Raw genomic sequence first — 57671 nt, 5'->3', positions numbered from 1 at the left:
TCTGCGTTTCATCGTTTATATCTAAAATATATGGTTGTGTTTCTAGCATATTGAGTAAATCTCCTGGCTTCTCTTTAAGTGCGATTGCAAAGGCATTAAGGACCCTAATTGACCAGGTCTCAATTGGTTTAACAATTGAGTTTCTTAAAGTACTAAGTGGGACGTTGCTGGCCTCAGCGACTTTAGCGACGCTTATATTTTTGCTTTTGAGTAGTTTAACGATTGTTGCACTCATTTTAAAACCTCCAATATCTTTACTTATATTATACCATATTTAATCACTTTTATAGTGATATATGGTAAAAAGCGATATTAGATTTTAAAGTAGTGCTATTCAAGTTCTATACCTGTGGATTGTATTACCTGCTTATTGGAAATCACAACACTATCTGTTTTGTCTTTATTTAATTGTATCTCCGCTTAGTAGAATTTTCTTGTTTTTTACTATTAACTAACACATCGTTCCAATCTTTACCAATAGTTTTGGCAGGCTGTAAATTGCTGAATTGGGGTGTAGTGGTCAAAATTGCAATTTTCGAATTTGATTATTTACAAAAGGAATGATTTTTTTGTTGTAGGCTAATTCAGGAATATCTTTATTTTCCATATATTTTAATGAGAGTTACATCGTCACCTTTGACTTCAATAACCACTGTGTTGTCAATTGTTGCTATATTTTTTATATGTTGCGACAAGCTCAAAAGGCTCTGCAGATGTATTATTCATCTCAGGCATATTATCATTTGATGCAAAAACGATATTAATTCTTAAAACCCCAAAAGTGATATAATTAAGGCTACTATTAATAAAGAAGACTGTTTATATTTTTTAAATTCTGTTTTCATAGTTTTTTCTCTCTTCCTAACATATTAAAAATGAGCAAAAATGAAAAAATAACAAAAACTATAACTGTATTTATTTTAACATTTCTCTTTATCAGCATTGGAATAAGCTTTATACATTATTATAGAATTAATTCTTTAGAAAAAGCCGTTTATTTTAGTGCTGGCAAAAGAAAATATTCATATAACTTAGACACATATAAATGCTTACATAATAAAAAAATTGCTTCTGTTAAAATAACTACTGATAATCAAGGATCTTATGATACGCTTTATTATGTCGGAAAAATTAATAATAGATATTATAGCTTTCTATTTAAAGATCGTGGCATATTAAGAAAAGCAAAATTAATTTATATTAAAAAAATTGATGAATAATAGCATACTAGCTTTTAATATAATGATTTCAACAATGCGAAATAACTGAACTAAAAAAGGCAGCTTAAGCTATATGAACCCAAAATTTAGGACAAATTTGGGGTCATATCAGTTACTGCCTTTTTGATGAATTAATGAAATTAACCGTAATGTTGATCTTGGTCTAAAGCAGTTTCATCAAAATCAACTATCATAAATTCATAGTTTGAAAAACACTCCATCCAATGGTTATAATAGTCGTTCTCCTTTTTTAGCGCCTTGCTGCTTTCTTCTCCTTCTATTATAAAAGGCTTTGAACGTATATTAAAATTGGCATGTATTGCACCCAGCAAATTCAATAAACGCAAGAAATCTTTTGCGGAATCCACACTTACATGAAAAGATTTAAACGAACTATTATTTTCGCCAAGATAACTTTTTGCCCTATTATACTCATCAACAGATTCTGCCTTAAAATTTTCAACGCTATTTACATTCTCTTCGATAATAGCTGTCGGAGCTTGTTTTTTAAAAAAATCTAGTATCTTTCTTAATTTAAAAAATTGTTCATCATTCATTTTTATTATTCTCATTTAAAAGGCGGTGCTCGGAAACATTATATCTCCTATGAAGCCATCACTTTTGCCGCTTAAAGTGGCATAGCCATGTCATCTACGAATGCAAGAATAAGAATATTGCGGCTAAGTTTGGCATCGGCCTATACCGCCAACTCTATAACTGACGGTTCTTGCTTTTTTGCTTCCGCCAGCATAGTAGTGCATTGTTAGCTTTCCAGACTAATTACAGACTAGAAATACTGGGTTAGGATCAGTTGCTTTTAGTTCATAATATATGCTGCCACCAGAAGCCCACACTTTATAAATTCTTAAATAATAATTAATATAATAATATTACGTAAATCTACATTATTACAAAATAAGTACATCTTGCTTTCCCCAAGTTGCACACTTTCCTGGGACTTTGAACAATAATTACATTGTCCAATATCAAAATTTTATTATGAAATTGACTAAAGACAAGTAAGAATAAAATAAAAACGGTTTTTACAGAAGTTACTTCCAATCTTGCTTTTCATAAGCCATCTGCCAAAACTGCAATTCATAATAGCTGCTGCGCACAAACGCAGTTTGCATTTGCTCAAGTTCTTCATTAGTGGCACTTTCAGCCAAAGAGTTGGTTAAATGCAGCATTTTTGCTACGTTGGCGCCATACCATTCGCCATCATAAGTATCAATCCATTCCTGATAATAAGAAACCGGTGAGCCCTTTTCTGCCATTTTTTGGCCAATTTCCTGATAGAGCCAGTAACATGGTAAAAGTGCTGCAACCGCTGGTTTAACACCAGATCGATTTAATGTCATATGCATATGGTTAACGTAGTTATAAGCTGTTGGAGCCACTGGAGTTGCAGAAATTTCAGTCGCAGTTATTTTTAATTCTTCAAAAAAATGGCCTCGCACTGATATTTCAACGTCTTTCAAGTCTTGTGCCCCTGCCAGTAAAAATTCCTTTACTTCCTGATTATCCGTTTTTGCCGCAATTAATTCATGCAACTTGCTAAATTCTCTTAAATAATAGCGATCCTGCAACAGATAAAATTTAAAAGTTGCAATTGGGAGTTCGCCACTTTGCAATTCCTTAATAAATGGATGCACCATACTTTCATGCCACAATGCCGTTCCTGCTTCGTGCAGCTCATCCGTGAATTTCATATTTACTTTCCTCCAAATTAAATAACTGTTAATTATTACTAACTACACTTTATTCAAAATTAACTATAATCACTATCCTTTTTTGCTTTTTAGCACATTTTTAATATTAGTTAAAATACTAACACTTATAGCTTATAATAAATAGCGTCTTTATCAATCTAACGTTGTAATAAGCAATAAAATACGCTATAATTGTAAGCGATAACACGAGGGGTGCCTTTTTGGCTGAGATGAAAATTTTTCAGACCCTTTGAACCTGTAAGTTAGTACTTGCGTAGGAACGTGTCAAAACTGCTTTAGCTTTGGCATTTCCATATGCCAAAGTTTTTTTATTAGTCAAAAATTTTAAGGATATTAAATTAGGAGTAATAAAATGCAGTTAGAATTATTAGACAAATTGCGAGCAGAAAACCCGGTTATTTTCAACATTGCTAATTTTGTAACAGTTCAAGATGTGGCCAATGCTGTTAATGCTATTGGTGCTTCACCAATTATGAGCAATGAAGTTGCTGAAGCCGAAGAAATAGTGCGGATGGCTTCCGCCGTGGCAGTTAATATTGGTTGCTTAACTAAAGAGCAAATTAACCACATTAAAAAAGTGGAAGATTTAGCGCGCCAATATAATAAACCCATAGTATTTGATCCCGTTGCCGTTGGCGCCGTGGAGTACCGTTATAAAATCACAGATAAACTTTTATGGGATTTTCATACTAGTATTATTCGGGGCAATATTGGTGAGATAGCTGCCTTAGGTGGCTTTGATTGGAGCTCAAAGGGGATTGATGCAGGCTCCGGTTCTGGCGATATTGATGAAATTACTGCAAAAACTGCTCAAAAATATCGTTGCACAGTCATTGCGAGCGGGCCTATAGACACAATAAGCGACGGTAAAAGAATAGCCCATATCCATAACGGCTCACCCCTTTTTAAAACTCATGTCGGCTCAGGAGATATGTTAACCAGTATTGTCACAGCTTTTACAGCTGTTGCTGACGATCCTTTTGAAGCAGCTCAAATAGGTGCTTTAGTTTTCAGTTGCGCTGGTCAATTAGTAGTTAAAGATCATCCCAATGTCGGGCCCGCTACTTTTGGCATGTATCTCATGGATTATCTGTATAAAGTAAAAGTTGCAGATATTGAACAAATTGCTGATTTTGATTAAGGAACTTTATGATGACAGAAAAAATTAATTCTTTTCCCCAAGTTTTAACTATTGCCGGCACTGATTCAGGAGGTGGTGCTGGAATCATGGCTGACTTAAAAACTTTTCAAATGCAAAAAGTATTTGGTACAGCTGTTGTAGTAGCAGTGACAGCACAAAACACTTTGGGCGTCCAGAAATCTTTTTTACTGCCTTTAGAAATGATCGATGCCCAATTCGCCTCTTTGGCAGAAGATTTCCACATCCGTGCTTGTAAAACAGGAATGTTGGGCGATGCAGATCACGTTCACCAAGTTGCACTTAATTTGCAAAAGTATGACTTTGGTCCTATTACCATAGATCCAGTGATGATTGCTAAGGGGGGCGCACCATTATTAAGTCAAGATGCTGTCGCTACCGTTAAAAACGAATTGCTGCCTTTAGCCGATCTAATAACACCCAACTTGCCAGAAGCGGAGACTTTAACTGGCATCAAGGTACAAGATCAAGGCCAATATCCAGAATTAGCTCATAAATTACAAGATATGGGAGTTAAAAATGTGCTAATTAAAGGCGGTCATGCAAGTAGCGCAGAAGTAAAAGATTATGCTTTATTTGCTGATGGTTCTGATCTTTGGGTCAGCAGTTCCAGGATACATACCGAGCGCACCCATGGCACCGGTGACACGTTAGCTGCAGCAATTACGGCTCAGCTGGCTTTAGGTCAAAGTTTACCTGTGGCAATTAAAATTGCTAAAAAGTACGTTACCAAAACTATTAAAGAAACTATTCAAGTTGGTCATGGTCACGGCCCTTTAAATCATTGGGCTCAGTAATTTAGGAGAAATAATGAAAGACTTTAACACTGATTTTTTACATGCTTACTTTATTTGTGGCAGTCAAGACGTTCCAGAAGGTAAAACATTACCGGGCATAGTCGCAGAAGCACTTGCTGCAGGTATTACTGCTTTTCAATTTCGAGACAAGGGACCTAATTCAACTTTAAGTGAAGCTGAGAGACTCCCCATGGCACAAAAGCTGCATCAATTGTGTCAAACGTATCACGTGCCTTTCTTCATTGACGATGATGTTCAGCTCGCACAACAAGTTCATGCCGAAGGTGTCCATGTTGGTCAAAGTGATGAAGAAATCAGACAGGTCATTAAAGAAGTTGGCGAGCAAATGATTATCGGCTATTCCTGTTCGAATTTAACGCAAGTTGAACAAGCCAATAAAATTAGCGGAATTGATTATTATGGCAGTGGTCCAATTTATGCCACCCAATCTAAAAGTGATGCCGACCCCGAAATTGGTATTGCCGGCTTAAGCCAACTAGTCAAAAGCAGCACTCGGCCAATTGTTGCTATTGGCGGGATAACTGTTAACGATTTAAAGGCAATCGCTAAAACTAAGACAGCTGGTGCTGCAGTAATCTCAATGATTGCTCAAAGTAAAGATATTAAGCAGACTGTCAGTCAAATGCTCACAGCGCCATGGATAAAAAATGACTAGCATATTTTAAAGAAATAAAAATGATTCTGCACTTGGCAGAACCATTTTTTTATTGATGATATACAGTTTTTAATTTATTAAAATAGCAGTAAAATTTTGAAATTAATCAAGTTGGGCAATCTTTTGGAGTGTTCTAATCATTTGGGCTACAAAGCCGGACTCATTATCATACCAGGCGTAGCCTTTAACTAATTGTGCACCATTGTCACCAGTTTCAACCTGAGTCAGAGTTGGATCAAATACCGAACCAAATTCAGTGCCAATAATATCTGATGAGACAATTTGGTCGTCATTATAGCCAAAAGAAGCATTGCCTTCGGTATGCTTTTTAATTCTAGCGTTAAATTCTTCAGCCGTAACTTTCTCTCCCAAAATAGCGGCTAGTTCAGTAATAGAACCAGAAATAACCGGAACTCTTTGTGCAATACCCGTAAGTTTGCCATCCAATTCGGGTATAACTAGTCCAATAGCTTTTGCTGCTCCAGTTGAATGCGGAATAACATTAGCGACAGCGGCACGAGCATTACGGACGTTGCCACCACGATCAGGGCCATCCTGTAACATCTGTGAAGCTGTGTAGGCATGCGTTGTAGACATAATTCCCACCTGAATGCCAAATTCATCGTTCATTGCCTGAGCTAGTGGTGCCAAGCAATTGGTGGTACATGAGCCTGCGGAAATAATTTGATCAGAGTCAGTTAATTGATCATCATTTACACTGTAGACAATTGTCTTCATATTGCCTGCAGGAGCAGAAATTAAAACTCTTTTAACACCGGCATCAAGGTGAGCCTGTGATTTTGCAGTTGAAGTGTAAAATCCGGTACATTCAAGTACTATTTTAACCCCGTCGTTTTTAACCCACGGAATTTGACTAGCATCTTTTTCCGCATAAACCGGAATATTTTTACCATCAATTACAATACTATTAGTTGTAGCAGTTACTTCATGATTAAATTGACCATGCGCAGTATCATATTTTAATAAATGTGCTAACATAGCTGGTGAGGTTAAGTCGTTGATTGCGACAATTTCAATGTCGTTACTGGCCACTTCATAAATTCGCCGTAAAGCGAGCCGACCAATGCGACCAAAACCATTAATACCAATTTTTGTAGTCATAATAAGTTCCCCCTTTAGATTACGAAATTAGTATATTAAAATTAATTCACCTTGCATAATCCGAGATTATAATAGGGTTATCACTTTTAATGATATGGAGTATTATGAATTTTAACGATTTATATATTTACCAAACAATTTATGAAACTAGATCACTGAATAAAGCGGCATTGAAATTGGGCTACACTCAATCCAATATTACGGCCAGGCTCAAAGCATTGGAGCGAGAACTGAAAGCACCACTTTTTGTGCGTTCTAATTTAGGGGTCAAACCAACTAAAAATGGGCAAAAAATGTATCATTTTGCGACTAAGGCACTACAAAACTATCAAAACTTAAAAGACGATTTAACCAGTAACAAACCAAAAGTTTTAATCTCTGAGTTGCTTTTTGGCTATGTTATTACCCAAAAGAAACAGTTTGCACTTGATCAATATGAAGTCATCATTAAAAGTACTAATGAAATTCAAGAATTATTGACTAAGCATCCCTATGACATGGTCTGGGCCTTTACCCCGATCACTTTACCCCAATATTCGTTAATCAAGAAAAGTCATTTACAAGCTTGTTTTTTAAAAGGCAAAAAGCAGGAAAATAAAAGAGTACCGGTTGCCATAAACGCAGACATAAATTGTCCGTTTCGTAACTTGACTCTCAAATTAACGCAGAATAAAAACAGTGTCACTGAAATTGATTCACTGGAAATGATTTTAGAGCTAGTCAAAAAAGGCCAGGCAATTGCATTATTGCCTAAATACTTAATGAATGATGATTTAGTTGCAGCTGATTCGCAAAGTTGGAATATCCCCTATTATTTTTATCGCTATCAATTATAGATAAGTAAAAAGACGCCATTATTTGAATAACGGTGTCTTTTAAATTTCTAGTTCAGTTCCTTTAAATACGTTTCATAAACTGGACACAGATTAAACGCATACTTGCTGTAAGTCCGCGTTGCTAATGGGTCTGTAGAGTCAAATTCACCACTTAAAGTTTGATATTTTGCTTGTGCCCAATTTAGCAATTGTTGTTGCAATTGGTCTAATAAATTAGGCTTAACAGCACCCATCCATCCTAAAGTCAATTCTTGAGGGGTATCCTCAAAAGAAAAGCAATAAGCCTTAATTTGTCCAGCAGCAATTAGCGCTAAGGGAGCGTGTTCAAGTTGATCAGTGAAAATGGTTTTGCTCCACTCACTAAGAGGTATCTTTGCAACCGGATTTGCTAAATGATTTTTTTGATAATCGGAGAAACTCACTTGTGCCAGCCTATTCATTATTACAGAATCTTTTTTTATTTCATGTAGAGTGACCATCTGTAAATCAGTCGCAATTAGAATATTTTTCAGTGCCCTTTTCAAGGGCATCTGGGGTTCTACAGTAGTTCTGATTAACTTAAAACCATTTTTTTGACCAATGGCATTAAAGAGTAATTGCGGTGCATAATCATAAGTAATTAAAGCGTTTTGGTGATTTTTTTGGGCTTTTGCCGTTAAATCCGTCAATATTTGCTCATAAACCTGCATTTGTTCACCGCTGGTTAATCTAGGTGCAAGATAGCCCGCAAAATTTAAGGAACAAGGGTGAAAAGCATTTTGCCAACAGGTCATTAACCCGACTGGCTTATTTTCGAGATAATAGGCTTGTGTATGTTGAGGAAATTGTTCTACAGCTTCCTTAATTTTTCTATCTGGACTTACATTGGCTAATAATGAGCCATACATAATTAATAATCTCCTTTATGGGCTATTATTTTTTCGCCCGTAAAATTTTGGCCTTGGCATCATTGTAGCCGTCAATGTAGCGTTCTATTTCAATTGCTTTATTCTGGGTAACACGATTAACTAAGTTAACACCTTTTTTAGGAAAATCCTTGAAAGAATGACTCTCTGCATAGTCCTTTTTGGCTTGTTCATAACCCATTTGATAATCACTGAGAGAACTCTTTTTCACAGCAGTTTTTGCTGCATGATAGGTATAATCATTGGTATCACGCCATTTTTTATATGCTTTTTCAGCATCTTTATAGTTTCCGGCTTCATAATTTTCTTTGACATAATCATGTAATTGTTTTAAATTAACCATTTTATTTTCCCCAAGTTAAATATAATTAACTTCCACATCACCCATGCTGAAATGCCCAGTTAGCATTAATGTAGGACCGTCACCGGTAGATTCGTCATTAATATCCAATTCTCCCAGAGCTAGGTTTAAGTTATCACTGTTGACTTTCCATGAAGTTGGAACGTAAATTTCAATCTCACCCATAGTGCCACTAATGTCAACGGTCACTACATCGCCTGCAGCTTTAGCCTGATCAAGGTAGACTTCAACTTCACCCAAAGAAGAATTAATTGTTATACTGCGTAAATTTTGTGAATGAACGTAACGCGAAACTGATGATAAGCGCTGATTGATTACTATATCTTCTCCATCAACTTTTCCAGTACCGCTACTGAATACGTTATTATCAATTCTTGAGCGATTATTGCTAAAGTTCTTCCATTTGCCGTCTTTTTTCTGGTTAAAATAGACTATCCTGGGAAACCAGCTTCTCTTAAAAATCAGCGTTAAGCCTAAATAAATTAATAACGCCGCCACTAAGACCGTCCACGGTACAATTTTGGTAATATGCAAGGGTTCAGCGTAAACAATTAATAAAAAGGCAATGGAAAAAGTTGTACCAAACAAACTTTTATTAGCCACGCTTTCGATCAGTGCTGCTCCGAATATTATCGTCCAAATAATCATGCTTACTTTTAAATGAAATGAAAGCAGATGCAGCTGATTAAGGACTAAGAATACGGCAGCTGCTACTAGAGCAATGCCCCAAAATACTTCTCTAAGTTTAAATTTTTTCATTATGATGACCTTCTCTCGTTTAACCTATCATTCAAATTGTGATAGTAGTGACGTGAAACATAGACAGTTTTATAAGAATCGCGAAAATTAATCTTACAGTTAGAAATCGAACGTGTTAACGCATAAATTTGATTTAAATTTAAAATTGTTGACTTAGATACCCGCATGAACTGATTATTTAACAAATTTTCTAGTTCATAGAGTTTGTAGTCTACGGTAAAGGCATCCTTGGCAGTATGTGCAATCACCTGTTTATCTTCTGTTTCAAAAAATAAAATCTCATTCATGCTCAAGTAATAGGACACATTATCTTTTTTGCCTTCTATTTGGTCAGGATGTTCACTGATACCTTGCAACTGTCGGTATATCTGTTCAACTTCTGGCGTCACAGATTTAGCATGAATTGTTACACTGGTATCGTCATCTTCCATATCCGGATTCAGTTCTATTTTTATTTTCACGCTTCTCACCTGCCCTTCATCACTTGATGATTTAATTAAACGCTTATTTTAATGTAAAATCTAGCACTTTTGACTAAGTGGCAATTATAAGAAACCAAGTGGCATATTTTTTTGATTCAGAAGAAAACAAAAAATTCAAGAGCACTTAAAAAGCCGTAATTCGCTTTAATATGAAATACGGCTAAAATATGGTTTTATTTAAGACAATTTTAGACTAAAATTTACAAAAAGTGCCTAAAATATGCTATTTTAGGTAATTTTATGATATTATTTATGTAATAAAATAATTTTGGGAGGCAAATTATGGCAACTAAGATTGTTACTAAAAGATATTCTGTTAATATAGACAAACAAATAGCTGATACAGCAGAGCTAGTTATTAGAAAAATTGGTCTTAAACCTAATGATGTGATTTCAATGATGCTTACACAGATTGCTGACAAAGGCAAACTACCTGTAGCATTTTCAGTTGATGACTATGACCATCTAAAAGATGAAATTATTGCAGCTAGTCGTAAAATTCCTGCACAAAAGGTCGAAACCTCTAAAGAAATAGCTGACTTTTTCGCAGATTAAGGAGACCAGTTAATGAATTTGGGCGATATTTTTATAACATACCTTGAATACGAAGATGTACCAAACGGAAAAAGTCGGCCAGTTTTATATATTGAGCAGGATGATGAATTTTATTATGTATTTAAAATTACCAGTAAATATCAGAATAAATCGAAACACATTCGCGCAAAGTATGCTAAAATTACCGATTGGCAAAAGTCTGGCCTTAACAAGGAATCATGGATAGACTGTAATAAGCGTTATCAGCTAAGAATTGATAAAACAAGACTAAAAGGTATTGGTTACTTAACGGTAACTGATTTAAATAATCTTAAGAAATTTATGTGGTAGAGAACAACAAGGACAAGTATGAAAAAGGCACTGAGTTTGATGTGAACCCTAAAATTAGGACACTTTATATTAGCTATTAACTGAGGACTAACTGACGATATTCAAGCGGAGTTAGTCCTTTTAGTTTGATTTTGATTCTTTTGCTTATCGGCTGTTACTCTGACAACTATTTCATCCCCCATTCCTTTAGTAGATTTGCCGATATATTGTTCAGACCCAGTTGAAAACTCTTCTTTCTTAATATCAGAATCTAGTGGTCGTGGCTTTCGGCTTTTCATGCTTAGGAGAAGGTCATTAACTTCTGCGATATCGTCTTTAGGATGAGCTGCATTTTGACCGGCAATTTTACCGAAAATCAAACAGTCGCCCAAATCCGAACCACAAAAGCCGTAATTCGTTTTAATACGAAATACGGCTAAAATACTATTTTTAAATGAATATTAAACAAAATATTTAAGAAGTAAATTTGTACCTAGTTGACCCAGCTTTTTAGCTTAACAATTGTACCGTCATAATCAACTTTACTAAAATCAGAAACATTAAGAAAAATTGTTTTACCTAATGTAAAAGTTGAATATCCCCTTTTTTTATTAAAACTTTCAAATTCCTGTTTTGTTTTTTGAATATCCATTTTTGTCCTGTCGGTCAAAGTATCACCTTTATGATAATGGTTCATTATGAATCCTAAAGGACGATCAGGATCCAGATCACGTTTTCTTTGCCTTTCATATAAAATGTCTGAATCACAGGTCAGCGTAATTGTAATTACTTGAAAATGATACTTGTTAGCTAATTTTTCTAAGGTATCGTGCTGACGATAGGAAAATGGGTAATCAGAAATAATTGATTGACCTTTTTGCATAAAGCTTGCGACTTTTTGGTAAAACATATTATATGCTTGATTATCTAACTCTGTTTTTTCAGACGGATTATCAAAACCTTTACTTTCATAAAGCTGTTCTTTAAACAGATCTATAGAAACCTCATTAAAATAATCAGGAATGGCCTCGCATATCAGTTTTGCCAAGTAAGATTTGCCGGTGCCAGGACAGCCGGCTAAAAGCAACATCGTTTTTTTCAACGAGATCACCCTTTATTCATGAATAATTCAATTTTATGTTTAATAATGTTATGAACGCTTTCGTTACATGGAATAATGTTATTTCTCAGAGATTCATTAACTTCTGTTTTGCCAAACATCTCTTTTGCTTTCTTCGTCCATGAAACTAATAGTTCAGTACCGACATTAAACTTGCGAATACCATTTTCGGTCAGTCTATGGTAATCTTCCTCGTTAACTCCCGTTCCACCATGAATAACCATTGGCTTATCCAGTTTACTATGCAATTCTTCAATAAGTGGGAAGTTCAATTCGGTTTTAGATTGAAATTGCCCGTGATGTGTACCAACGCCGACAGCTAAGGCATCAACGTCACATTCTTGCAAGAATTTAATAGCATCTTCAGGACGAGTATAGTTTCCTTCTTTAACGGTAAAACCCTCTTCAGTTCCACCGATCGTTCCAATTTCACCCTCAACTGAGACACCGCGTTTATGGGCATATTCTACAACTCGCTTAGTTTTGGCAATGTTTTCCTTAAATGAAAGTAATGAACCGTCAAACATAACCGAACTGTATCCGGCTGCAATTGCCCTTTCAATGTCTTTAATATCACGGGCATGATCTAAGTGGAGCACAACATCTACTGCTTCGTGTTCTGCCATGCTTTTGCAAACAGCTACAAAGTTTCTCATTCCCTCCGTATCAGCCGTACCAACAGAAGTTTGAATAATAATAGGAGCACCTTCTTCGTGCGCAGCTTCAATCATAGCCGGAACCATTTCCAAGTTATGAGCATTAAAAGCACCAACTGTGAAATCCATTTCTTCTGCTTCTTTTAGTACTTCTTTTAACGTTTTATAAGCCATTTTTTCTCCTTTAATTGTTAATCTCAACTATATAATCCAGAAATTTATTTAGAACGCATTATTTTTTTAGATAATGCCGTCAATTCGTCACCTTTGTTGAGCCATTTTTGTATTTCATCATTATTTTTAGCATAAGCAGCTTTTTGCCGTTTACTATCATAAAGTTTAAGCAAACCATCAAAAGCAGGACCAAAATCCTCGTTGAGTTTCAAGCTTTTTTCATAAGCATCAATAGCATCATCAACATTACCCAACTCTTGATAGTTCTGCCCTAACTGGGTTAAAATAGTGGCCTTTTGTTTATTACTTGCTACTGATTCTGAGTCATTGTCATTAAGTTGTTCAGTTAAGTCTTTGATTTGACTCTTGATCTGTTGCTTTTCATCATCTGTTAATTGGCTGCTTGTTTCATTAGTTTCTTTATCCGCAGCTGAATTACTTTCCGTTGCATTTGATTTAAAAATTTTCGACCAAAACGACATTATTAAACACCTCCAAAGTAATTAGCCAAAGGCATGAAAGGCCGGTGCAATAACCCACAGATATAATAAAGCAGCGGTAATAGTATCAACATCTGTAGCTGTGGCGTTGACAAAGCCAACTGATGATAAAGCGCCAACTAAAAGTGCTGGAAGCAAGGTAATAAATAAACCATGTGCAATACCACCAACGATGGCACCACGTTTGCCACCAATTGCATTACCAAAGATTCCTGCAGTACCGCCCGCAAAGAAATTGGTAGTCATACCTGGCAAGATAACTGCTAGTCCTACTAATGGGGATAAGAACATGCCAATCACTGTCCCAATAGTTGTCGTTATGAAGCCAATAATAACTGCATTTGGTGAATATGGGAATAAAACTGGACAGTCAAGAGCAGGTACTGAATTAGGAACTACCTTCATAGCAATACCACGAAAGGCAGGAACAATTTCACCTAACATCAAACGAACCCCTGAAAGCATTACATAAACACCAACTGTAAATTGAATAGCTTGTAAAAAGGCATAAATAATGTAGTTTACGCCTCCCGCAGCTCCCCCGGCAGCTTTAATAGACCAGTAAGGACCAGCAAAAGCAGCAGTAATAATGTATAAAGGAACCATTACTACCATAATAGAAAGGGAATTATCCTGTAAAAATGACATACTCTTAGGAAGCTTAACGTGTTCCCAAGAATCTGTTCTTTCCTTAATGTTAGTTACATGTTGATCAACTTTACGATCTCTGACTAGCCAGGCTACGCCAGCTTCAACTAGATATCCAATTGTACAAAAGTGACCAAGGGCAATTGCATTGCTGCCAGTAATTTTACGAACAATCGGTTGCGCTAATGCCGGCATTGCAATAGCAAAAATACCACCTATAATACTGCCCATTAAGATTAACGGAAAACCTTTTAAGCCGGCAAAGTGACCACCAATAACAGTCATAGTTGCCATCCATAATAAAGCTTGTCCGGTTAAAAAGACATATTTCCATTTAGTAAATCTGGCTATGATAATGTTTACAATGAAAATACCTAAAAGAGTTAAGGCAATACTATTACCTAAACCCAACTTATTCATTGCCTGGCCATTAATGGCTTCAATACTAGGGACAATACCTTTTGTGTGAAATCCATGCTGAAAAATTACTGCAAAATAAGCCAAACTTTGTTGAATAATTGTGGAACCAGCGGACAAAACTTCAAACCCAAGCAAAGTTTTAAGCGTACCACTGATGACCGCTCCTATTTTTTTACCTTGTAATATCAATCCCAGCATCGCAATTAATGAAATTAAAATTGCTGCCTGAGTAAGGATATTGTTAATTATCCATTGAATAACGACCATTTCTCTCACTCCTTTTTATAAACTTAACTGTCTGCAATTTGTTTCACAACTGGTAAAACTTTTGCTTTAATTTCGTCTTTATCAACGATGTTGTCTAAATAGACAAATTTGGTTTTGGGATCAATCTGCATATTGGCAAATTGAGATTCAAAATTACTTGCCGAGACAATAATATCGGCATTAAGTGAAGGTGCATCTGAAATTGAATCATGATCTGAATTAACTTCAATACCTGCTTCACTAAAAACATCATCAGCTTCCATCTGACAAGCTAAACTTGAGCCCAAGCCATTGCCGCAAATAAAGAAAACTGTAGGTACTTTTGCCATATTTTTACGCTCCTAACTCTATTAATTTTCTACGCCAAACAAGGTCTTTTTAAAGCTTGCTTTATCTTCCTTGTTAAATAGTTCTTCAATCTTATTTGGCTTATTTATTAAATCCACAATTGCTTTTAAAACGTTTAAATGTGAATAGCTGTCAATTGCAGACAAAACAAAAATGATTTTTACTGGATCGTTTGCCTTATTGCCAAATTTTATTGGTTCAGCCAGTGATGCTACACTGACATCCAATTTTGCAACCCCGTCCTCCGGTCTTGCATGGGCCAAAGCAATTCCAGGACCTATGACAATATAAGGTCCGAATTTTTTAACTGATTCTTCCATTGCGACAACATAATCATCATTAATTGATTTATTTTTTATTAGCGGTTGGCTGGTTTTTTCAATCGCTTCACACCAATTATTAGCCATTATGTGTATTTGGATTTTGTCATCAGTTAATAAATCTTGAAGCATTGGCCTCACCTCCCTCTCTTTTATTTCAATATTATGTTCAGAAAAAATTTCAATTAACTTGTCTACTAAGCGAGCTGAAACATTTTTTCTGGTTTCTGATTCAATTAGCGAAATGGTGTCTTTAAGCAAATTTTTCTTAGCTGAAGGATTTTGCTTTAAAGACAGCATATGTTTTTTAATATCTGCTTTAGCAATAAATTTCTTTAACTCTTGATAGTCTTGCTTCCTGGGAACAGGAGGCATTTTAAAACTGGGAACCATTCCCGTTGATTCATTAATTGTCTTAACAACAAAATCTATGTTTAGCTTTCTTAAAGAATTTATATCTTGTAATCCCAAAACTGCCACAACTTCGACATTCATGTTTCGGGAAATATTGGCAGCCAATAGCTGACCGGTAGCTTCGCCATAATTACAAAGAACCGCAATTCTATAAAAGTTGTTTTCTTTGACGCTTTCTTCATAATAAGTACTAAAGTAAACCGTTATGAAAGCTTTCTCTCCTGCCGAAACGTTTTTGCTGTATTTGCTTTTAAAAAAAGCTGAGATATCTTGATAAATAGTTGCATAGCTGGTTTTAAGAACATCAGTTAACGGATTAAATACTTCAATATGATTTTCTTGCCTTTGCAAAAATGCTGAAATATGTGAGTTAAGTTGTTCATAAAGTTGTTCCGAATCACGGTAATTAATTTTTTCTATATCACTCATATAATCTATTAACCGTAAAGTCAGAAGTTCCGATTCAGCCCATTTGTCAATTCTTACCTCTTTTTCACCCAAAAATGTTTTAAGAATAAAAGTCATATAGCTTTTTTCATTTTCCGGAACTGTCAGTTTTAACTTGTCCAACAAATTGTTTACAGATTTCATAATTCTAGTGTTAGCAATTTCTAAATTAGAAACCTGACTGTCATCAAGATATTGCTTTTCCTGCAAACGCCTAATCCAAATGGCCATTAAAACAGAAATTTGTGCTTCTCTGGCAGAAACTCCTTCGTAACGACCACCAAGTATTAGTTCCTTAGCAACTATATTAGTTTGCTCAAGTATCTTTGGATTTAAATAATCAATTACTATTTGGTAACTATCACTTCCTTCAAAGCTGCCTTTTTCTGCTAATTGCGAAATATCAATATTTTCAACAATTAATTGTTGAATCATAGTTCTGATATTTCTTTCAGCACCTTCAATTTTTGCTCCTTGCTGCGTATCCAAGGTCAGAGAATATTTGGCAAGAAATTCTCTAACCTGGCGCATATCCTTGTCCATCGTGCTTTTACTTATATTCAGCTGCTTTTGTTCTTCATAAATTTTTACCTGGTGAGGAGCTTTTAGAAAGCTGATAATGATATGAAGCTGCCTTTCTCTAGGATCAAGAAACGTATCCGAACTAATTTTTAAAGAGTGAGATAAGGAATGTCTGGCGTCCAAATCAAGACAAAAATAAAGTTGTCCCCGCTTATTAGAAATTCCAGTAATTGAAAGGTCACTTAAAGTTCGGTTAATATCATCCACATCATTTCTGATAGTTCTGGAAGAAACATTCAAGGCTTGACTCAATTCAGCGATTGATAAATTTTCTTTATCAAGCAATTCATTTATTATCAGTAATTGCCGGTCTTTCATATTCCTCACCTCAATTCAAATAATACGTTACCGCTTACATATAAAAAAGAGTTTATTGTTTCCACTTTTTTTGGAAAAATAAGACACATAGTCTACCTGCTTTCAATAAAATTTTGCAAAAAACTACACTAAAAAAGAAGACACCTTGCATTAACAAACACAGTGTCTTCTTTACATACTTATTTTTGTGCTAAAACTACGATTCTTTTATAATTTTTAGACTTGCACTTGCCCCTAATCTAGTAGCTCCACTAGCAATCATTTGGCAAGCGTCAGCTTTAGTATGAATACCGCCTGCTGCTTTGATGCCCATTTTAGTTCCGACAGTTGCAGCCATAATCTTAACATCTTCTGCTCTAGCTCCATATTTTGCAAAGCCAGTTGACGTTTTGACGAAATCAGCACCAGATTTTTCTGCTATTAAGCATGCCTTTTTAATTTGCTGCGAATTAAGAAAACAATTTTCAAGAATTACTTTTACCTTTTTTCCCTTTGAATGTACTGCTTCGATAACTGCTTTTTCATCTTTAAGTACCACATCATAGTCTTCTGAAAGAAACGCCCCGATGTTTTGTACCATATCGCATTCATCGGCACCATTGGCAACTGCTTGTGTTGCTTCAAAAACTTTAGTTTCAGTAGTAGTTGCTCCTAGGGGAAAGCCAATCACCGTTACAGTATTAATTTTTGTTCCTTGTAATTTTTCACTAACATATTTTACCCAAAAAGGATTTACACAGACAGACGCAAATTGATATTTTTTAGCCTCTGCAATCACCTTATTAATTTGCTCTTGAGTTGCATTTGGTTCCAATAAAGTATGATCAATATATTTATTAATTTTTTCCATTATTTTTCTCCTTTTCTGCAAATAAAGTAGTTATAAATATAGCTTATTTGGTTAAGAAATTTTTTAAAAGCACTTTCTTTTTCAAAATTTCTAGGTAAATTCATAAACAAAGTTTCAGTTTAATGATTATGAGGTTAATTTTTAATTTTACCCCAAGTTCATAATACAAAAAGCAGGTCATAAGTTTTAACCAAATTTATGACCTGCTTTAAATACTTATTAAATTCTTGATAAATGTCTATTTAATTTTGCTTAATGCATCCCTCACAGCGTCTTTTAATCCTCTAGTGGTATTAGAGGCACCAGAAATTGCATCGACATCAACTGTATTTGCGTTAACCATTTTTGCTGGTAATTCATTGATTGCCTTTTGACCATAATCATCGGATTCAGCTTGTTTCAGAACTTCGATGTTTTTGAGATTCTTTTGCTTATCGGCCGTTACCCTGACAACAATTTCATCTCCCATTCCTTTAGTAGATTTACCAATATATTGTTCAGGGCCAGTCGGATATTCTTCTTTCTTAATATCAGAAGCAAGTGGACGTGGCTTTAACGGCTTTTCATGCTTAGGAGAAGGTACATTAACTTCTGCGATATCGTCTTTAGGATGAGCTGCATTTTGACCGGCAATTTTACCGAAAATCAAGCAGTCCGCAAGATCGGACCCACCTTGATATAAGTTAGACATATTACTGCCCAGCTCACCGGCACCATACAAATGCGGAATTGGTTTGTGCTCAGGATCAAGAATTTCAGCGCGGGCATTTCTTCTAGGACCAGCTTCAGACCAGCCAATAGTCTGTACTAGCGGTATGGCATAATACGGACCAGCTTCAGAAAATGCACTTAAAGTAGCAGGATCACGATGATAAGCATAATCATGCTTCTTTTCGGCAAAGAAGTTAAATTCATCAATTGTACTTTGCAGTTTATCCCCAGCAACTCCCATCTTATCTGCTAATTCAGAAACAGAATCAGCTTTAAGAACGGAATTAAGTGCTTTATTATCAGGGAAAGTATCAATCTCACTGATCTTGTCATATTGCTTTTGATCAAAGACAAAGTAAGGGTGAATTGGATTCAATGGTTTATACCATGAACCATGATTTTCTACATAGCCTTCACGTGCTCCTTGATCTTCCTTAAAGTAGCGTGTGCCGTCATCGCCAACCGTAAAAATACTGCCTGTATAGAAGATTGGGTTACCCATATAAAATGGTGCACGCTTCATCCCAGGTTCATAAAAAGCAAAAGCTTGTTGCATTCCCCCGGCCGCATACATTGACATATGCCACATATCTGCTCCTGCTTCGTGAGCAAGGTCAATGCCTTTACCCTTATTATAAAGTGAACCCAAAGGTACCAACTTGTGTGAGCCAATATAGTCCTGGATCATTTGTGGATTATTTTCGATACCACCAGTGGCTAAGACTACTCCATTTTTGGCATAAATATTTAATAAAACATTGTCACGTTCAATTTGGGCTCCCACAACTTTCCTACCAGGTGTCTGGAGAATATGCTTAACAGGTGCAGAATACCAAACATCTATCTTATCACTGCGATCCAATACTTTTTGCCGTAGAATGTTCCACAAAGAAGCGTTAAAAATACCCTTCTCCATTGTAATCATGTCATAGCTTTTAGCACCTGGTAAATTAGGATGATCGGCTATTACAGCGTCTTCTGGCAATCCTAAAATGGTTTTATAGCTAACGGGATTAGCAACATCCAGGTACTTTTTGAAATATTCTTTCATGTGTGTAATGCCATGAACAACTGTGTCTTCTATTTCAGGGTCAATATTAAAGTGTTGTGCCAAATGTTCATAGTAGGACCGATAATCCTCTTCGCTGCTACTGTAACCTACAAGTTCAGCAGCATATCTTGTATTACCACCTTCATGACCCTCCGGTGCAGAATCAACCAGCAGCACTTTTGCACCACTATCAGCAGCAAAGCGAGCTGCGGTCGCACCGGCTCCACCGAAGCCCAAGACTACTACATCATAGCTTGCATCGTAGTATGTATGTTCATTAACTATCATAATTGACTACCTCTTTTAAAAAAGAATCTTATTTTAGCTTAAAAGACTTAAATTTTTGCCTTTCAGCCTTTAAATATTATCTAGTGTTTATGTTAATAATATCACATAATCGCTTACATTTTTTATTTATCAACAATTTAAATTCCATGACAAAAAGCAGCTCACTATTAAGTGAACCGCTTTACTAATTGTTTATTCTAAACCGACTTTTTTAAAGATTTCGTCAACATGACGCAAATGGTAATGATAATCAAATGCGTCACTTACATCATCTTTTGAAAGATAGTCCATGATTGAACTGCTTTCAACTAATTTTCTAAAGGAAATTCCTTCGTTCCAAGATCTTGTGGTTAATTTCTGAACCATATCATAAGCATCTTCACGAGAAAGACCAGCCTCATCAATCAGTTTTAATAATAAGCGCTGGGAATAAATCAGACCATAAGTTTTATCCATGTTCTTAAGCATTGTTTCTGGAAAAACATCAAGGTTAGTCAAAATGCGATTAAAACGATCAAGCATATAATCAATACCAATTGTCGTATCAGGTAGAATTACACGTTCAGCACTAGAATGGGAAATATCGCGTTCATGCCAAAGTGACACATCCTCATAAGCAGTTATAATATGACCCCGTAAAACCCGTGCCATACCACAAAGATTTTCTGAGCCAATAGGATTACGTTTGTGAGGCATTGCTGAAGAACCTTTTTGACCTGCACGGAAATGCTCTTCTACTTCGTGGATTTCAGAGCGTTGCAGACTTCTAATTTCGGTAGCCCAATTTTCAATACTTGTGGCTATTAACGCCAAAGTAGCAATATATTCGGCATGTAAGTCGCGTGGCAATACCTGGCTGGTAATTGGCTGCTGAGTTAAGCCTAGCTGCTTTAAGACACTGGTTTCAACAGCTGGTGGTACGTTAGCAAAAGTCCCAACGGCTCCGGAAATTTTTCCTGATTCTACTCCTTTTGCTGCATGTTCAAAGCGTTCAATATCACGCTTAATTTCCGCATACCAGCGAGCTAGTTTTAAGCCAAAAGTAGTGGGTTCAGCTTGCACACCATGCGTGCGTCCCATTTCCACCGTATTTTTATATTTACGTGCTTTTTCAGCAATCGTCTTTTTTAGTTCGTGCAGATCTTGACGAATAATCGCATCTGCCTGTTTTAAGATATATCCTTGTGCCGTATCAACAACATCCGTCGAAGTCAGCCCAAAGTGTACCCACTTTTTCTCAGGTCCAAGGCTTTCAGAAACTGTTCGTGTAAAAGCAACCACGTCATGATGAGTTACCTGCTCTAATTCTGCCACCCGCTCTGGCGTGAAGCTGGCATTTTGAGCAATTTTAGCAGCATCTTCTTTTGGGACTTCGCCTAATTCACTCCAGGCATTGGTAGCAGCAATTTCTACTTTTAGCCATGCTTCGTATTTATTTTCATCAGACCATATTTTACCCATTTCAGGGCGAGTATAACGTTCCAGCATAAATTACATTTCCCACGGATTTTGTAAAACAATCGTTTGTTCACGGTCAGGACCTACCGAAACAGTAACTAGAGGTATACCCACGAGTTCTGACACACGATTCAAAAACTTCTGTGCATTCTCTGGCAAATCAGACCAAGTCTTAGCACCTGTAATATCTTCCTTCCAAGCAGGTAATTCTTCGTAAACAGGTTGGCAGCGGTCTAATTCTTTTAGACTAGCTGGATAGTAGTCAATTTTTTGACCATCAAGTTCATAAGCAGTTGCAATTTTAATAGTGTCAAAGCCGCTAAAAATATCAAGCAGGTTAAGACTTAAACCGTTAATGCCAGAAACGCGCTTAGCGTGACGTAAAGCGACTGAATCAAACCAGCCCACGCGCCTAGGACGACCGGTAACTGTCCCATATTCATGAGCAGTTTCACGAATACGGTTACCAGTTTCATCTAATAACTCAGTTGGGAAAGGTCCGGCACCAACACGGGTCGTATAAGCTTTGCAGACACCAATGACAGTTTTTAACCGATTAGCACCTACCCCCATGCCACTGGCAATGCCACCGGAAATGGTATTTGATGAGGTAACAAATGGATAGGTTCCTTCATCTATATCAAGCATAATTCCCTGTGCACCTTCAAATAACACTTTTTCATCATTATCTAGGGCATCGTTAACTAACACTGATGTGTCAGTAACATATTTCTTCATTTTTTGACCATATTCATAATACTTAGTGAAAATGTCATCAAATTCAAGTGCCGGTTTGCCATAAATTTTGGTAAATACTTCATTTTTTTGCTCTAAATTAGCGCGTAATTTAGCTGCAAAAGTATCCTTCTCAAGTAAGTCACAAACGCGAATACCAATTCTGGATGCTTTATCCATATAAGCCGGTCCGATACCATTTTTAGTAGTACCGATTTTTTGATCACCTTTTGCTTCTTCTTGGTATTCATCTTGCTTGATATGATAAGGCATGATGATGTGAGCTCGGTTAGAGATTTTCAATTTACTGGTATCGATTCCCTTTTCAGCCAAATTCTCTAATTCGCCAAATAAAACTTCAGGATTAATAACTACGCCATTACCAATTACGGCCCCTTCTTTTGACGCAAAAATACCTGACGGAATTAAACGCATCTTAAAATCCTGACCATTTATTTCAATAGTATGGCCAGCATTATTACCACCATTTGAACGAACAGTATAAGCAGCTTCATTACTCAAAAAATCAGTAATTTTGCCCTTTCCTTCGTCGCCCCATTGGCTACCAACGACTGCAACTGCTGTCATATTTATTCACCTCATTAAATTTCTACAAATATCACGTAAATAGTCTAGCAATTTACCATTCTTTAGTCAAATTTAAATGCGAATTATTATAGTGGTTATATTTTTAATAGTTCGATTTTTATATTGACAAAAAAAGCATTTTTGATTATAGTTACTTCGTTTGTAAAGATATTTATTTAGGAGCCGATTTACTTATGAGCAATTATTTCAGTATGGAAGCATTTGATTATGATGATATCCAGCTTGTTCCGAATAAAGGGATCATTAAGAGCCGTCATGACGCAGATACCAGTGTTAAGTTCGGAAACCGAACATTTAAAATACCAGTCGTACCTGCCAACATGGAAAGCGTCATTAACGATGACTTGGCGGTTTGGCTGGCCCAAAACGGCTACTACTATGTCATGCACCGCTTTCAACCTGAAAAGCGTTTCGCTTTTATCAAAATGATGCATGAAAAAGGCTTATTTGCTTCTATATCTGTTGGCATTAAAAAAGGCGAATATGATTTTATTGACCAACTAGTGGAAGAAAACATTAAGCCTGAATATATCACGATTGATGTAGCTCATGGGCATTCTGTCTATGTTATTGATATGATTAAATACATCAAAGAAAAATTGCCAGATACTTTTTTAACAGCAGGCAATATTGCGACCCCGGAAGCAGTGCGTGAATTAGAAGGTGCAGGAGCAGATGCCACAAAAGTTGGTGTTGGTCCTGGCCGCGCTTGTATTACCAAGCTTAAAACCGGTTTTGGCACTGGTGGCTGGCAACTCGCTGCGCTAAGAATGTGCAGTAAAGTAGCTAGCAAACCGCTGATTGCTGATGGCGGCATCCGTTATAACGGCGATATAGCAAAGTCAGTTCGGTTTGGTGCTACAATGGTTATGATTGGTTCAATGCTTGCAGGACATGAAGAATCACCTGGTAATGTAATCAAAATTAACGGTAAAACCTATAAGCAATATTGGGGATCAGCTTCTGAAGTCCAAAAAGGTGCCTATCGCAATGTTGAAGGTAAACAAATGCTCGTTCCCTACCGTGGCCACATTGCCGATACTTTAAGAGAAATGCAGGAAGATTTGCAATCCTCAATTTCATATGCCGGGGGCAGAGATCTTAGTTCAATTAAATTAGTTGATTATGTGATTGTTAAAAACACAATCATGAATGGTGATAAATAAGCAATTTAAATTTTATCCCCAAATCATTGACAAATATGGTAATAATTTGCTTTTTCCGTTAAAATAATGTTATCCCAGTTCTGTTAGGTAGTCAGCGCTGGGATTTTTTGTGTTCAAACTATAAAAGGTTTTGTATCTTTATCAAAGGCTGTTTTGCCTTGCCTAAATCTGAAAGCAGAGCTTATATATTTTCAATTAGTTGCCTGGTATTTCTTTATTTATGCTTTTTTATCCGTTTTAAAGTGTTACACGAAGTACAGAAAGCGTATAATTTGTTTGTAGTAAAGTTGAATTTTGTATAGAGGTAATAAAAAATGAAATTTAAAAAAGTGATTATGTTGGTAGCTGCCTTAATAAGTGTTGGCACGATTGGCAGTTTTATTAATACGCCAAGTAATGTGCAAGCTAAGCAAACTCAGGCAGTTTTTCCTAAAAGCTGGCGTGGGACATGGTACTCATATAATTCCAAGACAAAGAAAATCGATAAGATGACTTTCACTAAAACAAAACAAATTTATTACGAAAATGGCCACCAGTATCCTAAATTGCTAAAAGCTAAACCTAAGGTTATGCCTAAACCTAGTAAAAAAACAAGATCTTGGGTTTATTTATCAAATAAAATGACTCAAAAAGGCTATACTTGGACAGGAGTTGGCATTTGGGGCTACCCTGACGAAGGTACGCTTGATTGGTATAACGTTGCTAAATTAGATGGAAATAAAGTTTTAGGTTATGCAGAATATCAGAATGTTTATTGGTATGTAGATAGTCACTGGTATCAGACAGCTAAACTTGCCAAAAAGTTAAAAGATCACAAATATCCAAATTACGACTTTATTATTGGCGGCGATGACCTATAAATTTATCCGTATATTCTTATTCTGTTTTTAAAGGGAAATAAATAATGAAGAAAAAATCAGTTGTTAAAATTATTGCTACTTTTTTTATGCTATTGACTGGCCTTATTCTATTTTCACCTAAAAGCGTTAGTGCATCTGCTATAACAATTAAAGCAGCTTTTGATAAAAAATATTATAACGTTAATTCTACTAAAAAGGCTTATAGTGATTGGGTAGGAAATGTTACTTTTTTCACTCGACATCTAAAAGTTAACACGGGAAAGCCAATGTTCTTTACTCCAAGCATATATGTTGTTAATAAAAAGGCGACAGGACTTTCTGCTAAAGAAGATGGTATTTACATAAATACAATCGACCACAAAAGGTTTGTACATGGTCGTGTTTATTTAATGCGATTTCGCTTTGATCTCTCTCACCTTAAGCCAGGGAAAAAATATCGTTTTAAAAATGACATGCACTTCAATAGCCCACATTATGCTAAATATCGGTGGTTTACTCAGAAGGCTTCACGCAAAGGCAATCTTTCCAATAGTACCCACCTTCCTCAAGTAGACCTGTATGTCAACTGTGGCGCCAAGAAATCCTTTTTGAAAAAGGTAATGCATAATAATAAAAAGATCGTTAATTCGAAAATTAAATTATATTAATTTAATAATTTTTTGGCTAATAAGTTTTATTATTTTATGAAGGGAGAAGCAATGAAGAAAAAAAGTCTTATTGCAATGATTGCCAGTATTTTAGTATTACTAGGTACTGGTTCATTTAGTAGTCCACAACCAGTATCTGCTGCTAAACATCAAATATTTGTGTACAGCAAAACATATGTCTATGATCATAAGGGCAAGAAAACCAAAAAAGTATATAAAAAGAGCAAGAGCCTTTATTATACTTCTGTTAAAAAGATTAAAGGTTATAAATATTATCGTATCGGTAAAAATAAATACATCCACTACTACGATGGTTTACCGCTCAATATAGTCAAAACACCAAAAAATAGGCCTGCTAAAAACGGGGCAAGTTTGATGGATTTTATGGCAAATGATACTTCACTAACCACTGCCCAAAGACAGGAAGCACAAAAAGCAGCGACTTTACTTAGAACAGGCAAAATAGATAGTCAAGCGCAAAAAGGCGCACCATCGTGGTTTAATACTTATGTCAAACTAGGTGGCAAAGATGATGCTACTAGCAACGTTAATATTAAAGCTTCCCTTCAAAGTCTTGCTAATGCAAACAAGGAAAGAACTAAAGCTGGAGTTGGTGAGCTAAAAATTTCCCCAACTTCTACAGCCATTTCCATGATTGATGCAGATTATCAAAAACAGGGTTCCTTAAACCATCCGGGCTTTTACGGCTATCATTTCAACCTGGAAAATCTTTCTGCCGGTGCTGAACCAATTAGCAACTGGATGACTGAAAAAGTAGCCTGGGAATGGGACGTAAAGAAAAACCCTAGCCTTGCGCCCTATGAATTCACTCCTAATTGGGAAGACCCTGTATATCATCAAGCTGTCTTAGGAACAAACGGTTATAGAATGGCAGGACACTATACCAACTTATTAAATAAGGGACATCGCGTAATGGGCATGGCTCATATGACGCAAACTCCATATGGTGCTGCTGATGCTTTTAACGCAACTAATGAAGGAGAAGATGGCGCAATTACTTTGGCTCAATATAAGGCTATAGTAAAAGAATGGTTAAAGAAATAAACGTCTTCACTTCTTAAGTATGAAAAAATCTGTTAGTTTATATTGTGAAATCTCACAATATCTTACTAGCAGATTTTTTGGTCATTATTTAATTAATTTCTGCACTTTCTACTTAATTTCTTCAAAAAGCGGAATCTTTTTCTGACTTTTGACCTCAAATAGACCCTTATCTGAAATTTTAATGGTTGGTGAAACCAGTAAAGACAAAGTAGAAAATGACATAATCTCGTTAGGATTTTTATATCCTAGCTCCTGCAGTGTTTTGCGCACCTTGCCTATTTCTGTGCCTAAAACAGACATTGGTTGGTCACTGGCAACGCCACCAATCGGTAATTTTGCATTGGCAACTATTTTGTCACCTTTTGCTGCAATATAGCCGCCCTGCTGTTCAACCAGCTGATGCTGAATCTTGAGCATTGCGGCAGTGTTAGTGCCCATGATCATTATGTTGTGGTGATCATGCGCCCAAGTTGCTCCTACCGCACCGTCTTTTACAATGCCGCGGTCAACAAAGCCCAGACTATAGTGTCCATCGCCGCTATAACGATCTTGCACCATAATCAATGCTAAGCCGGCTTTCTGCCATTGAACTATGTGATCTTTTACTTCCAGTTTTTCTTGGATATGGTTGGTAAAAGTACCTGCTGGATTAAGTTGAATAATATTTGCCAATACTTCTCCGTTTGCAACTAAATCTGTTTTTGCCACAAAATCATCGGGTAGTAACTTGGGTGCGTTAACGGAATGACGTAACTCTGGCAAAAATTGGTAACCTGTCTGCTCCTTGATATCTGCCGCGTTTATCCCATTTTTATAAACAGCTGCTATTGACAAATCATGCAGATCATCGAGGATAATAAAATCAGCTACTCGGCCGGGAGCAATTGCACCTCTATCCCATAATCCCATATGGCGAGCCGGTGTATAGGTAGCTATATAAATAGCTTCTTCAGGTGTCATCCCCATTTTGATTGCTTTTTTCACCAAATAGTTCAAGTGACCATGAAGCAAGGTATCAGGCATAGAATCATCAGTTACCAGGGCAATATGGTCAAAGTAATTGTTCTTAATGATCGTGTCAATTACTTCCTGCAACATCGATTTCAGTTGCACCTCGACAAACATGCCATTAGGAACTTTTTCATTAACTAAGGCAGCTGTCTGTTCCGTATGATCAGTAGTAACTCCAGCATAAATAACTTTAGCCAGATCTTCACCAGCATATGCTGGCACATGACCTTCAAGAGGCATTGTGGGTTTTTCCTCACGACAAACTTTGATAATATCTTTGATCAAGGTTTTATGCGGAGAAGTCATATCCTTAAAGTTCATCACTTCGCCTAAACAAATAAAGCTCGGATCTTTAAGCAGCTCTTGTACTTCTTTCACGCCAATTTTGCCACCTGTTGTTTCCATATCTGGATTCGTTGATGGAACCGAAGATGGAATGCCAAAGAAAATATCAATCGGTGACGGCTCTGCAATGAAATTTTTTAGTCCCTTGATGCCAGCAACATTCGTTACTTCATGGTCGTCAGCAATAATCGTTGTTGTACCGTATTTTAAAATTGTTTGTCCCATAATCGCAGGAGTAGTCATGGATGAATCAATATGCATGTGGGCATCAACAAATCCTGGGATCAGATACTTACCTTTGAGATTAATTGTCTTTTTAGCCCTAATTCCGGGTAAATCTTGGTTAACCCAATAGAATTTGCCATTTTTGACTGTAACTTGAGTATCAACAAATTTACGTAAAAAAACATTAAAAACATGGCCATTTTTTATCAAAAGATCAACTTGTGTCATTTTTCTCCCCCATAAACAACGAAAGAGTTGAAATATTCCAACCCTTCATTTTTAATTACTATTTACCGATTCATAATTTTATTCCATTGATTAACCCAAGAAGACAAATGGCTATTAACATAGAAGAAATTCATGCTCTTTGCGCGTTTAGCCACATCCCCGTAAGTCTTATTAGCGGCTTCAGCCGGTGTTAACTTAACTTGCGTGTTAACTGGGGCGTTATTAAGTGATTTTGCACTGGCACATCTCTTTTGAATAGCTTCACTTAGTCTAAAATTAATATACTTATATGCAGCATCTGTATTCTTGCTATTCTTTAAAATGGCAACAACGTTGCTGTTAGAATATGTGCCTGATGCTGGAACAATGTATTTAAGGCCTGGATTAGTAGCCTGCAACATGCTGATAGCATAGTCACCAACAACGGCCACACTGATTTCACCTGTTTTGAACATATTGGTTAAATCTGAACTTTGATCGTATGTCTTAACCACATTAGGCTTCAATTCTTTCATAGCCTTGAAAGCTGCTTTACCACCGTCGCTTGGGACATCGACTTTAGCATGGCGACCCGCAATATACAGCATTGCAGGACCAAAAGTTGTTACGATATCAGGAATTGCAATCTTGCCCTTTAACTTTTTAGACCACAGTTGATCCCATTCTGTAATATGAACTTTTTTAGGATTATAAATTATACCTACGCTGTTAACAGTATAAGGAACGGTGCCTGTGTCTTTAGCCAGCTTTTGTTCACTACTGGATAAATATTTAAAATCTTTGATTTTAGAAAAATCTACTTTTTTATACAACTTCTTTTTCGTACCCGCATAAGCATTCTTTTGTGCCACTTCAATCACGTCAACTGAAGAATTAGGATTATGCTCAATTTGGGTTAAGCTCGTAGTTGTATCTGCAGTAAATTGTGCGGAAACTTTAACGTTATTTTTCTTGGCAAAAGGATTGAGTACATCTGATCTCATTTGCTTAGTCAAGATGCCGAACGTAGAAACAACCAACTTGCCACCGTTTGCTTTAGAAGAACAAGCTGAAGTAGCAATAGCTGCTCCCGCAACAATTAAACTTGCTGCCATTAAACATACTTTTTTAATTTTCATAATAGACCTTTCCGAAAATCATACTTGCCTTATTAATGAAGGCAAGTTCTTTTTTGATAATTATTGGTTCATAATTTTATTCCATTGACTGATCCATGAAGGCATCTGCTTGTTCACGTAATAAAAGTCAATAGTTTTTGCTCTTTGTGCAATTGCACCATATGTTTTATTGGCAGCTTCAGCAGCAGTCAATTTTACTTGTGAATTAACCGGTGCATTATTAAGAGATTTTGCACTGGCAACTTTCTTTTGGTTAGCTTCACTTATACGAAAGTCAATATACTTATATGCCGCTTGAGTATTCTTACTGTTTTTCAAGATTGCAATATTATCGTAGTTAGCATATGTTCCTGAGGTTGGCACCAGATACTTCAAACTAGGATTAGTGGCCTGCAGCATGCTGATTGAAAAATCACCTACAACCGCTGCGGTAATTTCTCCCGTTTTAAACATATTGCTTAAATCTGAACTTTGAGAATATGTTTTAACAACGTTCGGCTTTAACTGCTTTAACGCTTTGAAGGCAGCCTTGCCATCATCCTTTGTTACGCTGACTTTAGCATGGTCCCCTGCCACATAGAGCATTGCAGGACCAAAAGTTGTTACAATATCCGGAATTGCAATCTTGCCCTTTAATTTCTTAGACCACAGGTCATCCCAACTTTTAATGTGGGCCTTTTTCGGATTATAAATAATGCCAAAACTGTTAACAGTGTACGGAACAGTATTTGTATCTTTTGCCAGCTTTTGCTGGTCAGCGGATAAATACTTGAAATTCTTGAGTTTGGAAAAATCCAATTTTTTAAAGAGTTTCTTTTTAGCTCCAGTAATCGCATTATTTTGAGCCAATTCAATGACATCTACCGGTGAATTAGAATTGTGCTCAATCTGCGTTAGGCGAGTTGAGCTGTCCCCAAACTGTGTAGACACCTTAACATTATTTTTCTTAGCAAACGGGTTAAGCACGTCCGAGCGCATCTGCTTAGTTGCTAAGCCAAAAGTGGAAACCGTTAGCTTACCGCTACCAGCATTGGACGAACAAGCGGAAGTTGCCAAAGTTGTGCCGGCAATGATAAAACTAGCTGCTAACAAACAAGCTTTTTTAAATTTCATAACAAAACCTTTCTAAAGAATGATTATTCTGATAACGGATGAAGATGTTTAGCAGGAAGAGTTAGCGTTACTTCTTCTCCTGAGCTGCGCATCTTTTGCCGTGCTTCCTCAACTTGAAAGTCCCCTATAGCTGAATGAATGGCATACTTAAAACTTTGTCCTAAATATTCACGACTCATGATAGTACCAGTAAATGAATTTTCAGAAGCATCAGCCAAATTCAAGTGGATGTTTTCCGGACGAATAGTCAGCACTTTTGCATCTTGATTTGGTTCAACCGTATTTAAAACTGTTTCGCCTACTTTGATATGATGCTCATCCTGACGATTAGCAGCAGTGACAGTAATAAAATTGTCATAGCCAATAAAACGGGCAACATATTCTGTCCGAGGATGATGAAAAATATTTTGTGGCGTATCAAACTGATCAATGCGTCCCTGTTTCATAATTAAAACCTTGTCGGAAATTGCGAAACATTCTTGCTGATCATGTGTGACAAACAGCACTGTCATTTTAAGTTTTTGCTGCAAGTCGCGAATTTCTTCACGCATTTTCAGCCGCAATTTAGCATCAAGATTGCTCAAAGGCTCATCCATTAATAACAATTCTGGATTGGTAACCAGAGCCCTTGCTAATGAAACTCTTTGTTGCTGTCCTCCAGAAAGCTGCGCTGGAAATTGTTTAGATAGTTGACTTAAGCCGGTAGTTGCCAGCATTTCAGTCACTCTTTTCTTGATGGCACTTTTGTCAAGCTTGCGCATTTTCAGTCCAAAAGCAACGTTATCAAAAACATTCATATGGGGAAAAAGTGCATAACTTTGAAAAACCATCCCGAAATTTCTCTTATAAACAGGTACTTTAGTAATATCCTTACCGTTAACTAAAACTTGTCCGGCAGTTTCTGGAATTAAACCGGCAATAATTCTAAGTGTGGTCGTTTTGCCACAGCCGGAAGGACCAAGAATTGAAACCAGCTCTCCGTTATTGACAGCAAAAGATATATCTTTTAAAACTTTAGTTTTGCCATCGTATGATTTTGCTAAATTTTGAACTTCTAAATTTGCCACTGCACTACTCCTCTACTCTGTAATATTTTTAATACCGATCGCTTTTTCAACCAAGAACATCATGAGTGCTGTAAAGATCATCAAAAGCACAGAAATTGCTGATACAGTAGGGTCATAATTATTTTGCAAATAATTTAAAATTGACGGTGGCAACATGGTTAAAGAAGGGCCGCTCATGAATAAAGAAACTGGAATATTGTTGAAGGAATTGATGAAACACATCATAAACGCAGCAATGATACTGGCCTTAATATTTGGCAAAACAATTAGGAAAAATCCTTTTTTGCGAGAGCAGCCACAAATCCAGCCCGCTTCTTCGATGTGACTGTCCATTAACAGCATGCTGGCTGTAATTAAACGAATGACATACGGTAAACACAAAAGAAAATGTCCGACAATCAAGCCAATAAATACCGGAATTCTCATAGTAATAACTGCAGCTTGATAGAGTGCGAATCCAATAACAATTTCAGGAATTAAAGTAGGACTCAGGAAAAACGATTGAAACCAAGCAGCATGATGAATGTTGTAACGCGTCAAAGCGTAAACTGCAGGGATACCAATTACTAAAGCCGAAATGCTGGCAATCAAAGCAACAATTAGACTTGATTCAAAACCTGAAATAAAATCGGGCTGTTGGAAAATATTGCTGTACCAAGAAAGGGTAAAGCCGGTAATTGGTAATGAAATTGAGCTTTGCGTATTAAAGGATGTAATTACGACTAAAATCAATGGCAACATGATTAAAGCCAAAATAATAATCGAAATCACAGTCAAAGTTTTATTTTTACGATCAAGCATTAATTGGCCTCCGATCTAAATGATGGCTAAGTCTTCTCATGAGCCACATTGAAAGAGCAGAAATAACAATTAAAATTAATGAGATAACGCTGGCATTTTGCCAATTGCCCAACGTCATTGCTTGCTGATAAATCAAAGTCGCCATTACCAGATGGCGGTTGCCACCAAGAATTTCTGGGGTAGTATAGGCTGTCATTGTTCCGGCAAACACTAAAATGCAGCCAGTTAAAATGCCAGTAGTTAATTGAGGAATGATCACCTTAAATAATGTTCGCCAAGGACTGGAACCAAGAACGGCTGCAGCTTCTTCAATCTCCACATTTAATTCAGCCACGCTGCCAATTAATGAATTAATCATAATTGGTAAAAACAAGTAAACTGAACCAATAATAATAGAGGTATTAGTGTAAAGTATATTTAGCGGTGACTTAATTAGATGCAATGCCAGCAAAGTTTTATTGACGATTCCATCATGTCCCAAAATAATAATCCAGGCAAAGTTTCTTACAACTGCATTGGTTAACATGGGAAAAAGGATTAGCAAATTTAGTATTTGTCTAACTACTGTTTTTTGTCTTCCTATCCAGATAGAAATAGGCACTCCAAGGATCAAAACAACAATCACCGTTACAATTGCTATTAGAAAACTACGTCCAATGACTGCCCAATTAAAAGAACTTTTTAAAAATTGCGTATAAAGTGAAAAGAAGCCACTTTTACTTTGGAATGTTGGTATTGCAATTTGAATTAAGGGGAAAAAAGTGAATACCAATACTCCCAAGAATGCAGGAATTAACAACCATACTGCTGTTTTGCGATTCATATATTACCTCCGCTTTGTATATTAGGTTATCTAATTTTTAATCTGCTGTCAACATCAAATACGAATAAAATTTATCATTGTTCATTAAATAGTTTGTATTTTTCAACTAATGAAAGTGCTTAAGATTGCCATACGTGTATTATCGAGAGCATTACGAACATTAAACAAAAAAACTCTTTTAAACTGAATTAAATCAGTTTAAAAGAGTTAATTTTTATATTAAATATTGAACAGCCCAAAGTTTGGCTTATTTATTAACAAAAACATTACTTATCAGGGACACGCACCAAATTATCTCTGACTAAACACTCTGCAATTTCCACGGTATTGCTGGCAGCGCCCCTTAATAAGTTATCAGCAACTACCCACATATTAAACGCACCGGGATTTTCCTGGTCTGGACGAATACGGCCAACGAAAGTTTCTTTTTTACCTGCTGCTAAAAGCGGTTGCGGATAAATTTGGTTTTGCGGATCATCTTGTAAAACTAACCCGGGAGTCCGCTCAATTTCCTGCTTTATTTCAGCAGCAGTCGCTGACTGATCTTTTAAGGTGAAATAAACCGTTTCACCATGACCAATTTCAACTGGCACACGAACACAAGTAGCAGTAACTTTTATTTGCTTTGAATCCTGATCATTAAACAAAATTTTTTTAGTTTCATGAATCATTTTCCATTCTTCATGCGTATAGCCATCATCTTCAAAAACATCAATCTGAGGCAATAGGTTAAACGCCATGAGGTAATGCTTTTTAGCAGACGCAGTTGGCAAAATTTTGGCTTCAGTTTTTTGATTATTCAGCCTATCTTGTGCTTGTTGCAGTAGTTCATCCCAAGCCGCTTTGCCAGCGCCAGAAACAGCCTGGTAAGTTGAAACGATGATTTGCTTAATACCCCACTTGATGTGGAGTGGATAAAGTGCAGCTACCATCTGAATGGTCGAGCAATTAGGATTAGCAATGATGCCATGATGATTAACTAATTGGTCATCGTTAACTCCAGGAACAATTAATGGAACATCATCATTCATACGAAAAGCACTAGTATTATCTACACACACTGCCCCCCTTTTGACCGCTTCAGGCAATAACTTTTTAGAAACGGCGCCACCAGCAGATGATAAAACCAAGTCAACACCAGTGAATGAATCAGCTTGTGCCTCTTCAACTGTAATTTCTTGGCCTTTAAATTGTAATTTCTTGCCTGCTGAACGCTTAGACGCTAGCAATTTAACTTGCTTGACTGGAATTGCTGCTTTTTCCAATTCACTAATTAAACGTTGACCTACTGCACCTGTAGCACCCAAAATTGCAACTGAGTATTCTCTCATCAAATTTCACCCTTTTCTGCTAAAAACTTTTGGATTCGACTCATCGCAGTATGTAGATTTTTGTCACTCGCAGCATAAGAAAAGCGAATATAGCCTTCTCCGCCAGGACCAAAAGCATTACCTGGAGTGCCTCCAACTTTAGCTTTATGGGCCAAGTCCAGTGCGAAAGCTTCATCATTCTTACCATAACTTGCTGGTATTTTAGCAAAAACATAAAATGCACCTTCACTGGCATGAGTTTCTAAACCCATTTTGTTTAATGCACCAACAATATAATCACGCCGTTTTTGGTAAATTGGTCGTGCTGCAGCCGGATCCTGATCACCGTTTTCCAAAGCTTCAGTAGCTGCTGCTTGCGCTGGATTTGATGGAGCTGTAACCAAGAATGCGTGCATTTTTGCAATTAAGCTAATTAAAGCGGCTGGTCCAGTCACATAACCCAAACGATAACCAGTCATCGCATGCGACTTGGACAAACCATTAATTAGTAGGGTACGATCGGGTAAATAATGCGCAATCGATACGTGATTAAAGTTATAGGTCAGCTCACTGTATATTTCATCAGAAATCACATAAAGGTGATGCTCTTTAATGATTGGTGCCATTTGCTCTAAAACAGAACTGGGGCATTCCCTGCCGGTTGGATTAGTAGGATAATTCAGTAAAATTGCTTTAGCATGAGGGTGCTCATCCAGTGTCTTTTCCAAATCTTCAGGAGTCAACACAAAATTGGTTCCCGCCGTATTGATAGCAACCAACCTAGCTTTAGTGTATTGAATCAATGGGAAATAAAGGGCATAAGAGGGGGTCGGTACAATAATTTCATCCCCTGGCTGAAACAAAGCCAGCATCGTTGCGGCTATAGCTTCAGTTGCACCTACTGTGACTACAATTTCGCTGTCAGGATCATAAGTTAAGCCCTGCTTGCGCTGTAAAAAATTGCTAATGGCTTTGCGTAATCTGGGGGTTCCTTTTTGAGCTGAGTAATGTGAATCATTATCTAAAATGCTCTGAGCAGCTGCTTTTTTAACATGTTCAGGCGTATTTAAATCAGGTTCTCCTAAGGTTAATTTTATTAAATCTGGAATGTCCTCAACTTTTTGGGCAAAAGCACGTATACCAGAAGGAGGGATTTTTTCTAATGGTGTATGAATAATAGAAGTTAAATCAGTAGCTAATTGTGGCATTTTTGTTCTCCTTATAAATTATAAAATCTGGTCTAAACCGACCACTAAATCTGGTAAATCCATTACCCGACTCAAGGCCACTTTCACGCCCTGCATAAATGAAGAACGAGAAAATGAATCTTGTCTGATAGTTAAAGCTTCTCCGGGACCTCCAAAAAGCACTTGTTCGTGAGCTACGTATCCTGGCAAGCGAATGGAATGAACAGGGACGCCATCATAATCAGCACCGCGAGCTGCAGAATCATTCGCAGTTTGAGAACAATTTTCTGAATTGCGGTTTTCTGCAATCACTTTGGCGGTAGCAATAGCCGTAGCACTAGGTGCATCCCTTTTATCAGCATGATGCATTTCAATGACTTCTGCATCTGGAAAATAACGGGCCGCTTCTTGAGTAAACTTCATTAATAAGACAGCCGACAACCCAAAATTCGGAGCAATAAGGCCACTGACTTTTTCTTTTTTCGCCAATTCTTGTAACTGTTTTGTTTGTTCAGAAGTTAAACCACTTGTTCCCACAATGGGGTGCATATGGTGCTTTAAAGCAAATTTGGTATTTTCATAAACGGCTTGTGGGGTGGTAAAATCAATCCAAATATCCGCATCAATATCAACAGCAGCCAAATTGTCAAAGCATTTGACAGAAGATTTGAAGTCTGAACTTTTAGATGCCGTTGGAGCTAAAACAGCTACTAATTGACAATCAGGTAATTTATTAACTAATTGCACCGTTTGTTTTCCCATAGATCCCGTGGCTCCAGCTACTAAAATTTTTTTCATATTATACTCCTAGTTCTAACGGCAGTTTATGTAATAAAGCCGAATCAGCTAAACCTAAATGAACAGCTAATTGCCGCTTTTCTGCTTCATTTAAGTCCATAATAGGCCGGCGACATCCACCAGCTGGTAAGCCTTGTGCATTTAACACAGCTTTAACTGGAGATGGTGAAGGATACATGAACAAGGCTTGCATCTTTGGCATTAGTCGTCTTTGCAATTTCCCTGCTGCAGCTACTTTGCCCTGATCTAAATCATCATACATTTCACGCATGGCCGAGCCATAAATATGAGAAGCTACCGAAATCACTCCTTTTGCACCTAAAACTTTAGCAGTTAAAGATTGCAGGTCTTCGCCTGTATACACTAAAAAGTCACTTGCTGCGTGTTCAACAATATATTCTAAGTCTTCTAACTCCGCACATTGCTTAACACCAGCAATTTTAGGATTATGCGACAGACTAACCAAAGTTTCTTTACTAATCTTAATTCCTGTTCGACCTGGAATGTTATAAATAATAATTGGTACGGGAGAATTTTCTGCTACTTTTTCAAAGTGGGCTATAATGCCTCTTTGATTAGGCTTGTTATAATATGGCGCTACTACCAAAGCCATATCAATGCCGGGAATTTGCCCCACTTCTTGAGTAAACGCAACTGTCTGTGCAGTATTATTACTGCCCGTGCCCGCAATTACAGGGACTCGTCCCGCAATTATTTGAGCAAAATTAGTATATAGTTCTATTTTTTCGTCATGGGTCATTGTTGCTGTTTCACCAGTGGTACCCCCAATCACAAAGCCGTTGCTACCCGTATTAATTAAATGTTCTGTCAATTCTTTCAGTCCGGGATAATCAACTTTTCCTTCTTTATTAAAGGGCGTAATTATCGCGGTCATTAAATCTGCTTTATCAAAATTAGTCATGTCTTTCTCCTTTTGAGCTACATATGACTCAGTAAAAAACCTACCATTGCTTTAATTCCTATTACTATTGCTTCTTCGTGTGGATTAAAGGTTGCAGAATGGAGTTGAGAATTATCGTTCACTCCCAGCCAGAACATAGTACCAGGAATTTGTGCCAGTAAGTAGCCAAAGTCTTCCCCTGTCATAGCCGGTTGCATCTCTTGGTAGTTAATTTGAGGATTTTTCTTCATATAATTAATGAATTCTGCTGTAATTTGGGGGTCATTTTCAACTGGCCAATAACCACCCTGATTAAGCTGCAAATCAACTTTAGCATTAAAACTCTGCGCTATTCCTTGAGTCACATACCGCAGGCGCTGATCGATTCTTTCAATCATTTTTTGGGTTAGTCCGCGAATAGTTCCTTCAAGATGAGCATGGCCGGCAATCGCATTTCTAACTGTTCCAGCCCTGACCTTTCCTATTGTGATAACTCCGCTTGCAATGGGATCAATACTACGTGAGACAATTGTCTGAATTTGTTCTATTAAAGAAGCAGCAGCTACTACCATATCATTGGCTTGTTGTGGATATGCGGCATGTCCATCTTTACCATATAAATCAATATTGATTTCAGTTGTTCCCGCAAATAATGTTCCCAAACGGCAGCCAATTGTGCCAGTAGGCAAATCAGGAGTAACATGCAAGGCAAAAAACTCGTCTGGACGCCATTTGCCAGTAAAGATTCCAGCCTCATAGGCTTTTTTACCGCCACTTTCACTTTCTTCAGCTGGTTGAAAAAAGAAAAGCAAATTATCCTGTGGCTGATGTTCACAAAAATAATCCAAAATTCCCAGTGCCACTGTCATGTGAATATCATGACCACAGGCGTGCATTTGACCTTGAGTTTGGGAGGCAAACGGCAAAGCCGTTTTTTCTTCAATAGGTAAGCCGTCAATATCTGCTCGATAACCGATTGTTTTTTGCGGTTTGCTTCCCTTAACCCTGACCAATATTGCTGTGGGCAGCTCAGGGCATGTGCGAACTTCAATATATTTTTGAGTAAAATTGCCAATAATCTGTAATAAATATTTTTGTGTTTGGTGTTCATGCAAGGCTAATTCAGGGATTTGATGTAAATCGCGGCGGATTTTAACAAGTTGCTCAGAAGTTAACATTAATTCACAGCTTTCTTAATCCCTGTTCAATTCCTGTCTTAGAGGCAGTTTTTTGATCACGCATTTTAACAACTTTTGCCGGCACTCCGGCAACGACGCTGTTCGCAGGCACATCTTTTGTTACTACCGCCCCGGCGGCTACTACCGCATGGTCGCCAACTTGGACTCCTTCTAAAACCACGGCATTAGCACCAATCAAAACGTTTTTGCCAATTTTCACAGGTTGTGCTGAAGCCGGTTCGACAACTCCGGCAATTACGGCACCCGCTCCTACATGGCTGTTAGCACCAATGATTGCTCTACCGCCCAAAACAGCATTCATATCAATCATGGCATTTTCACCAATTTCCGCACCAATATTAATGACTGCACCCATCATGATTACAGCATTTTTCCCTATCTCAACGTTTTCACGGATAAGCGCACCCGGTTCAATTCTGGCGGAAATATTTTTTAAATCCAATAATGGAATGGCAGAATTACGACTGACATTTTCCACTTGATAATATGTTATCTTCTTGGCGTTTTTTTCTAAAAAAGGTTCCAAGACTTGCCAATCTCCAAAAACGACACCGGTGTGAGTTTCATTAAAAATTTTGCAATCTTCAGGCCAGTCCAATTTAGCCATTTCACCTTTGACATATACTTTAACTGGTGTTTTTTTGGTTGAATTAGCAATGAAATCAATGATTTCAGCAGCCGACATTTTTTTCATATTTATTAATTATCCTTTCGTTTGATAAAAGCGATCATGGCTAATTAGATCCGCATAAGTTTCACGTGTAACTACTACTTGTGCTTGACCATTTTCTGCAAATACAACGGCTGGCCGTGGAACACGGTTGTAATTTGAAGCCATACTATAGCCATAAGCTCCAGTTGCCAGAACTGCAATTACATCACCTGGTTTACTTTGAGGCAGTGCCAGTTCGTTAATAAGAATATCGCCTGATTCACAATAGCGCCCTGCCAGTCTGACAGTTTCTTCAGGCTCTGCATGAGGATTTTCTGCTAATAATGCCTCATATTGTGCTTGATAAAGTGCCGGTCTGATATTATCTCCCATACCACCATCTACTGTAACGTAAGGCAATAGTCCCGGTACTTCTTTGCGTGCACCAACTGTATATAAGCTATAACCAGCCTCTCCTACAATTGAACGACCCGGTTCTATCCAGATAGCCGGCATTTTTAAGTGACTTTCTTGTATGCATTTTTTAACTGTCTGCACTATTTGACTGATAAAAGTTTGCGCAGTCAAAACTTTGTCCTGCTTGGTATATCTAATGCCAAACCCGCCACCTAAATTTAAGACTTGAGGCTGGTAATCATATTTTTGTTTCCAGTTATTGACCAGTTGCATAAGTTTTTCAACTTCCAGCTTAAAACCCGCTGTTGCCAAAATTTGTGAACCGATATGTGCATGCAAGCCAATCAAGTCCATCTGTTTATTAGCTTTTACCTCTAAAAATGCCTGCTCGGCTTGGCCTGATCTAATATCAAAACCAAATTTACTGTTCTCTTGACCAGTTTGATCATACTCGTGAGTATGTGCTGAGACCCCTGGAGTTAGCCTCAGCATTACTTGCACTTGAGCATTTGTTTTTTGCAAAATTTGCGTCAGCAACTTAATTTCATAAAAATTATCTAAAACAATGACACCGACATGGTTTTGCACAGCCATTAATAACTCATCTGCTGTCTTATTATTACCATGAAAACTGATTTTTTCTGCCGGAAATCCTGCTTTTAAGGCTGTATACAATTCGCCGCCAGAAACAACATCAACATGTCCGCCAAGTTCATTAATTACCTGATAAATCGCAATTGTAGCAAAAGCCTTACTGGCATAACTAATTGCATAATTTACACTTTCTTCTGCGAATGCCTTTTGGAAAGCCTGAAATTGCTGTTTGATTTTTTGTACGTCATAAACAACTAATGGAGTACCAAATTCTTTTGCCAATTTCAATGCATCTACTCCACCAATTGCCAAGTGACCTTGAGCGTTAGTCTGGTAATAATCATTAGCAGCCATTTAAGTCTCTCCCTTTTGTTAAATAAAAAAGGCTCTTTTGTTGTGCCTAACAAAAGAGACCTTCAAGTTATTATCTGGTATCAATTTTGTCGATAGCGCTCCGCGAATATAAAATTGCGACAGTCCGTAACCTGTTAGATTACGTCCCAGCTAATTAATTACCGCAATAACTAACGCTTCGGCAACCGCCCCTTTAACTGGCTTCTTAGTTTTTGCAGAAACTCCACCAGCTACTTTTGTTGGTTGCAACCTCTTCGATTTATTAAAATATTATTATTAATTAATATGATTGTCAACCATTTTTGCTGGTAAATATTTTTTGATTTTCAAATCCGCAAAATTGTTTTTTACAATTGATTTTTTTAAAGTTATAAAAAATGCTATTAATACCGGCATTTATCGAGAGTATTTTTACCAAAGTTTTCTTAAGAAAAATAATAGCGTTATTAATTAGCAACTTTCTTTTTCGGTTGAAGATTAAAATTTTAATGTTAAAATCCAATACTAATTACTTAAATTAAATTTAATTGTGAAAGGTATTAACATGAAAATTGTAAAATTTGGTGGTAGTTCTCTAGCGGACGGTGAACAATTTCAAAAAGTTTTAAAAATTATTAATGCTGATCCGGCTCGTAAAATCGTAGTTACGTCAGCGCCAGGAAAAAGATATAAAAATGACACTAAAGTAACAGATTTATTAATAAAATATGCCCAGGAAACAATTAATAAACAAAATTATAGTGAAACTGTTTCAAAAATTTGGTCAAGGTATCATGACATTGCCGCTTATTTTAAAATACCCGAACAATTATTAAAGCCTCTATTGCAGGAATTATATAATCTGCCTCAAGTTTCTTATCCAAGTAAAGATTTTTTAATGGCAGGCTTTAAAGCGCATGGGGAAAAACTAAATGCACAGCTTCTGACTTTAATTTTGCAAAGTCTACATATACCGGCTCGTTTCTTAGACCCAAAGGAATCTGGCTTTATAGTGACTGATAATCCCAGTGACACCGAGGTTTTGCCGGAAACCTACAGCAATTTGCAAAAATGGGCTCAAACTTCAGACTTATTAATTGTTCCCGGCTTTTACGGTATTACTCAAGACGGTTTAATTGCTACTTTTTCTCGTGGTGGTTCTGATATTACCGGAGCAATTTGGGCACGGGGACTTGACGCTGACCTTTATGAAAATTTCACTGATGTCGATGCTATTTACGCTGCTGATCCTAGAATAATTGCTCATCCCCATGCCGTTAAGATTATGACCTACCGCGAGTTACGGGAACTGTCATATGCAGGCTTTTCAGTTTTTCACGATGAAGCGATTATTCCTGCAATTGAAGGGCAAATACCAATTAATGTCAAAAATACCAATCATCCAGATTTGCCGGGGACAATGATCGTACCTGAAAATAATTTTCAGCCTCAAAGTACAATTACAGGAGTAGCTAGTTCTGGTCATTTTGCCGCATTATATTTACATAAATACTTGCTAAATAAACAGGTCGGTTTTACTCTTAAATTACTACAAATTTTTTATAAATTTAATATATCTTATGAACACATGCCTTCAGGAATTGACGATTTAACTGTGATTTTTGACAAACGCCAATTTAATGAACAAATCCGCCAGCAAATGTGTCTTGAAATTCAACAGGCACTTAATCCTGATCAATTAGAGTGGATTGATGACTATGCCATTATCATGGTTGTAGGAGAAGGAATGAAAAACAAAATTGGGGTAATGAAGAATATCACGCTGCCTTTGGCACAAAAGCATATTGCAATTCATATGATTAACCAAGGTGCTTCAAGGATCTCAATTATGCTGGGTACTAAAAAAGCAGACGCAGCAGCTGCCGTTAAAGAAATCTATCATAAGTTTTTTAATTAATTTAAGGAGAGATTTTTATGGTACAACTACAAAAAGTTCACGGTTCACAGAATAAATTTTTTCTACTAGATCAAACTCAATTGCAAACCCCTTTAACTAAAGACGAATTGGTCAATTTGGCTCGGCAAATAACAAACTCTACCACTGGATTATTAAACGGAGCTGATGGTCTGTTAGTAGTCAGCAATTCGCAGCACCCACAAGTTTTAGGCAAAATGCAGGTCATTAATGCTGATGGTTCTTTTGCTTCCATGTGTGGCAATGGCTTACGGACTGTGGGCCGTTATCTAGCGCAAAAATACCACAAGCAATCTTTCAAAGTCGAAACAATGCAAAGTGATTTGCGTGTTAGTTGTCAGCCAGACTGGGCGCAAAACGTTAAAGCAGTCAGTGTCGAAATTAGTCCGGTTAGTTTTGCAGCTGCAGATCTTCCTTTTACTAACTTAGGTTGCTCTGAACTACTAAACCAAGCAGTACCTGAATTTGCACTCAAGTTAACTTTTTCAGCAGTTGCTGTTCCCAATCCTCATTTGATTAGTTTAGTTTCAGATGATGTTTTAAAAAGTGACCTACTAGCAAATTTAGGAACAAAATTAAATCATAAAAATCCTTATTTTCCAGATGGAGTAAATGTCAGTTTTGCTCAAGTTTTGTCTTCTGGCCACCTTTTCGTTCGCACTTTTGAGCGCGGTGTTGGTTTTACCAACGCTTGTGGTACTGGCATGTCTGCAGCAAGCTTAATTTACGCTTTGACCAACAAGTCACAGGATCTGTTTGATAAATTGCTGACTGTTTCAAATCCCGGAGGATTTGTCCAAACAAAGGTACATCGCACCGCCAATAGCTATTGGATCGAATTAATTGGAAATGCGACAGTTACACATTACATTGACGTTGCAGAAAGTACCTTGCACCAGAAGCAGCCTGATTTTAATAATTTTAAGATTACCACTACTTCAGAGAATGAAGCATATCAGAATTTTATTGCTGTGAATAATAACTAAAGTAGCTGATATTTTAAAAACCAAACTTAAACAAGTTTGGTTTTTTATGACTTATATTTTTAGTTATTTTATTATGGTTTTTGATTAATATATTAATAATTTATTATGATTTTTTACCAAAAACATCAGAACATAGACAACTTTTGAAATTGAGCTTTTTCTTTAAAGAATAGTATCTAGATATCAGATTTGATACTTTGCCTTAAATTTGCCGTTATTTTTTTAACTAACGGATCGTTCTCCCTTAAAGATGAGTATGCTAATCCATATGAAAAATCATCATAGTAATTTAGTTGCCGGTAACTGATCCCTTTTTGAGTAGGATCAATCGCAAAATTAGGAATAATCGCTACCACCCTTTCCGTTGACAAGACGTAATTGTACATCAAAAAGTAGTTATCAACTGCTTTAATATTTTTCTTCTCAAGTTTTTGATAAAGAAGTTGATTAAGCTTAAAAAGGCTAGGATAAGTTTGATCTGTAAATAAAACTAATACTCTATAACTTTTAAGTTCATCTAAGTTTACTATTTTTTTAAAATGTAATTTGCTATTAGAATTAAACATCAGTAAAAACTTTCCCGATAGTAATTGGTTAAAGCTTATTCCTACAGCATTATTAACAAGATCACTAGAAAGTAGGGCCATATCAATTTTACTATTAGCAATTTGAGAAACATAGTTTCCTAAATAATTAATAATGAAATTGAAACTTGTTGGTTCAAATCCCTTTAAAAAGTCTGCTAAAAAGATGCTTTCAAAAGGTGAATAATCCAAGCCTATTTTAATATCACGGAAAGACTTTTCTTTGTGAATATTTTTAATATTAGCAATTGCAGCATCTTTTTCCTTGAGAATATTGAGAGCAACATTGTAAAAATAGATACCATCAGTTGTCAACGCGATTTGATGGGGATTACGAACAAGAAGTTGGGTTTTTAATTCTTTTTCCAAGTCATTGATATTTTTGGAAATTGCAGGTTGAGAAAAATTAAGTTTGCGAGCTGCAATCGTGAAACTTAAATTGTCACTGACAGTGATAAAACAACGAAGTTGGGTAAAATTCATTTTACTATTCCTCTTAGTGATAACTTATTCCAAACTATAAAAGTCAGTTCTATATTCTGCAGTCTATCATTAACTTAAAGAATAAAAGAAAGGATATTTGAAATGTTGGATAATTATGATGTAGTCATTGTAGGCGGTGGTCTGTCTGGATTTGCTGCAGCAACTGAAGCGGCTGATAAAAACTTAAAAACTCTTCTTGTAGAAAAGGGTCATACTACTGGTGGAACAGGCAACTATGTTGAAGGGATTTTTGCAGTTCAGTCACAGATGCAAAAAGAAGCAGGAATCAGCATTAAGCCTGAAAGCATTCTCCAAACCGAACTAGATTACTCCCATTATGAAGCTAATGGATTAATCTGGAAAAAGTATATTGAACAATCAGCTGAAAATGTCAGTTGGCTGCAACAACATGGCGTAAAATTCAAAGGTGTCGTTAATATGGGCACTGGTTTTGCCACATGGCATCTATTTGAAGGATATGGTGATAAAGCTATTCATAACGCCTTAGAACCCTATATCAAAAGTAAAGGTATTGAAATAAAAACTTTAACCCAAGCCACTGAAATAACTCAGACAGAAACAGGAGAATTTAGTCTTAAACTTGTTAATGTTAGCGATAAGTCTGAACAGACTGTTTTAGCTAAAAATATTGTTTTGGCTTCTGGAGGTTACTTAAACAATAAAGAACTAATGAAGCATGCTCATAAATATAATCCTCAAAAAATTGTTGCTGTCAATTCTGGTAAAAGTACAGGTGACGGTCTAAAATTGGCCTGGTCACTAGGTGCACGTAAATTTTTCACCGGAATGACAATGAATTTTGGTGGCCAAATTTATGATGAAACTAATCAAGTGCCCGCTTACGAACTATCTGATTGGAACTTAGGCAGTGCTGTCTGTGATGAGCCAGTTTTATGGGTTAACGAAAATGGCGATCGTTTCGTTAATGAATATGCATGTGTAACAAATTGGGCCAATGAAGGGAATTCTATGTTACGTCAAGATCGTATTTTTGCGATTTTTGATCAAAAAACAATTGATGATTTTACTAATAAACAGTTTCCACTTGATTTGCATCCATTTTATGAATTACCTAACTATCCCAACTTGAAAAAAGAAATTAAAACTGCCTTAGACAAAAAACTCAGTTTTATAACTAAAAGTGAAACTATATCTGACTTAGCAGAAAAATTAAATACCCCTAACCTTCAAAGAAGTATTGCAAGATACAATCATTTTTCAGAAATTGGAAGTGATAATGATTTTGGTAAACCTGCAGAATATTTACTACCTGTCAAAGAAGGCCCATTTTATGCTTTGGAAATGCAAGTTGGAGCCTTTACAACAGGCGATGGTCTAAAAGTTAACCTGAAAAACGAAGTTATTGATACCAACGGCAAAGCTATAAAGCACTTATATGCTATCGGAAGTGATGGCTCCGGCGTTATTTATGGTGATACATATGGAGTCGAAGTTAGCGGCACACACGCAGGATACTGTGTCTACTCTGCAAGAAATGCAATTGATGACATTACAAAATAAACAAGAAAGTACGTAATTTAACAAAAGAGGGATTGCTCAGTACGGTAGATTACTGAGCAATCCCTTTTAGTCTACTTATATTCTACTTTGTGATAACCCCAAAAGAGTACAGATAACATTATTATTAACAAAATGATTCCTAAAATAAAAACCACGTTCCAGTTTAATGAAAGTTCATAAACTAGACTAACTGCAGGTACTGCAAAAGCTCCTACTAAATAAGTAATAGAATTAATATATGAATATCCTGCCGCAAAGTCTTTACCTAAAATGTCTTTTGCAAAGATCTGCTCTCCCGGCCCATAAATATCTGTCAAGATGTCAGCTCCAATGGCACTAACTAGGGCAAAAATTGGCTCGTGTTTAACTGTTGCCAGAATCAGAAGAGGAAATGTGCATAAGCCCAAAAATAACCAAACTGGCAGAGACTTGGCTCCACCAAATTTTTCGGTAGTGATGGCAAACACTGGTGTAACTAGAATATCAATTCCGGTCATAATTGTTTCCATTAAACCTCCTATTGCTGCGCCAAAACCAACTTTAACAGCATAAGTAGGAAAAAGCTGATTCATGTTTGAAGCAAAAGTAATTGCAATGAAGAAAATCAATGTGAGTATAAATGGTTGTGAAAGCCAAAGCTTTTTCAGCTGCTTTGAATTATTTGCTGTTTTACTATTAGTATTTCTTTTTAAACATTCATCAAAGCCGTACGGCTTTAGACCTACATCCTGAGGCTTGGCTTTCATTATTAACGAGCAAGGTATTCCTATAATTAATGTCAACCAAAACAACATAAACATTGTTTGTCTCCAACCTGAAATAGAGATTAGATAAGTTAAAACTGGTGTCATAATCAACAAATAAATGGTGGAAACAAATGAGCCCATTGTAAAAGCCAAATTTTTTCTACTAACAAACCAATTATTGAGGACAATACCTTGAACAACGGTTCCACACGTTGCACTACAAATTCCAACAATAACAGCAAGAATATATAATTCCCAAACTTGAGTGATATGTGAAAAATACCAAATACTGAGTGAGCCTATAATTATTGCCGTGAAAGTTATTTTACTTAAACTGATTTTAGCAATTATTTTATTAATTAACGGCAGCATTGCCGCAATGGAAAAACTGATCAACGTATAATAAAGTGACACAATTGACATTCTACTATTTAGCGAATGAACTAAAGGGTTTAGGAAAAGGCTAAATAACAACGTGTAGGTATATTCCAACAAACTCATCAGTAAGCCTGAAGCAATAATAATTAACCACGGGTATATTTTTTGTAATTTTGTTATTTTTGTCATTTTTCAACTAAACATTATTGAACTTTAAAAGTCTAATTAATTATTGCAAGCAGCTTGCTGCCCGGCTAGTCTGCCAAAAGTTTGAGCATGGCTGCAAGTTAAACCTGGAACATGATCTGGATATGAACCCCAGAAAAAGCCACCACTGGCATTACCAGCTGCGTACAAATGAGGAATCGCTTCACCTGCTTTATTAAGTACTTGCATCTTAGTATTAACTCTTAAGCCATCAAGTGTTGCTAACAACCGGCCACCATAAACTGCTCCGTAAAAGGCACCTTCTTTAATTGGTAAAAGTCTGAAATCTTCTTTACCAAATTGGGTGTCCTCACCTTCTGCACACATTTTATTGTAAGTATTCACGCTAGCCTTTAAATTTTCTACCGGAAGATTCAATTTCTCAGCTAATTCTTCGATCGTAGAAGCTTTTTGTATGAAGCCTTCTTTAATCCTAGTTGCGATTTCTTGCTTATTTTCTTCAGTATTGTAAAAGCCGGGCCAGTTTAAGCGGGCACAACCTAAAGTATGGAATTTTTGCAAATTATCCATTGTAGCATCATTCCAAATTGCTACTTGTAAATATCCTGGCTGCTTGGTTGCCCTATTCATATCAAACTCATACGGCGCACTTTCATTTCCTACACGTTCACCATTTAAGTTTAGTTTTAACAACGGATAGCTTCCCATCCAAAAATAGCCAACATCTTCCCAAGACTTAACATAGTATTCATTTGTATTAGTCCCAACTGGAACTGATCCACGATCAAATATGATTTCTGCAGGTTCTTCATCCCTCCAGGCACCAATTTCCAAGGCAGCAACCTGACCTGAGCCATCATCTCGTGGACTATCAGAGTAAACATTCTTTTTTAGGCCTAGCGGATTCCATTTTGCCATTAAGGCTTCATTTGAACCATAACCACCTGTACAAATAATGACACCCTTTTTGGCTCTAAATTTCTTTACTTCAGAGGTTTTGGTATTTTTGGTTACCACACCGGTTACCACACCATTTTCAGTAATCAAATGTTCTAACTTAGTTTGCCATAAAAATTCTGCACCAAGTTCCTTGGCTTTTTCAACGACCCACTTACCATAGAAAACATCTTCATGCTTATCATTTGTAACATCATGTTCAGTTGGAAAAGCCGTGTTAATCAAAGTATGATATTCAGCATCTGGTTGTGCATAAAGATGTGAACCATGAGGCTTTAAAACATTATCTTCGAGCCAATCAACAGTTTCGGCACTATTATTAACCCACTTCCACAATAATTTTTGATCTACATTATCTTGAGCAAATGCTGACAAATAGTTAATTAACTTATACTTGTCAATTTCAATTCCTGCTTTTTTCTGAGCCTTTGTTCCAACAGCTGCAATACTTAAACGGTATAAAAAGCCCGTACTATTCATTTTATCAATGACTAGAACTTTAGCGCCTTTTTCAGCAGCTGCACAAGCTGCCATACCGCCAGCATTACTTGCACCAACAACAATAACATCATATTCGTTCATATTCATAATCTCCTCCTATTTTGCTAATTTATCTGCTCTTTTTTCACCAATAATAACTGCAAACAGAACTATAACTTCACAGATTGCTACAATACCAACAACAATATTCCAATTATGTGTTGCATCAGCAATATTACTCAAAACTGGCGTAGCAAACGCACTTACTACATACGTAATAGAACTGGCATAAGAATAACCAGCATCAAAATCTTTACCTAAAATATCTTTAGCAAAAATTTGTTCTCCTGAGCCCATAATGACAGAAATAGCATCTGCAGGTACTGCTGCTACTAAAGCTAATGGAATTAGCCTCGTTTGATTTGCAGTAATCATCAATATTGGAGCTAGAATTGTTAAAAATAGCCACCAAGGCAAAGCTTTTCTTCCACCAAAGTGATCACTGGTAACCCCAAATAATGGAGTCATAATCAAATCGGCTACAGTAATGATAGTTGCAATTAAACCACCCACATTTGCGCCAAATCCTACACCTTCAGCAAAAGAAGGCCACAGGGATGTCATATTGCCGGCAAACTCATTGAAGCAGAAGAAAATTAAAACAAGAACGAATGAAACTGATAAAAGTACTTTACCTGTACTGGAATTACTACTTTCTTCCACTTCACTATTATTATTTACTTGATCGAGTTCAGCCTGTGAAGAAACTCCATAAGGCAATAAATTCAACTTAGCTGGTTCTACTTTAGTAAACAATGAACACGGAACACCAACAACCAACATAATAATTGCTAATATGATAAAAGCTCTGCGCCAACCATTACTTTGAATAATTTGAGATGCAACTGGAGTAATAATTGCCAAAAAAATAGTATTAAAGAATGCCCCAGCAGTGAAAGCAAAGTTTTTGCGTTTAACAAACCAATTGTTAATAACAACTCCTTGAACTACATAACCGCTGAAACCACAGCAAATACCTACAACTGCTGCCAAAACATAAAAAGCCATTACATTATTGGCCATGGAAAATAACCAAGTCGAAGCTGCCGTAACGACAATAGCACCTAATAAGATTAATGAAACGTTAACTTTGTGAATAAATTTTCCCACTAGGGTTGTACCAACTGCAGTGGCTAAAATTAAAACAGTATAGTAGTAAGATACTGAACCCAATTTCCCGCCACCAATAGAATTAGCCAGTGGTGTTAAAAATAGTCCCATTACTTGTGTAAAAACACCAGAGACTACACCGCAAAGCAAACCAGTAGTAACAATCATCAACCAAGGATATATTTTTTGCTTTTTACTCATTTCCTCTATCTCCTTCTCTAGTTTAATTAAATTTATGGTAGCATGGTGTAAAGCACTTTCAGCAGATAATAAAGAAAGCAGCTTTTCCAATTTGGCAAAGCTGCTAATTTATTTTTGTTAATGAAATAAGGAAATTACATGAATACTAATCAACTTAAATATTTTCTATCTTTAGTTCAAACCAGAAATATTACACAGACTGCAAATCAGTTATTTGTGGCCCCTTCAACAGTTTCAAAAAATATTCATAAATTAGAAACCTTCTTAGGGATGAAATTAATAAAACCCGGTAGACGTGGTATTGAACTCACGGCAAGTGGTGAATTCTTTTATATTAAGGCTAAAAGAATATATGCTGATATCAATGAAACAGTTACAGATATTAAAAACAGCAATTTAAGGGCTACTGAACCTATTACAATCGCTTTCACAGGATCACTATTTGAAATTGAATTTTTATCAAAGTTTATTCAAAACCTAGACAGTAAATTGCAGTCCAGAATAAATCTGGAAATTTTTGATCCCAATGACGGCAATGATATTTCCACATCATTGATTCAAGGAAAATATGATTTTGTTTTATATCAGAAAGATTTTTTTATAGACAAAAAGGAAATAAATTTTGAACCGGTTTTTTCAACTGGTCTATCAGTTATTGCTTCTAAAAAGAACCCGATTAGCAAAAATAAATCTTTAAAAATCAAAGATTTATCAAAACAAGAAGTCTACATTTGGAACTCTATTCCACCTTTACCTTTAATCAATCACTTTAAATTTGAATTAACTCTTAAATATCCTGAATTTGACTTCAAAAGTATCAGCGATGAAGTAGTATTAGAAATATTTTGTGCCACTAACAGATGTTTAGGAATCGTTCCGAGTATTCTTTACGACAAGGTCAATGAAAATTTGAATTTTATTTTATTGAATTACAATATTTCTTTTGCCAATGGCATTGCCTATCGCAAAGGATATGAAAAAAAGGAATACTTTCAACAAGTTTTCACAGCTTTAAAGCATGCGGAACTATCCGAAAAAAGCACTTGGATTGACTAGTTACAGATCGCGTTTATTTCTTAAAAATTAATCAATAATCGATTTTAAGTTAATTTATGACCTTCTTTTTTACTCGTGATGAAGTAAAATATAATACTAAAGCGATTACAAAAAAGGAGAGCTATAAAATGTCAGAACCTGACTATCGAAAATTAGTTGAAGAAACACGAAAAGTAATTAAAAAAGGCGATGATCAGCGCGATGCTGGATTGCCAACACAAATTCCGGAAGTAGAACGGTTTGACAATATTTCCTATGGTAAGGATCCTAAGTATCAGATACTTGATGTTTATTTACCAAAGAATAGAACCAGTGCTAAATTACCGGTAATCGTAAATATTCATGGTGGTGGCTGGATATATGGCACTAAAGAAACCTATCAGTTTTATTGCTTGGCTCTGGCTAAAGAAGGATTTGCCGTAGTTAATGCCAATTATCGCTTAGCACCAGATGTGGCCTATCCCGGAGAACTGGATGATATCAACCGTGTATTTCATTGGGTAGCCAAAGAGGAAAATGCGACAAAATATCAATTCGATCTAAATAACGTCTTTATTGTTGGAGACAGTGCCGGTGGCCAAATGGGAGAACAAATTTTAGCAGCTTACACTAACAATGAATACCGCAAGTATTTTGGTTATTCAGTACCCAATTTAACAATTAAAGCTGCTGCTTTAAATTGTGGCGCCTACTTCCTAACCGCAATTCCCTCATACACTGGGGCACCAGAAGCCTATTTCAGGCCTGAAATTCGTTTAAATCAGCATGAAGAATTAAATGCCGAACAATTTTTGACTCAAGCACTGCCACCGCTTTTCTTAATGACCTGCACAGATGATTTCTTGCGTGATAATGCCTACATGTTGTCAGGCTACCTGAAAGCCAAAAATATTTATCATGAACTTCATTTCTATGGTGATAAGAAACATCCACGAGGTCATGTTTTTCATGTTAATCAAAAGGATGACTTGGCCAAAAAATGTAATGAAGATGAACTAAACTTCTTCCGTAAATACATTAATTAACAGTGAAAAAAGCCGAACTAGTATTTTCTAGTCCGGTTTTTTTACTGTATGTTTTTAAAGCTATTGCTGATTGCTTCTTTCTTTTCTGGAAAACCAAAACATAAACAGCGGCAAAATTATGAAGCCAAAGATCATCATAAAAATTGCATACCAGTTAACGCCAACGACTTTGCCATTTTCAATAATACCAAATTGCGCTTGCCAATTATATTTGACTAGCAAAAAGATTACCAAAACAATTGACAATATTGGTACAAAAATATCAGTCAATGCATTTTTAGGAGCCGGCAAAATTGGCTGCTTATTTTTACCATAATAAAAGCAGATTACTGCCAGAGGAACAATTATGAATCCTAAAAATCTGACCATAGCACTCAACGTAATCAAGTTAGTCATGTTATATTGAAAAGCTAAGGGCACTAAGATTGCTAATGCTTCAGAAATAAAGAAAGTTTTAATGGGAAAGTTATTTTTAGTTCTTTCTGTTAAAGTAGCTGGCAGTTGATGTTCACGGGCCATTGCCTCCAAAATGCGTGGTGCATTAAAACTAGAGGCAACATTTATTCCTAGCATCGAAATGAGCGCTCCAACTAAAATTACATCCCGCAATATATCATTTTTAAAAATCGCACTGATTGCCACCACTTGTTTAGTCGTCATCAATGCCTTAGGATCCAAAACCATCGCTACAGCGACTACTCCAATATAAATAGCAGCGATAACCAAAATTGCCAGTGGAATAGCCTTAGGTAAATTCTTTTCCGGTTCCTGCATATCTTCGGAGCCAGATGCAACTGATTCAAAACCGGTAAAAGCATAAAATGCAGAAACAACAGCCATAACAAGACCGGTAGTGGTTAAAGCCGGTACTATTTTATGCCCATTTTGCGTTATTTGGTCAACAGATGACAGGCTATGGCTGGCACCAGTGGTAATAAGTAAAATGACACCTGCCACTATGATCAAAAGTAATGCAGCTAATTTACCTGCTGTAGCCATGTTCATCACAAGTTTTACAAATTTTTGTCCAAATAAGTTAATTACAGTTACTGCAAGCATTAATATAATGAAACCAATGGTGACATTTAAAAATTTGTCAGGATTGCCACCAAAAATAGAAATAGTTGATTTGATTACACCAACAGCCATTACTCCCCAAGCAACACTGGCTGAAAAGTAACGCAAAATTCCGACATAAAAGCCAACATTGTCACCAAAGGCTGCCTTAGAATAAGCATAAGAAGCGCCAGACTTAGTTACGTATTTGGCTGCTGCTGAAAAGGAAATTGCTAAAATTGAAGCAAAAATTGCAGCGATGAAATAGACAATTAGGGCCTTGCTCCCTGCCTGACTTACCACACTCCCAGGCGTCAAAAAGATACCTGAGCCAATAATCGAATTAATTGCTAAAAAGACAATTGACCAGAAACCTAGTTTATCCCCAGCATTTTTATTTTGAGTCATTATTACTCCTTACTTGGCGTTTTTAACCACAAATTTAAATAAATTATTCATATATTCTGTGTCCGGATTATTATGTAACATTTCGGGGTGCCATTGAATTGCTAGAACCGTACCTTGCTTATTTTCAAGTCCTTCAGGCACGCCATCACTTGCATCAGCAACTTCAAGTAAATCTGGAGCAACATCTTTTATCAACTGGTGATGAAATGAGTTAACCATGCATTCAGTCTTACCTAATGTTTTAGCCAACAAGCTGTTCTCCTTAATTGTTACTTTATGGGTAGGTAAATCAGGCGTATGACCCTGCTCATGTTTCACAGTTTGTTCTGGACGATAGCTAAGATCTTGGTAAAGACTGCCACCATGTGCTACATTAATGATTTGTGCTCCGCGGCAAACTCCCAGAACAGGTTTATTAGCTTCTTCAGCAATTTTTAATAAAAGCATATCAAAGTGATCTCTCTGGGGCCAAATAGGACCAATCTTAGGCATCAATTCTTCACCATATAAGTGAGGATCAACATCATGTCCACCGGATAAAATCAATCCTTGAACATGAGCCATCTGGCTTTTAATAACTTCATTATCTTCAGTAAAAGGAATTATAAAGGGAATTCCGCCATTTTTAACAACAGAATCCACATAGTCCTCATTAACATAACTACGTCTGTATCCTGGAAACATTCCAGCAGAATCAATCATTTCAGATCCTGCTATGCCAATAATTGGTTTTGTCATTTTTTCTCCTTAATTAAACTTATACTACTAGTTATTAACATTATAATAGTTATTAGCAATTTACGTGTGCCATTTGTTTTTATCAAAAAATATAGCAATAGTTCGCAGTCTTGAGTGTAAAAAACTAAATTTATTTTCTTTTCCTTTGGCACTAACCTCAATTGCAGCCAATCTAAGAAGTACATTACTCCTTTCGCTAATCCCACTGAGCCTCTATCTCTATAATCATTATCAGCTTTCTACTTTAAATTTTTCAAAGTTTCATTTCCATTATTTTTAATTAATTTTGTTAACAAGATTTGTAATTCCAGCACCTCCACTTCCTGTTCTAAAACAGACACATATCTGTAACAGTCGAGTTTTAATTGACTTTTTGGTAATCAACTTTATTTTTTAATCATACTGGTCAGAATAGTAATGCTTCTGCTTCCTTAATTAATAAAACTTGGTTCTCTTTAGAGACTTTATTTATTTTTGAGATTATTTATTTCCCGGGAAATATTTTCTATCTCTTTAAATGAAGCATTGGGGTCGGCAATTAGTTTATCTAATTTAAATTGAAGCAAATTAATCCGATTATCAATATTGGTATTCTTATGACTCGAAAAATCAGTGGTTTTAATTAATTTATGATTTTTTATTTCCCAGGTTGCAAAATTCAAATTTTTCAGCAAGTTCTGATCATGAGATACCAGGATAATAGCAAATGGATAATTTTTTAAGAACTCTTCAAGAGCATTAATAGCTGAAATATCTAAAAAATTATCTGGCTCATCAAGTATCAGTAAGTTGTGTTCACCTAATAACACCTTTGCCAATTTATAACAAACTAGCTGGCCTCCACTTAAATCACAGACTTGGTTATTCAAAAATCTTCTTAAACGTAAATCACCTAGAAGTTGCATGGTAGTTGTTTTATCAAAAACACTGATCTTAGAAATTGTTTCTATCAATGTCTCCCTTACCGCAGCTTCTTGAGCAATATTCTGTTTAACATAACCGATTTTTACTTGCGGATTAAACCAAGCGTTAAGTTTTTGATGAAATAATTTTGCTAAAAAAACTGATTTTCCGACACCATTTTTGCCAGTTAATGCAATTTTTTCTCTTCCTTTTATTTGCAATTCTTTTGTTATACTAAACAATTTGTTTCCGTGTAAGACAACATCTTGAATGCCTAATCTGACCAAACTACTTTTTTGTGATAGATCTAAGTTTGTTGTTTTAACGTTACTAAATGTAATTGGATGATGGACTTGTGGTTTTTCCAGCGCAGCTTCCTCGCTTGTTATACGTTTTTTTAATTGAGTACTAATTCGGCTAAGCCTTTTCTCAATCTTGCCGCTGTCTTTTATTTTCCAATCCGACCAAGACATATCTTTCTTTTTCTTGGTAGCATTTTGAGACTTTATTTCAGCCTGCCTTTGATCTTTCTTTAGTTTTTTAATTTTAGTTAGTTTTTCATGGTATTCTATCTTTTTTCTTTTTTCTTCAGCTATGAGAAATTGACAATATTCACTATATGAACCATTAAATTCATGAACTTGATGATCTTTAATGTGCCAAATAACATTAACAAGTTTCTGTAAAAAAGACTGATCATGACTAATTATCAAAATTGGTTGTTTTAAACTACTTAAGGCTTTAATTAGCCATCTTTGTTGCTCAATATCTAAATTAGAAGTTGGTTCATCCAGAATTAGCAAAGAATCTTTGGCTTGACCCAATCTGATTATTGCCTGAGTAATGGCTTCTTTTTCTTTTTCCCCACCACTTTGCTCATCGTTATTTAAAAGCTGTGGTACCAAAACAATACGACAATGGCGCAGTATTTGTCCCGTTACTCTGAAAGTTGTGGGCATTTGGGCAATAGTATTAATCAATGTGGTTTTACCTACACCATTATCCCCGATTAAACCAATTATTTGATTGTCCTGAATATTCAAATGTGGAGCATAAAATAAAGATTCGTCACGATTTTCAACGTTGAGGTTAGTTATTCTAATATATTCCATACTAGCACCTGCTTTTTGCTAAAGAAAAAGCACTGATAACCAAATTGCCCATAATTTGATTAGCAGTGCACAAAAAGCGGTGAAATTAAAGCGCCACCTTAATAGAGAACAATACTAATTTCTGATTATCGGCAAAAATGCATGATAAAAGCATTGGTTATCAAACTTTTTTGCTTACTAATAAAACCAGAAATTAATTCTCCATTTTGGCAATGACCTCTTTCTCTAAATTATTTTAACTATATCATATTTTTTTCATTTTGCAACGTCCCAATTATTCAACTTTTTCAAAAATCTCACATACCATTGGTGCCTGCGGATAAAATTTTTGACCATTGGCTTTAAATTCTTCTTCAAAGAATTGATCATGAACTGTGCGCCAATACTGATAACTACGGTCTCCTTCACCTTCATGATAAGCATGTTCTGCGGAAATTTGATTATACGGAATAATTTCTACCACTTTGTCTTGGACAACACAGACGGGTTTACCTTGACCATCGAGAATTATGTTCCAATCGCCAACTTTAGGCATATCTTCATCACCCGATACATATTCCGAAGTTGTGGCAGTTTTGATTCCCTTGTCAACTAATTTAGCTAATTTATCTGCATCTTCTTTATTAGAACCAAAAGCCCAGGCATCAACTTTAGTAGCAAGAGCCAAATTGTGTTTAAGACAAAAGTTATACCAGAATTGTTTTACTTTTTCGTCCATTATAATCACCATTCTGGAGTCAGTTCACCCATTGTAGCGACTTTGTCTTTTTCATAATCCAGCATAATTTCAACTTGTCGATAATCTTTTTCCATGAGTTGAACAATAAATTCGCGACAAGCACCACATGGAGCTCCATTTTTACCATCTGCCATTAGTGCTAAAACCCGACTAATTTTAGTTTCACCATTGGTAATCATATTAAAAAGAGCATTGCGTTCTGCACAAACGCCTAATCCACACGCTGTGTCAACGCAAACTCCTGTATAAATTTTTCCCGATTCAGCTAAAACAGCAGCAGCGACACCACCGGCTTCCATATGAGGTCCAATTG

General features: G+C 36.3%; 57 protein-coding genes and 2 riboswitches (2 of these 59 only partly in view). Of the genes, 16 read left to right on the top strand and 41 right to left on the bottom strand.

Annotated features, from left to right (window positions below; translation table 11 throughout):
* A protein-coding gene (locus LDM92_RS05475; protein WP_084600369.1) for a helix-turn-helix domain-containing protein crosses the window boundary here: on the bottom strand, positions 1-235 show its 5' portion. Its footprint begins 188 nt before the window's first position; only the first 235 of its 423 coding nucleotides appear in the window; it begins with the start codon at positions 233-235; its stop codon lies off the left edge, out of view.
* 640 nt (positions 236-875) lie between these two features.
* Here LDM92_RS05475 and LDM92_RS05470 point away from each other — a divergent pair.
* Complete coding sequence (locus tag LDM92_RS05470; protein WP_223902363.1) at positions 876-1220, top strand: hypothetical protein; 345 nt, start codon at positions 876-878, stop codon at positions 1218-1220.
* A 140-nt stretch (positions 1221-1360) separates the two neighbouring features.
* Here LDM92_RS05470 and LDM92_RS05465 read toward each other — a convergent pair whose 3' ends face one another.
* A complete protein-coding gene (locus tag LDM92_RS05465; RefSeq protein WP_223902362.1) occupies positions 1361-1777 on the bottom strand; it encodes a hypothetical protein in 417 nt (138 codons plus the stop codon).
* Between the two features lie 495 nt (positions 1778-2272).
* A complete protein-coding gene (gene tenA, locus LDM92_RS05460; RefSeq protein ID WP_223902361.1) occupies positions 2273-2932 on the bottom strand; it encodes a thiaminase II in 660 nt (219 codons plus the stop codon).
* 199 nt (positions 2933-3131) lie between these two features.
* A riboswitch (TPP riboswitch) is annotated at positions 3132-3230 on the top strand.
* Between the two features lie 75 nt (positions 3231-3305).
* Here tenA and thiM point away from each other — a divergent pair.
* The 3 genes from thiM to thiE are packed head-to-tail and all read left to right on the top strand — an operon-like array spanning position 3306 to position 5585.
* Complete coding sequence (gene thiM, locus LDM92_RS05455; RefSeq protein WP_223902360.1) at positions 3306-4094, top strand: hydroxyethylthiazole kinase; 789 nt, start codon at positions 3306-3308, stop codon at positions 4092-4094.
* Positions 4095-4105: 11 nt separating this feature from the next.
* Positions 4106-4909 (top strand): bifunctional hydroxymethylpyrimidine kinase/phosphomethylpyrimidine kinase, encoded by an 804-nt coding sequence (gene thiD / locus LDM92_RS05450; RefSeq protein ID WP_109586866.1) that lies wholly within the window; start codon positions 4106-4108, stop codon positions 4907-4909.
* Positions 4910-4922: 13 nt separating this feature from the next.
* Positions 4923-5585 carry a thiamine phosphate synthase gene (gene thiE, locus LDM92_RS05445; RefSeq protein ID WP_109586867.1) on the top strand — a complete coding sequence of 221 codons (663 nt, stop codon included), beginning with the start codon at positions 4923-4925 and terminating at the stop codon, positions 5583-5585.
* Between the two features lie 102 nt (positions 5586-5687).
* On the opposite strand, the gene gap is transcribed toward thiE, so the two are convergent.
* The gene (gap, locus tag LDM92_RS05440) at positions 5688-6707 is read right to left on the bottom strand and encodes a type I glyceraldehyde-3-phosphate dehydrogenase (protein WP_109586868.1); all 1020 of its coding nucleotides are present in this window, start codon (positions 6705-6707) and stop codon (positions 5688-5690) included.
* A gap of 104 nt (positions 6708-6811) precedes the next feature.
* On the opposite strand from gap, the gene LDM92_RS05435 reads away from it, so the two are divergent.
* Positions 6812-7543, top strand: a complete 732-nt coding sequence (locus tag LDM92_RS05435; RefSeq protein ID WP_162542358.1) for a LysR family transcriptional regulator — start codon at positions 6812-6814, stop codon at positions 7541-7543.
* Positions 7544-7590: 47 nt separating this feature from the next.
* On the opposite strand, the gene LDM92_RS05430 is transcribed toward LDM92_RS05435, so the two are convergent.
* From LDM92_RS05430 to LDM92_RS05415, 4 genes are read right to left on the bottom strand one after another with little or no spacing between them, the layout of a single operon-like run.
* Positions 7591-8430 carry a hypothetical protein gene (locus LDM92_RS05430; RefSeq protein WP_109586870.1) on the bottom strand — a complete coding sequence of 280 codons (840 nt, stop codon included), beginning with the start codon at positions 8428-8430 and terminating at the stop codon, positions 7591-7593.
* Positions 8431-8455: 25 nt separating this feature from the next.
* The gene (locus tag LDM92_RS05425) at positions 8456-8791 is read right to left on the bottom strand and encodes a hypothetical protein (protein WP_109586871.1); all 336 of its coding nucleotides are present in this window, start codon (positions 8789-8791) and stop codon (positions 8456-8458) included.
* 15 nt (positions 8792-8806) lie between these two features.
* Positions 8807-9568 (bottom strand): LiaF transmembrane domain-containing protein, encoded by a 762-nt coding sequence (locus LDM92_RS05420; protein WP_109586872.1) that lies wholly within the window; start codon positions 9566-9568, stop codon positions 8807-8809.
* Positions 9568-10029 carry a LytTR family DNA-binding domain-containing protein gene (locus LDM92_RS05415; RefSeq protein WP_045928768.1) on the bottom strand — a complete coding sequence of 154 codons (462 nt, stop codon included), beginning with the start codon at positions 10027-10029 and terminating at the stop codon, positions 9568-9570. Before LDM92_RS05415 ends, LDM92_RS05420 begins: the two co-directional genes overlap by 1 nt.
* Before the next feature lie 303 nt (positions 10030-10332).
* Here LDM92_RS05415 and LDM92_RS05410 point away from each other — a divergent pair, with 303 nt between their 5' ends.
* Together LDM92_RS05410 and LDM92_RS05405 are read left to right on the top strand one after the other, a co-directional pair.
* On the top strand, positions 10333-10605 hold the full coding sequence (locus tag LDM92_RS05410) for a type II toxin-antitoxin system RelB/DinJ family antitoxin (protein ID WP_046325662.1): 273 nt from the start codon (positions 10333-10335) through the stop codon (positions 10603-10605).
* Between the two features lie 12 nt (positions 10606-10617).
* Positions 10618-10935, top strand: coding sequence for a type II toxin-antitoxin system PemK/MazF family toxin (locus tag LDM92_RS05405; protein ID WP_045928769.1), 318 nt, complete (start codon positions 10618-10620; stop codon positions 10933-10935).
* Between the two features lie 101 nt (positions 10936-11036).
* Here LDM92_RS05405 and LDM92_RS09955 read toward each other — a convergent pair whose 3' ends face one another.
* The 11 genes from LDM92_RS09955 to LDM92_RS05350 form a co-directional block, all read right to left on the bottom strand.
* A complete protein-coding gene (locus tag LDM92_RS09955; RefSeq protein ID WP_223902359.1) occupies positions 11037-11294 on the bottom strand; it encodes a hypothetical protein in 258 nt (85 codons plus the stop codon).
* Between the two features lie 113 nt (positions 11295-11407).
* Entirely contained in the window at positions 11408-12016 is a 609-nt protein-coding gene (locus LDM92_RS05395) for a P-loop nucleotide/nucleoside kinase family protein (RefSeq protein ID WP_187160746.1), read from the bottom strand.
* A gap of 5 nt (positions 12017-12021) precedes the next feature.
* On the bottom strand, positions 12022-12864 hold the full coding sequence (locus tag LDM92_RS05390; protein ID WP_046332775.1) for a class II fructose-bisphosphate aldolase: 843 nt from the start codon (positions 12862-12864) through the stop codon (positions 12022-12024).
* Positions 12865-12908: 44 nt separating this feature from the next.
* A complete protein-coding gene (locus LDM92_RS05385) occupies positions 12909-13346 on the bottom strand; it encodes a tetratricopeptide repeat protein (protein ID WP_223902358.1) in 438 nt (145 codons plus the stop codon).
* Positions 13347-13367: 21 nt separating this feature from the next.
* The gene (locus LDM92_RS05380) at positions 13368-14699 is read right to left on the bottom strand and encodes a PTS sugar transporter subunit IIC (protein ID WP_223902357.1); all 1332 of its coding nucleotides are present in this window, start codon (positions 14697-14699) and stop codon (positions 13368-13370) included.
* A gap of 23 nt (positions 14700-14722) precedes the next feature.
* Entirely contained in the window at positions 14723-15028 is a 306-nt protein-coding gene (locus LDM92_RS05375) for a PTS sugar transporter subunit IIB (RefSeq protein ID WP_187160743.1), read from the bottom strand.
* Positions 15029-15049: 21 nt separating this feature from the next.
* Positions 15050-17128 (bottom strand): BglG family transcription antiterminator, encoded by a 2079-nt coding sequence (locus LDM92_RS05370; RefSeq protein ID WP_223902356.1) that lies wholly within the window; start codon positions 17126-17128, stop codon positions 15050-15052.
* Between the two features lie 196 nt (positions 17129-17324).
* Positions 17325-17978, bottom strand: coding sequence for a deoxyribose-phosphate aldolase (gene deoC / locus LDM92_RS05365; protein ID WP_223902355.1), 654 nt, complete (start codon positions 17976-17978; stop codon positions 17325-17327).
* Positions 17979-18216: 238 nt separating this feature from the next.
* Complete coding sequence (locus LDM92_RS05360; RefSeq protein ID WP_223902354.1) at positions 18217-20028, bottom strand: FAD-binding protein; 1812 nt, start codon at positions 20026-20028, stop codon at positions 18217-18219.
* Between the two features lie 192 nt (positions 20029-20220).
* Positions 20221-21516 carry an adenylosuccinate lyase gene (gene purB / locus LDM92_RS05355; RefSeq protein WP_223902353.1) on the bottom strand — a complete coding sequence of 432 codons (1296 nt, stop codon included), beginning with the start codon at positions 21514-21516 and terminating at the stop codon, positions 20221-20223.
* A 3-nt stretch (positions 21517-21519) separates the two neighbouring features.
* On the bottom strand, positions 21520-22809 hold the full coding sequence (locus LDM92_RS05350) for an adenylosuccinate synthase (RefSeq protein WP_223902352.1): 1290 nt from the start codon (positions 22807-22809) through the stop codon (positions 21520-21522).
* A gap of 194 nt (positions 22810-23003) precedes the next feature.
* Here LDM92_RS05350 and LDM92_RS05345 point away from each other — a divergent pair, with 194 nt between their 5' ends.
* From LDM92_RS05345 to LDM92_RS05330, 4 genes are all read left to right on the top strand, one after another.
* On the top strand, positions 23004-23996 hold the full coding sequence (locus tag LDM92_RS05345; protein WP_223902351.1) for a GMP reductase: 993 nt from the start codon (positions 23004-23006) through the stop codon (positions 23994-23996).
* A 314-nt stretch (positions 23997-24310) separates the two neighbouring features.
* Positions 24311-24856, top strand: coding sequence for a hypothetical protein (locus LDM92_RS05340; RefSeq protein ID WP_045928774.1), 546 nt, complete (start codon positions 24311-24313; stop codon positions 24854-24856).
* A gap of 44 nt (positions 24857-24900) precedes the next feature.
* Positions 24901-25503 (top strand): hypothetical protein, encoded by a 603-nt coding sequence (locus LDM92_RS05335; protein WP_223902350.1) that lies wholly within the window; start codon positions 24901-24903, stop codon positions 25501-25503.
* Between the two features lie 51 nt (positions 25504-25554).
* Positions 25555-26568: an SLAP domain-containing protein gene (locus LDM92_RS05330; protein ID WP_223902349.1), complete on the top strand. Its 1014-nt coding sequence runs from the start codon at positions 25555-25557 to the stop codon at positions 26566-26568.
* 108 nt (positions 26569-26676) lie between these two features.
* Here the strand turns inward: LDM92_RS05330 and LDM92_RS05325 are convergent, their stop codons facing one another.
* The 13 genes from LDM92_RS05325 to lysA all read right to left on the bottom strand — a co-directional run bounded on the left by LDM92_RS05325 (position 26677) and on the right by lysA (position 40711).
* Positions 26677-28377 (bottom strand): adenine deaminase C-terminal domain-containing protein, encoded by a 1701-nt coding sequence (locus LDM92_RS05325; protein ID WP_223902348.1) that lies wholly within the window; start codon positions 28375-28377, stop codon positions 26677-26679.
* 62 nt (positions 28378-28439) lie between these two features.
* Positions 28440-29495, bottom strand: coding sequence for an ABC transporter substrate-binding protein (locus LDM92_RS05320; protein ID WP_223902347.1), 1056 nt, complete (start codon positions 29493-29495; stop codon positions 28440-28442).
* A 60-nt stretch (positions 29496-29555) separates the two neighbouring features.
* Positions 29556-30608 (bottom strand): ABC transporter substrate-binding protein, encoded by a 1053-nt coding sequence (locus LDM92_RS05315; protein ID WP_223902346.1) that lies wholly within the window; start codon positions 30606-30608, stop codon positions 29556-29558.
* A 23-nt stretch (positions 30609-30631) separates the two neighbouring features.
* Complete coding sequence (locus LDM92_RS05310; protein WP_223902345.1) at positions 30632-31675, bottom strand: ABC transporter ATP-binding protein; 1044 nt, start codon at positions 31673-31675, stop codon at positions 30632-30634.
* 12 nt (positions 31676-31687) lie between these two features.
* On the bottom strand, positions 31688-32476 hold the full coding sequence (locus tag LDM92_RS05305) for an ABC transporter permease (RefSeq protein ID WP_223902344.1): 789 nt from the start codon (positions 32474-32476) through the stop codon (positions 31688-31690).
* The gene (locus tag LDM92_RS05300; protein WP_223902343.1) at positions 32469-33299 is read right to left on the bottom strand and encodes an ABC transporter permease; all 831 of its coding nucleotides are present in this window, start codon (positions 33297-33299) and stop codon (positions 32469-32471) included. The genes LDM92_RS05305 and LDM92_RS05300 overlap by 8 nt, the downstream gene beginning before the upstream one ends.
* A gap of 266 nt (positions 33300-33565) precedes the next feature.
* Entirely contained in the window at positions 33566-34633 is a 1068-nt protein-coding gene (locus LDM92_RS05295) for an aspartate-semialdehyde dehydrogenase (protein ID WP_223902342.1), read from the bottom strand.
* On the bottom strand, positions 34630-35817 hold the full coding sequence (locus LDM92_RS05290; protein WP_223902341.1) for an aminotransferase class I/II-fold pyridoxal phosphate-dependent enzyme: 1188 nt from the start codon (positions 35815-35817) through the stop codon (positions 34630-34632). Before LDM92_RS05290 ends, LDM92_RS05295 begins: the two co-directional genes overlap by 4 nt.
* An 18-nt stretch (positions 35818-35835) precedes the next feature.
* Positions 35836-36594, bottom strand: coding sequence for a 4-hydroxy-tetrahydrodipicolinate reductase (dapB, locus tag LDM92_RS05285; protein ID WP_223902340.1), 759 nt, complete (start codon positions 36592-36594; stop codon positions 35836-35838).
* Between the two features lies 1 nt (position 36595).
* Entirely contained in the window at positions 36596-37516 is a 921-nt protein-coding gene (dapA, locus tag LDM92_RS05280; RefSeq protein WP_223902339.1) for a 4-hydroxy-tetrahydrodipicolinate synthase, read from the bottom strand.
* A 17-nt stretch (positions 37517-37533) separates the two neighbouring features.
* The gene (locus LDM92_RS05275; RefSeq protein ID WP_223902338.1) at positions 37534-38673 is read right to left on the bottom strand and encodes an N-acetyldiaminopimelate deacetylase; all 1140 of its coding nucleotides are present in this window, start codon (positions 38671-38673) and stop codon (positions 37534-37536) included.
* Positions 38674-38677: 4 nt separating this feature from the next.
* The gene (dapD, locus tag LDM92_RS05270) at positions 38678-39388 is read right to left on the bottom strand and encodes a 2,3,4,5-tetrahydropyridine-2,6-dicarboxylate N-acetyltransferase (protein ID WP_109586894.1); all 711 of its coding nucleotides are present in this window, start codon (positions 39386-39388) and stop codon (positions 38678-38680) included.
* Positions 39389-39397: 9 nt separating this feature from the next.
* Positions 39398-40711, bottom strand: coding sequence for a diaminopimelate decarboxylase (gene lysA, locus LDM92_RS05265; RefSeq protein ID WP_223902337.1), 1314 nt, complete (start codon positions 40709-40711; stop codon positions 39398-39400).
* 84 nt (positions 40712-40795) lie between these two features.
* Positions 40796-40974: riboswitch (Lysine riboswitch) on the bottom strand.
* Between the two features lie 281 nt (positions 40975-41255).
* Between lysA and LDM92_RS05260 the strand changes: the two genes are divergently transcribed.
* A complete protein-coding gene (locus LDM92_RS05260) occupies positions 41256-42608 on the top strand; it encodes an aspartate kinase (protein ID WP_223902336.1) in 1353 nt (450 codons plus the stop codon).
* 17 nt (positions 42609-42625) lie between these two features.
* Positions 42626-43612, top strand: a complete 987-nt coding sequence (gene dapF / locus LDM92_RS05255) for a diaminopimelate epimerase (protein ID WP_223902335.1) — start codon at positions 42626-42628, stop codon at positions 43610-43612.
* A gap of 176 nt (positions 43613-43788) precedes the next feature.
* On the opposite strand, the gene LDM92_RS05250 is transcribed toward dapF, so the two are convergent.
* Entirely contained in the window at positions 43789-44679 is an 891-nt protein-coding gene (locus LDM92_RS05250) for a LysR family transcriptional regulator (RefSeq protein WP_223902334.1), read from the bottom strand.
* An 81-nt stretch (positions 44680-44760) separates the two neighbouring features.
* On the opposite strand from LDM92_RS05250, the gene vprA reads away from it, so the two are divergent.
* The gene (gene vprA, locus LDM92_RS05245; protein WP_309294912.1) at positions 44761-46221 is read left to right on the top strand and encodes a vinyl phenol reductase; all 1461 of its coding nucleotides are present in this window, start codon (positions 44761-44763) and stop codon (positions 46219-46221) included.
* Between the two features lie 71 nt (positions 46222-46292).
* Here the strand turns inward: vprA and LDM92_RS05240 are convergent, their stop codons facing one another.
* From LDM92_RS05240 to LDM92_RS05230, 3 genes are read right to left on the bottom strand one after another with little or no spacing between them, the layout of a single operon-like run.
* On the bottom strand, positions 46293-47534 hold the full coding sequence (locus LDM92_RS05240) for an MFS transporter (protein WP_223902332.1): 1242 nt from the start codon (positions 47532-47534) through the stop codon (positions 46293-46295).
* 36 nt (positions 47535-47570) lie between these two features.
* The gene (locus tag LDM92_RS05235) at positions 47571-49058 is read right to left on the bottom strand and encodes an FAD-dependent oxidoreductase (RefSeq protein ID WP_223902331.1); all 1488 of its coding nucleotides are present in this window, start codon (positions 49056-49058) and stop codon (positions 47571-47573) included.
* Between the two features lie 9 nt (positions 49059-49067).
* A complete protein-coding gene (locus tag LDM92_RS05230; RefSeq protein WP_223902330.1) occupies positions 49068-50321 on the bottom strand; it encodes an MFS transporter in 1254 nt (417 codons plus the stop codon).
* Positions 50322-50459: 138 nt separating this feature from the next.
* Between LDM92_RS05230 and LDM92_RS05225 the strand changes: the two genes are divergently transcribed.
* Entirely contained in the window at positions 50460-51377 is a 918-nt protein-coding gene (locus LDM92_RS05225; RefSeq protein WP_223902329.1) for a LysR family transcriptional regulator, read from the top strand.
* Positions 51378-51505: 128 nt separating this feature from the next.
* Positions 51506-52402, top strand: a complete 897-nt coding sequence (locus tag LDM92_RS05220) for an alpha/beta hydrolase (RefSeq protein ID WP_223902328.1) — start codon at positions 51506-51508, stop codon at positions 52400-52402.
* A 60-nt stretch (positions 52403-52462) separates the two neighbouring features.
* Here the strand turns inward: LDM92_RS05220 and LDM92_RS05215 are convergent, their stop codons facing one another.
* The 5 genes from LDM92_RS05215 to LDM92_RS05195 form a co-directional block, all read right to left on the bottom strand.
* A complete protein-coding gene (locus LDM92_RS05215; protein ID WP_223902327.1) occupies positions 52463-53866 on the bottom strand; it encodes an APC family permease in 1404 nt (467 codons plus the stop codon).
* 9 nt (positions 53867-53875) lie between these two features.
* Entirely contained in the window at positions 53876-54604 is a 729-nt protein-coding gene (locus LDM92_RS05210) for a gamma-glutamyl-gamma-aminobutyrate hydrolase family protein (RefSeq protein ID WP_223902326.1), read from the bottom strand.
* A 464-nt stretch (positions 54605-55068) separates the two neighbouring features.
* Complete coding sequence (locus LDM92_RS05205) at positions 55069-56619, bottom strand: ATP-binding cassette domain-containing protein (RefSeq protein ID WP_109586907.1); 1551 nt, start codon at positions 56617-56619, stop codon at positions 55069-55071.
* Between the two features lie 274 nt (positions 56620-56893).
* Positions 56894-57337, bottom strand: a complete 444-nt coding sequence (locus tag LDM92_RS05200; RefSeq protein ID WP_223902325.1) for an ASCH domain-containing protein — start codon at positions 57335-57337, stop codon at positions 56894-56896.
* Between the two features lie 5 nt (positions 57338-57342).
* Positions 57343-57671 carry the 3' portion of a cytidine deaminase family protein gene (locus tag LDM92_RS05195; RefSeq protein WP_223902324.1) on the bottom strand. 58 nt of this gene lie beyond the right edge of the window, so the window shows 329 of its 387 coding nt (coding positions 59-387); the start codon falls outside the window, past its right edge; its stop codon occupies positions 57343-57345.

Source organism: Lactobacillus laiwuensis, assembly GCF_019972835.1.
GTDB lineage: Bacteria > Bacillota > Bacilli > Lactobacillales > Lactobacillaceae > Lactobacillus > Lactobacillus laiwuensis.
This window is presented reverse-complemented; position numbering and strand designations above follow the sequence as displayed.

Excerpts from the sequence above, each read along its gene's own strand:
- LDM92_RS05250 (WP_223902334.1), bottom strand. The coding sequence starts at position 44,679 with ATGAATTTTACCCAACTTCGTTGTTTTATCACTGTCAGTGACAATTTA.
- dapB (WP_223902340.1), bottom strand. The coding sequence starts at position 36,594 with ATGAAAAAAATTTTAGTAGCTGGAGCCACGGGATCTATGGGAAAACAA.
- LDM92_RS05360 (WP_223902354.1), bottom strand. The coding sequence starts at position 20,028 with ATGATAGTTAATGAACATACATACTACGATGCAAGCTATGATGTAGTA.
- LDM92_RS05325 (WP_223902348.1), bottom strand. The coding sequence starts at position 28,377 with ATGACACAAGTTGATCTTTTGATAAAAAATGGCCATGTTTTTAATGTT.
- LDM92_RS05370 (WP_223902356.1), bottom strand. The coding sequence starts at position 17,128 with ATGAAAGACCGGCAATTACTGATAATAAATGAATTGCTTGATAAAGAA.
- LDM92_RS05235 (WP_223902331.1), bottom strand. The coding sequence starts at position 49,058 with ATGAATATGAACGAATATGATGTTATTGTTGTTGGTGCAAGTAATGCT.
- LDM92_RS05240 (WP_223902332.1), bottom strand. The coding sequence starts at position 47,534 with ATGACAAAAATAACAAAATTACAAAAAATATACCCGTGGTTAATTATT.
- dapD (WP_109586894.1), bottom strand. The coding sequence starts at position 39,388 with ATGAAAAAAATGTCGGCTGCTGAAATCATTGATTTCATTGCTAATTCA.
- LDM92_RS05210 (WP_223902326.1), bottom strand. The coding sequence starts at position 54,604 with ATGACAAAACCAATTATTGGCATAGCAGGATCTGAAATGATTGATTCT.
- LDM92_RS05215 (WP_223902327.1), bottom strand. The coding sequence starts at position 53,866 with ATGACTCAAAATAAAAATGCTGGGGATAAACTAGGTTTCTGGTCAATT.
- gap (WP_109586868.1), bottom strand. The coding sequence starts at position 6,707 with ATGACTACAAAAATTGGTATTAATGGTTTTGGTCGCATTGGTCGGCTC.
- dapF (WP_223902335.1), top strand. The coding sequence starts at position 42,626 with ATGGTACAACTACAAAAAGTTCACGGTTCACAGAATAAATTTTTTCTA.
- LDM92_RS05375 (WP_187160743.1), bottom strand. The coding sequence starts at position 15,028 with ATGGCAAAAGTACCTACAGTTTTCTTTATTTGCGGCAATGGCTTGGGC.
- lysA (WP_223902337.1), bottom strand. The coding sequence starts at position 40,711 with ATGGCTGCTAATGATTATTACCAGACTAACGCTCAAGGTCACTTGGCA.
- LDM92_RS05390 (WP_046332775.1), bottom strand. The coding sequence starts at position 12,864 with ATGGCTTATAAAACGTTAAAAGAAGTACTAAAAGAAGCAGAAGAAATG.
- LDM92_RS05385 (WP_223902358.1), bottom strand. The coding sequence starts at position 13,346 with ATGTCGTTTTGGTCGAAAATTTTTAAATCAAATGCAACGGAAAGTAAT.
- LDM92_RS05290 (WP_223902341.1), bottom strand. The coding sequence starts at position 35,817 with ATGCCACAATTAGCTACTGATTTAACTTCTATTATTCATACACCATTA.
- LDM92_RS05350 (WP_223902352.1), bottom strand. The coding sequence starts at position 22,809 with ATGACAGCAGTTGCAGTCGTTGGTAGCCAATGGGGCGACGAAGGAAAG.
- LDM92_RS05335 (WP_223902350.1), top strand. The coding sequence starts at position 24,901 with ATGAAGAAAAAATCAGTTGTTAAAATTATTGCTACTTTTTTTATGCTA.
- LDM92_RS05225 (WP_223902329.1), top strand. The coding sequence starts at position 50,460 with ATGAATACTAATCAACTTAAATATTTTCTATCTTTAGTTCAAACCAGA.
- LDM92_RS05300 (WP_223902343.1), bottom strand. The coding sequence starts at position 33,299 with ATGAATCGCAAAACAGCAGTATGGTTGTTAATTCCTGCATTCTTGGGA.
- dapA (WP_223902339.1), bottom strand. The coding sequence starts at position 37,516 with ATGACTAATTTTGATAAAGCAGATTTAATGACCGCGATAATTACGCCC.
- LDM92_RS05425 (WP_109586871.1), bottom strand. The coding sequence starts at position 8,791 with ATGGTTAATTTAAAACAATTACATGATTATGTCAAAGAAAATTATGAA.
- LDM92_RS05405 (WP_045928769.1), top strand. The coding sequence starts at position 10,618 with ATGAATTTGGGCGATATTTTTATAACATACCTTGAATACGAAGATGTA.
- LDM92_RS05260 (WP_223902336.1), top strand. The coding sequence starts at position 41,256 with ATGAAAATTGTAAAATTTGGTGGTAGTTCTCTAGCGGACGGTGAACAA.
- tenA (WP_223902361.1), bottom strand. The coding sequence starts at position 2,932 with ATGAAATTCACGGATGAGCTGCACGAAGCAGGAACGGCATTGTGGCAT.
- LDM92_RS05435 (WP_162542358.1), top strand. The coding sequence starts at position 6,812 with ATGAATTTTAACGATTTATATATTTACCAAACAATTTATGAAACTAGA.
- LDM92_RS05410 (WP_046325662.1), top strand. The coding sequence starts at position 10,333 with ATGGCAACTAAGATTGTTACTAAAAGATATTCTGTTAATATAGACAAA.
- LDM92_RS05200 (WP_223902325.1), bottom strand. The coding sequence starts at position 57,337 with ATGGACGAAAAAGTAAAACAATTCTGGTATAACTTTTGTCTTAAACAC.
- LDM92_RS05315 (WP_223902346.1), bottom strand. The coding sequence starts at position 30,608 with ATGAAATTTAAAAAAGCTTGTTTGTTAGCAGCTAGTTTTATCATTGCC.
- LDM92_RS05205 (WP_109586907.1), bottom strand. The coding sequence starts at position 56,619 with ATGGAATATATTAGAATAACTAACCTCAACGTTGAAAATCGTGACGAA.
- deoC (WP_223902355.1), bottom strand. The coding sequence starts at position 17,978 with ATGGAAAAAATTAATAAATATATTGATCATACTTTATTGGAACCAAAT.
- LDM92_RS05345 (WP_223902351.1), top strand. The coding sequence starts at position 23,004 with ATGAGCAATTATTTCAGTATGGAAGCATTTGATTATGATGATATCCAG.
- LDM92_RS05465 (WP_223902362.1), bottom strand. The coding sequence starts at position 1,777 with ATGAATGATGAACAATTTTTTAAATTAAGAAAGATACTAGATTTTTTT.
- purB (WP_223902353.1), bottom strand. The coding sequence starts at position 21,516 with ATGCTGGAACGTTATACTCGCCCTGAAATGGGTAAAATATGGTCTGAT.
- LDM92_RS05305 (WP_223902344.1), bottom strand. The coding sequence starts at position 32,476 with ATGCTTGATCGTAAAAATAAAACTTTGACTGTGATTTCGATTATTATT.
- LDM92_RS05430 (WP_109586870.1), bottom strand. The coding sequence starts at position 8,430 with ATGTATGGCTCATTATTAGCCAATGTAAGTCCAGATAGAAAAATTAAG.
- thiM (WP_223902360.1), top strand. The coding sequence starts at position 3,306 with ATGCAGTTAGAATTATTAGACAAATTGCGAGCAGAAAACCCGGTTATT.
- LDM92_RS05275 (WP_223902338.1), bottom strand. The coding sequence starts at position 38,673 with ATGTTAACTTCTGAGCAACTTGTTAAAATCCGCCGCGATTTACATCAA.
- LDM92_RS05420 (WP_109586872.1), bottom strand. The coding sequence starts at position 9,568 with ATGAAAAAATTTAAACTTAGAGAAGTATTTTGGGGCATTGCTCTAGTA.
- LDM92_RS05320 (WP_223902347.1), bottom strand. The coding sequence starts at position 29,495 with ATGAAAATTAAAAAAGTATGTTTAATGGCAGCAAGTTTAATTGTTGCG.
- thiE (WP_109586867.1), top strand. The coding sequence starts at position 4,923 with ATGAAAGACTTTAACACTGATTTTTTACATGCTTACTTTATTTGTGGC.
- thiD (WP_109586866.1), top strand. The coding sequence starts at position 4,106 with ATGACAGAAAAAATTAATTCTTTTCCCCAAGTTTTAACTATTGCCGGC.
- LDM92_RS05340 (WP_045928774.1), top strand. The coding sequence starts at position 24,311 with ATGAAATTTAAAAAAGTGATTATGTTGGTAGCTGCCTTAATAAGTGTT.
- LDM92_RS05470 (WP_223902363.1), top strand. The coding sequence starts at position 876 with ATGAGCAAAAATGAAAAAATAACAAAAACTATAACTGTATTTATTTTA.
- LDM92_RS05380 (WP_223902357.1), bottom strand. The coding sequence starts at position 14,699 with ATGGTCGTTATTCAATGGATAATTAACAATATCCTTACTCAGGCAGCA.
- LDM92_RS05330 (WP_223902349.1), top strand. The coding sequence starts at position 25,555 with ATGAAGAAAAAAAGTCTTATTGCAATGATTGCCAGTATTTTAGTATTA.
- LDM92_RS05230 (WP_223902330.1), bottom strand. The coding sequence starts at position 50,321 with ATGAGTAAAAAGCAAAAAATATATCCTTGGTTGATGATTGTTACTACT.
- LDM92_RS05220 (WP_223902328.1), top strand. The coding sequence starts at position 51,506 with ATGTCAGAACCTGACTATCGAAAATTAGTTGAAGAAACACGAAAAGTA.